Source organism: Zhengella mangrovi (assembly GCF_002727065.1).
Lineage (GTDB): Bacteria > Pseudomonadota > Alphaproteobacteria > Rhizobiales > Rhizobiaceae > Zhengella > Zhengella mangrovi.
Genome location: NZ_PDVP01000018.1, coordinates 1 through 57671, shown reverse-complemented (window position 1 = coordinate 57671; position 57671 = coordinate 1). Strand labels below are relative to the sequence as shown.

The 57671-nt window shown below is 63.3% G+C and carries 44 protein-coding genes and 7 pseudogenes (1 of these 51 running past the window's edge); 21 read left to right on the top strand and 30 right to left on the bottom strand.

Annotated features, from left to right (window positions below):
• Together CSC94_RS20710 and CSC94_RS20705 are read left to right on the top strand one after the other, a co-directional pair.
• On the top strand, positions 1-1494 hold the 3' portion of the coding sequence (locus CSC94_RS20710) for an acyl-CoA synthetase (protein WP_099308284.1). It extends 111 nt beyond the left edge of the window; the window shows 1494 of its 1605 coding nt (coding positions 112-1605); its start codon lies beyond the left edge, outside the window; it ends in the stop codon at positions 1492-1494.
• Positions 1495-1670: 176 nt separating this feature from the next.
• Positions 1671-2447, top strand: a complete 777-nt coding sequence (locus tag CSC94_RS20705) for a helix-turn-helix transcriptional regulator (RefSeq protein WP_099308283.1) — start codon at positions 1671-1673, stop codon at positions 2445-2447.
• A 123-nt stretch (positions 2448-2570) separates the two neighbouring features.
• On the opposite strand, the gene CSC94_RS20700 is transcribed toward CSC94_RS20705, so the two are convergent.
• Positions 2571-2852: a hypothetical protein gene (locus tag CSC94_RS20700; RefSeq protein ID WP_133122956.1), complete on the bottom strand. Its 282-nt coding sequence runs from the start codon at positions 2850-2852 to the stop codon at positions 2571-2573.
• 274 nt (positions 2853-3126) lie between these two features.
• On the opposite strand from CSC94_RS20700, the gene CSC94_RS20695 reads away from it, so the two are divergent.
• Together CSC94_RS20695 and CSC94_RS20690 are read left to right on the top strand one after the other, a co-directional pair.
• A complete protein-coding gene (locus tag CSC94_RS20695; RefSeq protein ID WP_099308281.1) occupies positions 3127-3342 on the top strand; it encodes a helix-turn-helix domain-containing protein in 216 nt (71 codons plus the stop codon).
• A gap of 133 nt (positions 3343-3475) precedes the next feature.
• On the top strand, positions 3476-4753 hold the full coding sequence (locus CSC94_RS20690; protein WP_165784540.1) for an O-antigen ligase family protein: 1278 nt from the start codon (positions 3476-3478) through the stop codon (positions 4751-4753).
• Here the strand turns inward: CSC94_RS20690 and CSC94_RS20685 are convergent.
• The 6 genes from CSC94_RS20685 to CSC94_RS20660 form a co-directional block, all read right to left on the bottom strand.
• The gene (locus CSC94_RS20685) at positions 4728-5177 is read right to left on the bottom strand and encodes a flavin reductase (RefSeq protein ID WP_245408448.1); all 450 of its coding nucleotides are present in this window, start codon (positions 5175-5177) and stop codon (positions 4728-4730) included. The two genes, CSC94_RS20690 and CSC94_RS20685, sit on opposite strands and share 26 nt — an antisense overlap.
• A 159-nt stretch (positions 5178-5336) precedes the next feature.
• Positions 5337-6710, bottom strand: a complete 1374-nt coding sequence (locus CSC94_RS20680; protein WP_099308278.1) for a UDP-glucose dehydrogenase family protein — start codon at positions 6708-6710, stop codon at positions 5337-5339.
• Between the two features lie 286 nt (positions 6711-6996).
• Positions 6997-8664 (bottom strand): GumC family protein, encoded by a 1668-nt coding sequence (locus tag CSC94_RS20675; RefSeq protein ID WP_099308277.1) that lies wholly within the window; start codon positions 8662-8664, stop codon positions 6997-6999.
• A gap of 86 nt (positions 8665-8750) precedes the next feature.
• Positions 8751-10058, bottom strand: coding sequence for an O-antigen ligase family protein (locus tag CSC94_RS20670; RefSeq protein WP_099308276.1), 1308 nt, complete (start codon positions 10056-10058; stop codon positions 8751-8753).
• A 137-nt stretch (positions 10059-10195) separates the two neighbouring features.
• The gene (locus CSC94_RS20665; protein ID WP_099308275.1) at positions 10196-11560 is read right to left on the bottom strand and encodes a glycoside hydrolase family 5 protein; all 1365 of its coding nucleotides are present in this window, start codon (positions 11558-11560) and stop codon (positions 10196-10198) included.
• Positions 11557-12807: a glycosyltransferase gene (locus CSC94_RS20660; protein ID WP_165784539.1), complete on the bottom strand. Its 1251-nt coding sequence runs from the start codon at positions 12805-12807 to the stop codon at positions 11557-11559. The genes CSC94_RS20665 and CSC94_RS20660 overlap by 4 nt, the downstream gene beginning before the upstream one ends.
• 192 nt (positions 12808-12999) lie before the next feature.
• Between CSC94_RS20660 and CSC94_RS20655 the strand changes: the two genes are divergently transcribed.
• Positions 13000-14196 carry a glycosyltransferase family 4 protein gene (locus CSC94_RS20655; RefSeq protein WP_245408443.1) on the top strand — a complete coding sequence of 399 codons (1197 nt, stop codon included), beginning with the start codon at positions 13000-13002 and terminating at the stop codon, positions 14194-14196.
• A 27-nt stretch (positions 14197-14223) separates the two neighbouring features.
• Here CSC94_RS20655 and CSC94_RS20650 read toward each other — a convergent pair whose 3' ends face one another.
• On the bottom strand, positions 14224-16014 hold the full coding sequence (locus CSC94_RS20650) for an alpha/beta hydrolase family protein (RefSeq protein ID WP_099308273.1): 1791 nt from the start codon (positions 16012-16014) through the stop codon (positions 14224-14226).
• Between the two features lie 131 nt (positions 16015-16145).
• Here CSC94_RS20650 and CSC94_RS20645 point away from each other — a divergent pair, with 131 nt between their 5' ends.
• Positions 16146-17075 carry a glycosyltransferase family 2 protein gene (locus tag CSC94_RS20645; RefSeq protein WP_099308272.1) on the top strand — a complete coding sequence of 310 codons (930 nt, stop codon included), beginning with the start codon at positions 16146-16148 and terminating at the stop codon, positions 17073-17075.
• Between the two features lie 200 nt (positions 17076-17275).
• Entirely contained in the window at positions 17276-17485 is a 210-nt protein-coding gene (locus tag CSC94_RS20640) for a cold-shock protein (RefSeq protein WP_099308271.1), read from the top strand.
• A 76-nt stretch (positions 17486-17561) separates the two neighbouring features.
• Here the strand turns inward: CSC94_RS20640 and CSC94_RS20635 are convergent, their stop codons facing one another.
• Positions 17562-18242: a polysaccharide deacetylase family protein gene (locus tag CSC94_RS20635; protein WP_099308270.1), complete on the bottom strand. Its 681-nt coding sequence runs from the start codon at positions 18240-18242 to the stop codon at positions 17562-17564.
• Between the two features lie 190 nt (positions 18243-18432).
• Here CSC94_RS20635 and CSC94_RS20630 point away from each other — a divergent pair, with 190 nt between their 5' ends.
• Positions 18433-19719 carry a lipopolysaccharide biosynthesis protein gene (locus CSC94_RS20630; protein ID WP_099308269.1) on the top strand — a complete coding sequence of 429 codons (1287 nt, stop codon included), beginning with the start codon at positions 18433-18435 and terminating at the stop codon, positions 19717-19719.
• 144 nt (positions 19720-19863) lie between these two features.
• On the opposite strand, the gene CSC94_RS20625 is transcribed toward CSC94_RS20630, so the two are convergent.
• The 8 genes from CSC94_RS20625 to CSC94_RS20590 all read right to left on the bottom strand — a co-directional run bounded on the left by CSC94_RS20625 (position 19864) and on the right by CSC94_RS20590 (position 30857).
• A complete protein-coding gene (locus tag CSC94_RS20625) occupies positions 19864-20961 on the bottom strand; it encodes a capsular biosynthesis protein (RefSeq protein ID WP_099308268.1) in 1098 nt (365 codons plus the stop codon).
• Positions 20954-23440: a glycosyl hydrolase 2 galactose-binding domain-containing protein gene (locus CSC94_RS20620; protein ID WP_099308267.1), complete on the bottom strand. Its 2487-nt coding sequence runs from the start codon at positions 23438-23440 to the stop codon at positions 20954-20956. Before CSC94_RS20620 ends, CSC94_RS20625 begins: the two co-directional genes overlap by 8 nt.
• A 25-nt stretch (positions 23441-23465) precedes the next feature.
• The gene (locus CSC94_RS20615) at positions 23466-24479 is read right to left on the bottom strand and encodes a DUF1839 family protein (RefSeq protein ID WP_245408442.1); all 1014 of its coding nucleotides are present in this window, start codon (positions 24477-24479) and stop codon (positions 23466-23468) included.
• A gap of 2 nt (positions 24480-24481) precedes the next feature.
• Positions 24482-25390, bottom strand: coding sequence for an amino acid--[acyl-carrier-protein] ligase (locus CSC94_RS20610; protein WP_245408441.1), 909 nt, complete (start codon positions 25388-25390; stop codon positions 24482-24484).
• A gap of 4 nt (positions 25391-25394) precedes the next feature.
• Positions 25395-26576: an acyl-CoA dehydrogenase family protein gene (locus CSC94_RS20605; RefSeq protein ID WP_099308265.1), complete on the bottom strand. Its 1182-nt coding sequence runs from the start codon at positions 26574-26576 to the stop codon at positions 25395-25397.
• On the bottom strand, positions 26576-26827 hold the full coding sequence (locus tag CSC94_RS20600; RefSeq protein WP_099308264.1) for an acyl carrier protein: 252 nt from the start codon (positions 26825-26827) through the stop codon (positions 26576-26578). The genes CSC94_RS20605 and CSC94_RS20600 overlap by 1 nt, the downstream gene beginning before the upstream one ends.
• 322 nt (positions 26828-27149) lie before the next feature.
• Positions 27150-29195 carry an NADH:flavin oxidoreductase gene (locus CSC94_RS20595; protein ID WP_099308263.1) on the bottom strand — a complete coding sequence of 682 codons (2046 nt, stop codon included), beginning with the start codon at positions 29193-29195 and terminating at the stop codon, positions 27150-27152.
• A 78-nt stretch (positions 29196-29273) separates the two neighbouring features.
• The gene (locus CSC94_RS20590; protein ID WP_245408440.1) at positions 29274-30857 is read right to left on the bottom strand and encodes a trimethylamine methyltransferase family protein; all 1584 of its coding nucleotides are present in this window, start codon (positions 30855-30857) and stop codon (positions 29274-29276) included.
• A 99-nt stretch (positions 30858-30956) separates the two neighbouring features.
• Between CSC94_RS20590 and CSC94_RS20585 the strand changes: the two genes are divergently transcribed.
• Positions 30957-31928 (top strand): LysR substrate-binding domain-containing protein, encoded by a 972-nt coding sequence (locus CSC94_RS20585; protein WP_099308261.1) that lies wholly within the window; start codon positions 30957-30959, stop codon positions 31926-31928.
• Here the strand turns inward: CSC94_RS20585 and CSC94_RS20580 are convergent.
• Positions 31868-32557, bottom strand: coding sequence for a TetR/AcrR family transcriptional regulator (locus CSC94_RS20580; protein WP_099308260.1), 690 nt, complete (start codon positions 32555-32557; stop codon positions 31868-31870). The genes CSC94_RS20585 and CSC94_RS20580 overlap by 61 nt on opposite strands.
• A 139-nt stretch (positions 32558-32696) precedes the next feature.
• Between CSC94_RS20580 and CSC94_RS20575 the strand changes: the two genes are divergently transcribed.
• From CSC94_RS20575 to CSC94_RS20550, 6 genes are all read left to right on the top strand, one after another.
• Positions 32697-33761, top strand: coding sequence for a C4-dicarboxylate TRAP transporter substrate-binding protein (locus CSC94_RS20575; protein WP_099308259.1), 1065 nt, complete (start codon positions 32697-32699; stop codon positions 33759-33761).
• A gap of 92 nt (positions 33762-33853) precedes the next feature.
• Complete coding sequence (locus CSC94_RS20570) at positions 33854-34396, top strand: TRAP transporter small permease subunit (RefSeq protein WP_099308258.1); 543 nt, start codon at positions 33854-33856, stop codon at positions 34394-34396.
• Positions 34396-35700 (top strand): TRAP transporter large permease, encoded by a 1305-nt coding sequence (locus CSC94_RS20565; RefSeq protein WP_099308257.1) that lies wholly within the window; start codon positions 34396-34398, stop codon positions 35698-35700. The genes CSC94_RS20570 and CSC94_RS20565 overlap by 1 nt, the downstream gene beginning before the upstream one ends.
• A gap of 3 nt (positions 35701-35703) precedes the next feature.
• A complete protein-coding gene (locus CSC94_RS20560; protein ID WP_099308256.1) occupies positions 35704-36303 on the top strand; it encodes a carboxymuconolactone decarboxylase family protein in 600 nt (199 codons plus the stop codon).
• Positions 36300-37070: a cyclase family protein gene (locus CSC94_RS20555; protein ID WP_099308255.1), complete on the top strand. Its 771-nt coding sequence runs from the start codon at positions 36300-36302 to the stop codon at positions 37068-37070. Before CSC94_RS20560 ends, CSC94_RS20555 begins: the two co-directional genes overlap by 4 nt.
• 10 nt (positions 37071-37080) lie before the next feature.
• Positions 37081-38043 (top strand): fumarylacetoacetate hydrolase family protein, encoded by a 963-nt coding sequence (locus CSC94_RS20550; protein ID WP_099308254.1) that lies wholly within the window; start codon positions 37081-37083, stop codon positions 38041-38043.
• Here CSC94_RS20550 and CSC94_RS20545 read toward each other — a convergent pair.
• Positions 38030-38956 carry a LysR family transcriptional regulator gene (locus CSC94_RS20545; protein ID WP_165784538.1) on the bottom strand — a complete coding sequence of 309 codons (927 nt, stop codon included), beginning with the start codon at positions 38954-38956 and terminating at the stop codon, positions 38030-38032. The two genes, CSC94_RS20550 and CSC94_RS20545, sit on opposite strands and share 14 nt — an antisense overlap.
• A gap of 136 nt (positions 38957-39092) precedes the next feature.
• On the opposite strand from CSC94_RS20545, the gene CSC94_RS20540 reads away from it, so the two are divergent.
• Positions 39093-40694 carry a GMC family oxidoreductase gene (locus CSC94_RS20540; protein ID WP_099308321.1) on the top strand — a complete coding sequence of 534 codons (1602 nt, stop codon included), beginning with the start codon at positions 39093-39095 and terminating at the stop codon, positions 40692-40694.
• 3 nt (positions 40695-40697) lie between these two features.
• On the opposite strand, the gene CSC94_RS20535 is transcribed toward CSC94_RS20540, so the two are convergent.
• Positions 40698-41519, bottom strand: a complete 822-nt coding sequence (locus tag CSC94_RS20535; protein WP_099308252.1) for a class I SAM-dependent DNA methyltransferase — start codon at positions 41517-41519, stop codon at positions 40698-40700.
• A 510-nt stretch (positions 41520-42029) separates the two neighbouring features.
• On the opposite strand from CSC94_RS20535, the gene CSC94_RS20525 reads away from it, so the two are divergent.
• A complete protein-coding gene (locus CSC94_RS20525; RefSeq protein WP_099308250.1) occupies positions 42030-43280 on the top strand; it encodes an MFS transporter in 1251 nt (416 codons plus the stop codon).
• 413 nt (positions 43281-43693) lie between these two features.
• On the opposite strand, the gene CSC94_RS20515 is transcribed toward CSC94_RS20525, so the two are convergent.
• The 4 genes from CSC94_RS20515 to CSC94_RS24310 all read right to left on the bottom strand — a co-directional run bounded on the left by CSC94_RS20515 (position 43694) and on the right by CSC94_RS24310 (position 48899).
• Entirely contained in the window at positions 43694-44821 is a 1128-nt protein-coding gene (locus CSC94_RS20515) for a DegT/DnrJ/EryC1/StrS family aminotransferase (protein ID WP_099308248.1), read from the bottom strand.
• A 292-nt stretch (positions 44822-45113) separates the two neighbouring features.
• Positions 45114-46424, bottom strand: coding sequence for a glycosyltransferase (locus CSC94_RS24090; protein ID WP_114647869.1), 1311 nt, complete (start codon positions 46422-46424; stop codon positions 45114-45116).
• 418 nt (positions 46425-46842) lie between these two features.
• Positions 46843-47922: an IS5 family transposase gene (locus CSC94_RS20510; protein WP_099308247.1), complete on the bottom strand. Its 1080-nt coding sequence runs from the start codon at positions 47920-47922 to the stop codon at positions 46843-46845.
• A gap of 143 nt (positions 47923-48065) precedes the next feature.
• Positions 48066-48899 (bottom strand): hypothetical protein, encoded by an 834-nt coding sequence (locus CSC94_RS24310; protein ID WP_133122948.1) that lies wholly within the window; start codon positions 48897-48899, stop codon positions 48066-48068.
• A 228-nt stretch (positions 48900-49127) separates the two neighbouring features.
• On the opposite strand from CSC94_RS24310, the pseudogene CSC94_RS20505 reads away from it, so the two are divergent.
• A pseudogene (locus CSC94_RS20505) lies at positions 49128-50211 on the top strand (IS5 family transposase).
• 241 nt (positions 50212-50452) lie between these two features.
• On the opposite strand, the pseudogene CSC94_RS20500 reads toward CSC94_RS20505, so the two are convergent.
• A pseudogene (locus CSC94_RS20500) lies at positions 50453-50662 on the bottom strand (DDE-type integrase/transposase/recombinase); the annotation flags it as partial.
• Here CSC94_RS20500 and CSC94_RS20495 point away from each other — a divergent pair.
• Positions 50642-50917: pseudogene (locus CSC94_RS20495) on the top strand (integrase core domain-containing protein); the annotation flags it as partial. The pseudogenes CSC94_RS20500 and CSC94_RS20495 sit on opposite strands and share 21 nt — an antisense overlap.
• Before the next feature lie 191 nt (positions 50918-51108).
• Here the strand turns inward: CSC94_RS20495 and CSC94_RS24305 are convergent.
• Positions 51109-53139 (bottom strand): glycosyltransferase family protein, encoded by a 2031-nt coding sequence (locus CSC94_RS24305; protein WP_133122946.1) that lies wholly within the window; start codon positions 53137-53139, stop codon positions 51109-51111.
• A gap of 313 nt (positions 53140-53452) precedes the next feature.
• Positions 53453-53620, bottom strand: a pseudogene (locus CSC94_RS20490) (integrase core domain-containing protein); the annotation flags it as partial.
• Between the two features lie 67 nt (positions 53621-53687).
• Between CSC94_RS20490 and CSC94_RS20485 the strand changes: the two are divergent.
• Positions 53688-54332, top strand: coding sequence for an IS110 family transposase (locus CSC94_RS20485; RefSeq protein ID WP_205853379.1), 645 nt, complete (start codon positions 53688-53690; stop codon positions 54330-54332).
• Positions 54333-54358: 26 nt separating this feature from the next.
• Here CSC94_RS20485 and CSC94_RS20480 read toward each other — a convergent pair.
• A pseudogene (locus CSC94_RS20480) lies at positions 54359-54532 on the bottom strand (IS3 family transposase); the annotation flags it as partial.
• A gap of 73 nt (positions 54533-54605) precedes the next feature.
• On the opposite strand from CSC94_RS20480, the pseudogene CSC94_RS20475 reads away from it, so the two are divergent.
• Positions 54606-55641 (top strand): annotated as a pseudogene (locus CSC94_RS20475) (IS110 family RNA-guided transposase).
• Between the two features lie 176 nt (positions 55642-55817).
• Here CSC94_RS20475 and CSC94_RS20470 read toward each other — a convergent pair.
• Positions 55818-56929, bottom strand: a protein-coding gene (locus CSC94_RS20470) for an IS3 family transposase (RefSeq protein ID WP_099308246.1) whose coding sequence is annotated in 2 segments (ribosomal slippage) — positions 55818-56674 and positions 56674-56929 — 1113 coding nt in all. Because the reading frame shifts where the segments join, the coding sequence is not laid out codon by codon here.
• 322 nt (positions 56930-57251) lie between these two features.
• Positions 57252-57626: pseudogene (locus tag CSC94_RS20465) on the bottom strand (transposase); the annotation flags it as partial.
• Positions 57627-57671: the final 45 nt, after the last annotated feature.

The following is a 57671-nucleotide window of genomic DNA, read 5'->3' as shown; positions in this document are numbered from 1 at the left end:
CTGGTCTTCCGCGGCAAGCGCGAAAGCTTCCGGGAGCTGGACGAGACGGTGAACCGGGCGGCAAACGCCCTGTCCGGACGCGGCATCTCCAAGGGCGACCGCGTGGCGCTGTTCTCGCACAACAACCGCGCCTTCGTGGTGCTGCGTTTCGCCGTCGCACGGCTCGGTGCCGTACTGACGCCGGTCAATTTCATGCTCAACGCCGACGACGTGGCCTATATCCTGGACCACTCCGGCGCCTCTTGCCTGATCGCCGAGGACGGGCTCTGCGCCATCGCGGACGAGGCCATCGGGAAACTCGGCCGGCCTATTTCCAACCGGCTCGTCATCCATCACGGCGGGGCCGCGACCGGCCCGGGATGGGACCCGGTGGAGCCGCTCTTCGACCATCCCGACACCAGCGAACCCTGGGTCGACGTGGCAGCCGACGACCCGATCCAGATGATGTACACGAGCGGCACGGAATCGCGCCCGAAAGGTGCCCTGCTGACGAGCGGCGCGCTCTACGCGCAATACATCAGCTGCATCGTCGACGGCGAAATGGACGGCAATGCCATCGAGTTGCATTGCCTGCCGCTGTTCCACTGCGCCCAGCTCGACTGCTTCCTGACGCCGGACCTCTATGTCGGGGCGACGAGCATCCTGCACGAGGGCGCCGACCCGGCCGCCATGCTCGCCGCCATCGAGGAAGAGCGCATTACCAAGCTGTTCTGTCCGCCCACCGTCTGGATCGCGCTGCTGCGCCACCCGGATTTCGACCGGCGCGACCTTTCCAGCCTGAAGGCAGGCTACTACGGCGCCTCCATCATGCCGACGGCCATCATCCAGGAACTGTCGCGCCGGCTGCCGGACATGCGGCTGTTCAACTTCTACGGCCAGACGGAAATGGCGCCGCTGGCCACGCTGCTGCGCCCGGAGGAGCAGCTGACCAAGCTCGGCTCGGCAGGCCGCCCTGCCCTGAACGTGGAAACGCGCGTGGTGGACGACGAAGGCCGGGACGTGGCCGTCGGCGACGTGGGCGAGATCGTCCATCGCAGCCCGCACCTCATCCTCGGCTACTACAACAACCCGGAGAAGACCGCGGAAGCCTTCCAGGGCGGCTGGTTCCACAGCGGCGACCTCGGGCGGCTGGACGAGGACGGCTACCTCTACGTCGTCGACCGCAAGAAGGACATGATCAAGACGGGCGGCGAGAACGTTGCCAGCCGCGAGGTCGAGGAAGCCATCTTCCACCATCCGGCCGTCTCCGAGGTGGCCGTCTTCGGGGTTCCGCATCCGACCTGGATCGAGGCCGTGACCGCGGTCATCGTCGCCAAGCCGGGCGAGACTGTCAGCGCGGCCGAGATCATCACCCATTGCCGCGAGAAGCTCTCCCACTTCAAGGTGCCCAAGCACGTGGCCATCACGGAGAGCCTGCCCAAGAATGCGAGCGGCAAGGTGCTGAAACGGGATCTGCGGGAAACCTACGCCAACAGCTTCGAGAACGCCGGCTGACGGCACAACACCCGGCCGTTCGTCGAGCCGCCGGGTTCCCTGCCAGGCCTGCGTTTTCGCCCGTCCACGCGCGATCCTTGTTCATTCCTTTTTATTTTTTCTGTGGATGAGCGCATTTTGCGTTTGCGGCGGCCCAATAATTGCCAAAACTCACCTTGGGCTTTTGGGGATTCGCCATGAGTAACGTCATCCGTCTTGCACAGGCTTCCGAGGCAACCCAGCCGGCTGCGATCTCGTCGACGCCGCGACCTGCCTCGCCGGCCGTCGGCCAGGGCAAGCCAGCCACACGGTACAAGGACCTCAAGGAGGTCGCCCGTGCCCATGGCTTCCAGTCCTACGCCGTGCTGGACATCAGCGAATGGCGCAACGGGTCGATCAAGCCCAGCATGAGCTTTCATGGCCTCGAGGACGGGCTGGCCAGCAAGATCGCATCGGTCGAGGACCTGACCAATTGCTCGGTCTTCCTGATGCTGGCGGAAACCAATCGGCCGTTCCCGTTCACGACCGGGCTCGACTGCCGGACCAACGAAGCGCCCGAACCGTCGCTGCTCGACAACCTGCTTGACGGCCTGCTGAACATGTACGGCCTCAAAGGCGGCTATTGCGTGCCGGTCTGCGATCCGCTGTCGCGGCGCAGCGTCGTCATGTATTTCGGCGTCCGCCCGGAGACCGACAGCCGCTACCCCGGCCTCGTCATCGATACGATCGAAACCTTCGATGCCCTGTGGCGGGAGAAGTCCGGCACGAAAATCCGCACCATGCCGCGACTGACGCCGCCGGAATTCCAGTGCCTGGTGGGGATCGCGGAAGGCAAGACGCTGAGCCAGGTCGGCGAGGAACTGTCCTACTCGGAACCGACGGTTGCTGCCTTCGTGCGCTCGCTCAAGTCCAAGCTGTCGGCGCATTCCCTTTCCGAAGTGATCTACCGGGCGAGCGCGCTCGGCCTGATCTGACCGCGACCACCCTGCCGCGCCTGGCCCCCGCAGCCGGGGTTCCTACGGTTGCTACTCCAGGAACTTTCCGGTGAGGGATGCCCGCGACCGGTTCAGCCAGGCCGACCTGCGTCGGCCCGGACGTCACTCATTTCCAGCCAGGTCGTCAAACAGGGCGAGGATCGTGGCCATGGCATCGGCTTCAACGTCGGAATCCTGCGCATTGGGCGCAAGAATGGTCAAAAAAAATTCGACCAGCTGGCGCAATTCGCCCTTCGCCTCGGGCCGCGCAGCGAGCAATTGCCGCCACACGTCGCCGATCTGGCGGTCCAGTTCCCCAATCAATTCAGGATCATTGGCCCTGATTGCATTGTCCAAATCAGCAGAGCGCGCATGAAAAGCTCTAACCAAATCCGAAACCATCATACGCGTACCACGACTTTCAAAAAATCAATTTACCGAAGCAGCAAATTTGATTCGTCGTGCTGCCCCCCTGTCAAAACCGCACATTAGAAAAACCGGCTATATTTGTCACGGCTTATTCAATTGATTGCTTAATAAGTGCGGCAGCCTTTTAGATAAATTCGCGGGGATCGCTTCATCAGGAATCAAAGTTTTCGCCCTATAATTACATGCATATGAGATTCATGTTTACTTCCGGCCAATGACTGGCCGGAAAAATGCCAATGATGAGCACAAAATGATCGAGGCGAACCGCGTTGCCCCCCTGGAAGCCATGGTCCTGGCGGGGTTGGCAGAGGGCAAGACGCGCAGCCAGCTGGCCCTGGACCTTGGCGTCAGCGAATATGCGATCGGCCGCATCCTGAAGGGTGCCGCCGAGCGGCTCGGCGCACAATCGGAAGCGCATGCCGTCGTGCTGTACGACCGGCAGACCGGGCGCGCGTCAGACGGCTGAGGCGATCAGCGCCGACATCGCGCGCCGGTCTTTGGAAATCCGGTCTTTTCGGCTAGAGGAAGAGCGTAACTGTTCCGGACGCCCCCGCTCACCCGCGGGCCGGCGCCCTTCCCGACGCTGGTACACGGTTTTCATGCGCATCCATCCTGGCAGTGTTCTCACCTATCTCGTCTCGCCGGGCAATGGGCCGCTTGTTGCGGGCAATGCCGTCTTCGCCGCCTGCTTCGCCGGCAGCGTGCCGCTGATCGGCAGCGGAATCGGAATCCTGCTCGGCATCACCATGTCCTGGGCCGTCCTGCTGCTGGCCTTCCGGCGCATCGCGATGCCCGGCGACCGGGACGCCCTGGCCGTTTCAGCCTGTTTCGTGCTGTTCTTCCTGACAGAGGCGCTGGCCACGGCCAATTCCGGCTTTGCCGGGCGCGGCTATTCGGAGATTGCCGAGAACCTGTTCTTTCTCGGCGCGCTGCCCGTGTTCGCCCTGATGGCCGCGCCGCCGGCCCTGCTGTTCAAGACCCTGGCGACCGGCGCCTCGGCCGGCGCCTTCGTCTCGCTGGGCCTTGCCATGAACAGCCACCTGCACCGCCTCGAACTGCTGACCGGCAACCCGCTGGTGCTGGGTCTTGTCGCATCGGTGATGTTCGGCCTTTGCCTTTGCGGCGCGGTCTGGCTGGAGAACCGCTGGCGCTGGCTGTGCCTCGCGGGCGCGCTGGCGGCGGGGACCGTGGTGATCCTGACCGGCAGCCGCACGTTCTGGCTGACGCTGGCGCTCACGCCGATGGCCCTGACGGCCATCCGCCTGCGCATGACGGCGCGGGCCAAGGCCCTGCTGGCAGCCCTGCTGCTGCTCTCAGGCCTCGGAGCCGTCGCTCTCTACCAGTATGCGCCGCTGGTGAAGGACCGCGTCGATGCCGCGGTCATGGACCTTGACAAGGCCGAAGCCGGGGAAATGGACACGTCGCTCGGACAGCGGCTGGTGCTGTGGCAGTCGGCCGTGAGCCTGATCCGGGAAAAGCCGCTGCTCGGCCATGGCGGCGGCGACATTGCCCGGATCATGCGGGAACGGAACGACGAACTGAACCACGTCACCTTCGCCATGACCCATTTCCACAATGCGATCCTCAACGCGCTGGTGCGCGGCGGCGTCGTCAACCTCGCCGGTTTCCTGGTCGCTTTCCTGGCCCCGGCCGTGCTGCTCTGGCGCAACCGGCATGGCCCGCACGGCCGCCCTGCCCTGGCGCTCGGCGCCAGCCTCTACGTGCCCTACGGCCTGAGCGGCGTAAGCGGCCTCGTCTTCGGCCACGACATCCTGGACGCGCTTTTCATTGGCCTGAGCGTGATCCTCCTGACCATCGCCCGCGACCCGGCGTCGTCCATCGGGAGCGTGTCTACAGCGTCCGGTAACGCCGGTTGAAATAGAGCAAGGGTTCGCCCCGGTCCGCCATGGACACGGCGACCACGCGGCCGAAAAGAACCCGGTGCGTGGCATGGTCGATCGCGTCGACCAGGCGGCAATCGAAGCTCACGAGCGCATCCTGGAGCACCGGAGCGCCGGTGGACAGGGTCGTCCAGTGGCCGACATCGAACCGTTCGTCAGGACCGAGGCTGGTGACGCCGGAGAATGCCTCGGCAACGGGCTGCAATCCGCTGGCCAGCGTGTTGACGGCGAAGGCGCCGTTGTCGCGGAAAAGGTCGTTGGCCACGCTGCCACGGTTGAGGCAGACGAGAACGGTGGCCGGGTCATCGGAAACCGAGCAGGCAGCAATGGCCGTCACGCCGCGGCGCCCGGCCCTGCCCGCGGTGGTGACCACGTGGACATGACCGGCGAAGTGCGCCATGGCATCGCGGTAGGTGAAAGGTGAGACCGCATGCTGGAGACCGGAACCGGCGGCTTGCGCGCCGGAATCCTTTTCCAGCACCGAAGCATTGGCAATATCCGCGTAGATGGCGGGGCAATCGTCGATCCTGGGCATGGTTCGTACCTCCTCTTTGCGCGGTCAGGACGCCAGCGACGTGATCTCCCCGGCCGAAGCCTGCTGGAGCAGGAGCAATCCGTCGCTTCCATCGGTTGCGTGACCGATCCCCGTGTAGCGGAAGCCGGCGGCGCGAACCGCAGCGCCGTCGAGGAGGTTCCTGAGATCGACGATGACCTTGCCAGCCATCGCCTTCTTCAGTTTCTTCAGTTCGAGGTCCTTGAACACGGCCCATTCGGTGACGATGACCAGGGCGTCGGCACCGCTGGCCGCGGCGTAGGCATCATCGCCAAACGCGACGTTCGACAGGATCTGTTCGGCCTGCCTGCGGCCTTCCGGGTCGAAGGCGCGGATGCGCGCGCCGGCGTCCTGCAGGGCGGTGATGATCGGCAGCGCCGGGGATTCGCGGACGTCGTCGGTGTTCGGCTTGAAGGTCAGGCCGAGGATCGCGATCGTCTTGCCACGAACCGAGCCGCCGACCGACCGGATCACCTTCTTGGCCATGGCCCGCTTGCGCTGGTCGTTGACCGACACGGTCGTCTCGACCAGGCGGACCGGGCTGTCGGCATCCTGCGCCGTCTTGACCAGGGCCAGCGTGTCCTTCGGGAAGCAGGATCCGCCGACGCCCGGACCGGCATTGAGGAACTGCCGGCCGATGCGGGCGTCCAGCCCCATGCCGCGCGCCACGTCCGTGACGTCGGCGCCAACGCGCTCGCACAGGTCGGCGATCTCGTTGATGAAGGTCACTTTCATGGCGAGGAAGGAATTGGCGGCGTACTTGGTCAGCTCGGCCGTGCGGCGACCGGTCATCACGACGCGTTCGGCCGCAGTTCCCAGCGGCGCGTAGGCATCCTGCATGACCTGGCTGGCGCGGGCGCTTTCCGTTCCGACCACGATGCGGTCGGGCTGCATGAAGTCCTTGATGGCCGAGCCTTCGCGGAGGAATTCGGGGTTCGAGACGACCGCGACATCGGCCTCCGGGTTGACCCGGGCGATGATCCGGTCGATCTCGTCGCCGGTTCCGACCGGAACGGTCGACTTCGTCACGACGACCGTGAAGCCGGTCAGGGCCGGCGCGATCTCGTTGGCCGCGGCATAGACCTGCGAAATATCGGCCAGGCCGTCGCCCGGCCGCGACGGCGTCCCGACCGCGATCAACACGATGTCGGACTGCGCGACGGCTTCCGCCATGACGCTGGTGAAACGCAGGCGCCCGGCGGCCGCATTGGCGCTGACGATGCCGGCCAGGCCCGGTTCGTAGATCGGGATTTCGCCCTTCTCCAGCATGTCGAGCCGCGCGCGATCGCGTTCGACGCAGATGACGCTGTGACCGATATCGGCGAAGCAGGCCGCCGAAACCAGACCGACATAACCGGCACCAATGACCGTGATCTTCATGAAACCGCCTTCCCGGACACGCTATTGCAACCAGTTTCTTTTCCGTGCCGGTTCGTTGCCTGGCGAGAAAGACGCAGTGGTTCACGCATCCGCGCGGAGCTTGGCCGCCGGTCCTCGCCGCTGCTCCCATGGACATGGAAGCCGGCCGCAGAAACGGCGCCAGGATCCTTGCCAGGTCCGGCATTCTTATCCGGACCATGCCACGGGATTGCTTACCATTCTTGGCAACGAAACTGGTTAATTTGAGCTTTTCTAATTTACTCCGGCGGCCCGTCGCGCCCGCGCTTCAGTCGGACCCGATATCGAGGAGCGATCCACCATTGCCACGCCGCAGCAGGCTGGAGCCGCGCCGTGTTTCCGATTGCTGGCGGATGCTGTCGCGGAAGGCCAGGAGTTCATCGCGGGCCAGCGCGGCATGGGCCTCCAGCACGTCATCGAAATCGCTCAGGGCCCGCTCCCTGGGACCCAGGTGGCGGGCGGCGGCGGCATAGTAGGCATCGTCGATGCCGGGTTCGCCCCCCTCATCGGAGCGGTCATCTTCGGCCGGCCGCACCGCGTCGGAACGGGCGGCGTCCTCATGCTGCCTGCGCAGGTGCTCGATCAGCATCCGGGCGATCTCCCCTCCCACGGCCAGGAAGAGGCCGACACCGGTACCCAGCACCAGGGCCAGGGCGACAAGGAGCTTCTTCTTCGGCCAGATCGGGCTGTCGGCCGCCACGGCAGGCGAGATGATGCGGGCATCGGGCACGACGACCTGGTCGAGTTCCGCGATTTCCTTGGCACGGCCGAGGATGTTCTCGTAGAGCGTCCGGGTCGTCTGGGCTTCCGTCTCCAGTTCGCGCAGGCGCACGGAGGCCGCATCGCCGAGATCAGTCTGGGAGCGAGAACTGTTGACCGCCGATTCCAGGTTGGCCACCCGCTCGCGCGCGGCCTGCAGGTCCACCTTGGCGCCCTCCAGCGCGTTCGTGCCTTCCTGGTTCAACAGCCCCCGGAGGCGCGCGACCTCCGAGCGGGAACGGACGAGGCGCGGGTGGCGCGGCAGGAGCTCGGCGGCAAGGCGGGCTTCCTCGCGGGAGGCCTGCAGGTATTGCTCCTGCAACTGGGCCAGGCGGGGCGACTGGGTGACGACGTTCAGCGTCGTCTCGGTGTTCACGCCACGCGAAAACGCCTGCAACGCGTCGTAATAGGCCTTTTTCTCGGCCAGGGCGGCGCGGGCCGCGGTCAGCTGGGTGTTGATTTCCGCCAGTTCCTGGTTGACCAGAAGGCCCTGTTGCCCGGCACTCTGCAGGCGGTTTTCGGCCTTGAACTGCTGGACGGCCATTTCCGCCTTCGTCAGCCGCTCGCGGAGGCCAGCCACCCGCTTCTCGATCTCGTCGGTCACGCCGGCGGACACCAGGTCGCGGTGGCGCTTGGCATCGGTGAGAAAGCTTTCCGCGACCGCCTGGGCCAGGCTCGCCGCCTTGTCCGGGTTTTCGGAATCGACGGAGATCGAGATGATGTAGGTCAGTCCCTCGCGGTTGACCTTGACCGCCTTTGAGAAGGCATTGACCGCCTTGTTCTCGAGGTCTTCGGGTGTTGCCGCGCCGCCATGGCTGCTGCCGCGGACAATCGACATGACCCGCGACAGCAGGCCCGGTTTGCCTCCGGCGCCGAACTCCGGATCATCGACGAGCTTGAAGCGCTGGACGACGGGGCGGAGCACCGCGTCGGATGCGATCATCGCGGCGCGGCTGTCGATGGCCGCGGGATCGTCGCCGCCGCGCGACTGGGTCTTGGAATTGTCGAAAGGCTGGCGCATGGCCGGCTCGATGAGTACGCGCGCGGTGGACCGGTAGACCGGCGAAACCGACATGGTGAAGGCGGCCGTCAGGCCGGCGAACACGATCGCGCAGAGGGCCACCAGCCACAACCGCGACCGCAGGATCAGGACGATCCTCCAGATGTCGAATTGCATGGCTGCAGCTTGGGGTTCGGCGTCTGCGCGCACGGAGTAGGCCTCTCGAATCAGGTCCGGACGAAACCACCTTCCGCTAAATTGGGTTACCGCTTTGTTAACCTTTCGCCCTGCCCTGCCCGGGGCAGCACGGCAGCGAAGACAAAAAGCATCCAGATCAGCGAGTAGCCGCGAAACCAGCTGCTTTCGAGCATGTTGTGCGACACGACGGTCAGGACCAGCGTCATCGACAGCCAGCTGAGCGCGGGGCGCTCGCGCACGAAGCGGGCGGCGGAAAAAAGCGCGGCGACGATGATCGCCAGCAGGATGGAGAGGCCGATCGCGCCGGTCTCGATCAGCGTGTCCAGGTAACCGTTGTGGGCCTGCAGGAGGCCGGCGACGAACCCCGGCGCCTCGCGTTCGACGATGGACCCGGCTCCGATCCCCCAGAACGACGCATAGCCCTGGCCGATCACGGGACTTCGCGAGATGACGTCGACGACGAACTGCCAGATCACCGTGCGGCCGGTGAAGGTCGTGTCATTGAAGAGGATCATCGACAGGTCGGCGAAATCGAAGCCCGTCAGTGCCGAGACGTAGAACCAGCCGACGAGCGCCAGAACAAGCGCGGCGAGAACGAGCAGCGCCGTGTTCATGGCGAGCGGCCGGGTGACGACGATGGCGCCCCATGTCAGCACCGGGAGCAGGATGGCGAGGCCGAGCGATGTCTTCGATTCGCTCTTGACGAGGCAGAACAGGGCCGCCACCGCCAGGAACAGGAACAGCCAGCGCCGCCCGCCCCGGCCGATTGCCGCGGCGTAGAGCAGGAACAGCCAGCAGAACGCCATGGCGGCGCCAAGCGTGTTCTTCTGTTCGTAAATGCCCTCGTGACCGATCGGCCCCGGCGGCGTGGTGAGCACCACGACGAAGTTCAAAGCCACGGTGACCGCCATGACGGCGTTGACACGGCCGAGCAGCGCGGCCCGGTCGCTGGTCAGGATGACCGGTATGGACAGCGCCAGCACCACGATGACCTGCAATGCGAAGCGGCGGAAGGCAATGCCCGGCACGGGCGACCAGGTGACGCTGATCGCGGCAAAGGCGAGATAGCAGAAGATCAGGACGATGACCGGATCGGACACCAGCCACTTGAGATTCAACAGTTTCTTCCAGCTGGCCGCGATCGCGGCAAACAGCAGGGTGATCCAGAACAGCTGGTTCCAGGGATTGGACTGGGCCGCGGCTTCGTTGAGATCGGCTGCCGGCCCGCCGGAAAACAGCTTGGTGAAGAGCGGCGAGACAAGAATGGAATAGGCGAGGATGACCGAGGGGATCCAGTACAGCACCTTGCGGGCGACGGGGCCGAAATCCCTGTCCGCCAGACTGCCGGTCGCGAAGGTCTGCACCTGGGCCATGGGCCTCTGCCGTGAGAATGATCTGCCCGGGCGATGACCCGCAACCGGCCCGCCGGCAGGAAACGCGCCGCGCGGACAGGCGAATCATCTGTCTCAATCTGCGTCAGCCGGCGTTTTTTTGCAAAGCGGCGCTGCGGTCACGGGCCCATGCGAAGGCCGAGCGCCCTGGCCGTCGATGGATCGACGGTGCGCGGATCGGTCGAGGCGAGCAGGCCGAACCCGGTGTTGTAATCCCAAAGCGCCCAGCCGAAGCCGCGGGTTTCGGCGGCCGTCCGGACGGCCTCGATCCAGCGCAGGCGGCTGCCGTCGTCGGCCACCGAACCCGGCCAGCGGATGGCCGAGAACTCGCCGACAACGACGCGGCCGCGGTCCAGGCCATTCCTGTCGGCCCAGGCGGCCATGGCATCGAACCGCGCGGCGATCGTGTCCGGGCCGGGCTGTTGCCGCCGGTAGTAGGACGCGGCTTCGTCCCCGGCCCTCGCCAGGGCGTCGTCAGGGTGCGGCGTGCCGTCGGCGCGCGCCTTTTCGAGGTAGGCCCGGGTCGCCGCCATGGTTTTCTCATAGCTTCCCTTCGCTGCGGGCCAGGTCAGCCCGGCGAGATAGCGGCCCGGCGGCGAGGCCCAGGCGATGGACTGGTGGGTGAAATAATAGGGCTCGTAGAAATGGACGTCATAGAGCGTCGCGGCGTCGAAATCGGCCGCATCCAGCCGCATCAGGCCATCAGGCGAGGCCCAGCACGGGCCGGTGACGACGAGGGGCAGCGATGGCGCCGCATCCCGCGCGGCCCGGAACAGGCGCTTCTGGGACACGGTCCAGTCCTCGCCGGCTTCGCGCTCGCATGGCCCCTGCGGTTCGTTCATGAGTTCCAGGGCGACCTTGTCCGCCGGAAGGCCGGCCAGCCCGGCCGCGACCTCCTGCAGCAGGCCGGCGTAGCGTCCGAATTTCCCGCCCTGCGGATCGGCAAGGATGTCGTTGGGGGTCCAGGCCGACGCATAGGTGGCCGGGTGCATGTCGACAAGGACGGCAAGGCCGCCTTTCTGCAGGTATTCGACCCAGCGCCGCAGGAGGCCCAGCAGTTCCTGCCGGTTCGTGCCGTCCTCGGCCAGGAAGGGCCCGGCGTCCACCACCAGGCGCACGAAATCGATGCCCATCGCGCCAAGGGCGGCCATTTCCTTGCTGCCGAGCTGTTCCCCCAGGGGCGGAAACGGCGGCCAGGCATAGCCCTGCGGCCGGGTCTTGTCGCGTCGCGCATAGCCCATCGCGCGGGACAGGTTGACGCCGCGGCGCAGGACCGGCAGGTCCACGGCCGCAACCTTGGCCGAGGGCAAGGCCTGGCGGTCCGCCGGGGCGGCCACAGCCGCCGGATCCCCTGCCGCCTCCCGGCTTCCATCCCATGCCGGAGGCGGCCTCGACGGCGCCACGAAAGCAAAGGCGATCACGCCGAGACCGATGACCGCCACCGTCGCGGCTGCCAGACGACCGAGGAGCGCGGAGGCCTTCAAGGCAAGGTCCCGGCCTGGCGGGAAACCGCCATGATATCCGCGTTGTAGCGCGCGAGGATGGCATTCCGGTCGAAGCGGTCGTGCATCTCGCCGGCCGCGGCGGCAATCGTGCGGCGCAGGTCGGCGTTCCGGTCGAGAATATACTCCAGCGCCGCCGCGATTTCGGGAACATTGCCTGGCTCGGCGGCCGCCCCGACGTCGAGGCCATCGAGATAGCCGTCGATACCGGTGCCGCGCCCGTAGAGAATGGGAATGCCCGCGAAGAGCGCCTCGAGGTAGACCATGCCGAAGGTCTCGTTGAAGCTCGGCAGGGCCAGGCCGAGATAGCGCGGCAGTGCTTCGGTCACCGCGGCATTGTCGAGCCGGCCGAGCAGGCGGACGGCGTCGTCCAGCCCCTGTTGCCGGATCATCTCCTTGACCGCGGTGACGCTTTCAGCCGACCCGCCGCCGATCAGGTCGAGGCCGATCTGCGGATGGCGGGCACGCACCCGGGCGAGCGCTGCCAGCAGGTGTTCCAGCCCCTTGCGCTTGCGGATATCGAAATTGAGCACGCAGACGAAGCGCGGCTCCGGGTCAAGCGGCGAAATATGCATGCGGGTATTGCCGACGATATTCGGCAACAGGGCCTGTTTTTCCGGGTCGATGCCGAGCCGCCCTTCCATCAGCGGGCGGAACCAGGCGGAGACGTAGTAGACCCGTTTCGCCCGGCCGGCGATGCGGCGCAGCAGCGGCATGTAGCCGGGCTTGTAGCGGAAGACCTTGCTTTCCGCCTCGCCGCGCACCGAGACGAACAACGCCGCGCCGGGAAAGCATTTCTCGACCAGCCACAGCGCGGCAATGCCTTCGAACGCGAACTTGTGGGCGTGGACAACATCCGGTTCGAGGCCGTTGTCGGCAAGGACCCTGGCGATCCGGCGCGCCGTGTGGCGCATGACGGCCGCCAGGCCTATGCCGCCCGGCGGGCCGAAATAGCAGCAGGCGAAGAGGCGGACGCCGCCGGTTTCGCCGCAATCGCGGAAATAGGTACCGAGCGGGTTCGTCGTGCGAAACAGCGAGACGACCACGTGGCGGGCCTCAGTAGCGCCGGCCACGAGGCGCTCGACCGCCGTCGTCGTGGGCGTGCGGTACGGGTCGGGGTAATCGGCACTCAGGTGCAGGACCAGCGGCCGCCGCGGCCGTTCGGCGGATGCCGGGCCGGTCCCGACCAAATCGTCCCCTTCGGCCAGACGCGCCACGATATCAGTCATTTCAGCCAGCATCCCGTCGTCACGGTCCCCGTTGCCTGTTTTGCTTGTCGAGACCTAGCAAAGCTTCGTTAAGGCGGACTATCTTTCAAAGGATCGCATTTTAGAAATTATCGATCATTTGGCTTGGGGGTTTTGTTTACGCGTTCGTGGCAGTGTTGCGGCAATTGCTTATCTTTTGTTCCGGCACCCGTGATGATGCACCATTCGATTTCCAACCTGGCACCGAATGCCATTCCGTTTTCCGCGCAGCGCCTTCTCCCGTCCGATCTGTCCGTCGTCCACGTGGTTCGCCAGTACGCCCCGGCCATCGGCGGGCTGGAGGAATTCGTCGCCAGGCTGGCCGGCCTGCAGCAGAAGGGCGGGATCAAGGTCCGTGTCGTGACCTGCAACCGCAATTTCCGCGACCTTGAAACACCCCTGCCCGAGCACGAGGTCGTCAACGGGATCGAGGTCACGCGCCTGCCGTTTTCCGGCTCCACCCGCTACCCCGTGCTCAAGGGCCTGCACGGCGCGATTGCCGATGCCGACCTGGTTCATGTTCACGCGGTCGATTACGCCTTCGACGCGCTGGCGCTGACGCGGCCCTTCCATGGCAAGCCCATCGTCGCGACCACCCATGGCGGATTCTTCCACACGAACCGGTTTGCGGCGCTGAAAAAGGTCTGGTTCCGGACGCTGACCCGTCTCTCGACGCGGTTCTACGACCGGGTCATCTGCTGCAGCGAGTCCGACAAGGCGCTCTTCGACCAGATCGCGCCGGGCCGCACACAACTGATCCTGAACGGGGTCGACACGCAGAAATTCGCCGGATGCAGTGCGGCGCGGCCGACGCGGCGCATGGTCACGCTCGGGCGGTTTTCGTCCAACAAGCGCCTCGACCTGCTGATCGGCGCCGTCGCCGCACTCGTCGCACGGGATCCCGCGTGGCATCTCGACATCGTCGGCGTCCCCTCCGACCTGTCCGCTGCAGACCTGGAAGGCATGATCGCGGACAAGGGTCTCGCGAAGCACGTCACGCTGCATGTCGGCCTGCCGGAAACGGACGTGGCCGCGGTGATGGCACAGGCGACCTATTTCGTCAGTGCCTCCCATTACGAAGGATTCGGCCTGGCGCTGATCGAAGCCATGAGCGCGGGCCTTCTGCCGGTCGTTCACCGGAACGATGCCTTCACGGCGCTCGCCGGCGATGTTCCCGGCATCACGCTGTGCGACTTCGGATCGCCAGCCGCCGTCGCCGATGCGCTGACGGCGCTTGCCGCGCCGGTCGCCGGTGACCTCGCCGACCGGCGCCGGAACGCCGCGTCCAGTGTCGAGCGGTTTTCCTGGAAGTACGTCAAGCGCGAATACGATGCCGTCTATGCCGACGTGCTGGGTCAGCGCCCGGCCTGAGCCTTCGGGCCTTCCACGCCTGTTGCGCTATCTGCCCGCCGTGGCGCGGATCAGCAGTCGGCGAAGAACGGCATAGACCTCGGCACGGGCCGGCAGCGGCGTGACGTTGTGGTCGGCGTCCTCGATGAATGCCAGTTCGACATTGGAATAGCGCGACAGGCCCCTGTAATCGTCGCCGAAGCGGGCTGCGAGGTCGGGCAGGCCGGGATCGCCCGCGCTGTAGAGGAACTGCACCGGGGCACCGCGCTTCTCCAGCGCCTTCAGGCGGGTGTCGGCGACCCTGGTGAGCCGGTAGTGGCCGGAGAGGCCGCGCAGCACCGGGGCGAACTTGCGGTCGGCAACCTTGTGAACGGCGCGAAAAAGCTTGCGCGCGGCCACCGCCGGAGACACTTCGCCGGACAGAACCCGCTTGATCATCTTCGCATCGGTCATCTTGCGGCGGTAGGTTGCCAGCGTCTGCAAGGGTTCTCGGATCGCGGTCTCGACATCCTCGGCGGGGTTCCAGACGAGCCGGCGCGGATTGACCAGGACCGCCCCGCCCACCCGGTCGTCGGATGCCGCGGCCAGAAGGGCGAGATAGGCCCCGCTGCAACGGCCGAACAGCACGGCACGGTCGACCTCCGCGCTGGCAAAGAGGCGGTCCAGCGCCGCCCGGACATCGTCGGCCTGGCGGGCGCCGTAGAGAACCTGTCCCTGCTGGCCCGGCCAGTAGCGGCTCTCGCCGATGCCGGCACCGTCGTAGCGCAGCGAAACATAGCCATCGCCGGCCAACGCCCGCGCGAAGCCGGTCGTCATGCGCCCCCAGCCGATGGCGTGGTCGTAACCGGAATTGAGGAAGACCACGGCGGTGCGCGAGGCCGGTCCGCGCGGCTGCGCCAGCACGCCGAAGAACATGCGGCCATCGCCGAAGCGCAGCAGTTCCTCGGTGAAATCCGTCGACCTGTTGATGGCCCGGCCTTCGGGCACAGGGCGCACGGCCGGCATGGTGATGGAGGAGGGGAAATGATCGCCGCACCAGGTGACGATGGCATTCAACGTCTTTTCCGGTACGACCGAAAGCGTCGGATCCTTCGTGTAGTCGGCGTAGCCTTCGAAGGTCAGGCGGTCGGCCGGATGCCCGGCCGCTGCAAAAGCTTCGGCGATCGCGGCGTCGCCCGGATGATCGGGCCGCGCAACCAGCAGCGTGCGGACCGGGCCTTCCGGTCCGCTGCCATCCAGGGTCAGCCCGCGCCATTCGCCGACCGTTGCCGCCGACAGGCAGAAACCGCCTGCCATCAGACCGCCTTGCGGCCCGTCAGTCGTCTCGACGCGGAACGTCGGGCGGGTCATCGCCGTCCAGGCGGCCAGTTCACGCAGGTAGGAGCGCCCCTTCGTCACCGGCGCCATGAGGATGAGGCCATCCACGCCGCTCTCGCCGGCCAGGTCGGCGGCGAAGGCCGCGCCGATCCCCTGCCCTGCCAGGATCACGCGATCCGGCCTGCAGAGCGCCCGCAGTTCGGCCAGCGCGCGGCGTGTGGCCTTGCGCCAGGCGTGATCGTCCGCGATCGCGGCGGCGTCACCCAGCGAGTGGCCGCTTCCGGGATAGTCGAACCGGAGGCAGGAAATGCCGGCCGCGGCCAGTTTCTCGCCAAGCAGCCGGAAGGACTTGCGCGAACAGAGTTCCTCGTAGCCCCATGGACTGGCGAGAAGCACGGCGGTCTTCCCGCAGGCAGGGTGAAACCAGCCGGCGATGCTGTCGAAGGCAACCGGTTCGGCCAGGCCGGGCTGGTCCACGGACGGGCCACCGGCGGGTCTGACAACGGGGCGTTCGTGCTGCATCGGGACGTTCTCCGGTCACAGGTCTGTCACCTGCCCGTGTATCGCAGTCACATCACCGATCCCTTAAGCATCCATCAAAGATGATGCGCTAGGGTAAACAAAGACACAGCAGAAGAGATATCCGAGCGCCCATGACCTCCCCGGCTTCCATGCCCTTCAGCGACATCACCATCGCGATCGCGAGCATCGGCCGGCCTTCGCTGCTGGCGGCCCTGGACTCGCTGGACCGGATCCATTGCCCGGACGACACGCGGGTGACGGTGCTCGTGGCCGACGATTCCAGGGATGGCGCGGCGCGGCGGCTGGTCGAATCCCGCCGGGATCCCCGCTGGCCGGTGCGGTGCCTCCCGGTCGCCTCCGGCAATATTGCCACGGCGCGCAATGCGCTGCTCGATGCCGCGACAGGCGACTGGATCGCCTGGATCGATGACGACGAGCACGTGGAGCCGGAATGGCTCGTCCGCATGATGGCCTGCGCGGCGGACTTCAACGCGGATGTCGTCATCGGCCCGGTGCTGCCAACCTATCCGGACAGTGCGCCGGACTGGATGGTCGCCGCCCGGCCGCATTACAACCACTGGGGCCATCGCGGCAAACGGCTCTTCACCGGGCGCGGCGGCAACACGCTCATGCGCCGTCGCGTGACCGAAACGCATGGCCTGCGATTCGATCCGGCGCTGGGCCGGACAGGCGGCGAGGATACCGATCTCTTTTCGCGCGCCGCGGCGCAGGGTGCGGTCATCGTGGCGACGGATGACGCCATCGTGCACGAACCCGTTCCGCCGGAACGCCTCGCGCCGTCCTACATCCTGCGACGGGCGGTTCGGGCCGGCCAGTCCTTCGGGCTGACACGGCTCGGCGAGCAGCCAGGTCTGGCGGCGCGGCTGGCCTATGGCAGCGGCGTTACCGCCAAGTGCCTGACGGCCGGCGTCTTGGCGATCCTGCTGTGGCCGGTCAACCGGGGGCGGTCGTTTCGCATGCGCCAGAAGCTGGCGCTCAATTTCGGCAAGATCCGCGCCGTCTTCGGACTGCCGCTGGCCGAGCTCTATGTTTCGTCCTGACGGGCAAATGCACGGCGGCGTCGCGGCGACCTTGATTTCAACACAGTCTTTGGCTAATGGAAGATATCGATATTTCGGCCGAACGACCTGGCCCGCGTTTCTCGCGCTTGCTGACGTCCCTTCTTCCTAAATCTCGAACTAACCGCTTTGCGCCCTGCGGCGCGGGCAATCGTCAGCACTTGCATGAAAAGAGAAAAGCAATGGCTACTGGTACCGTCAAATGGTTCAACACCACCAAGGGTTATGGCTTCATTGAGCCGGATGCCGCCGGCAGCGACGTTTTCGTCCACATTTCCGCCGTCGAGCGTTCCGGCATGGGCACCCTGACCGAAGGTCAGAAGGTGAACTACGAAGTCGTGCAGGACCGCCGCTCGGGCAAGTCCTCCGCCGACAACCTGAGCGCCGCCTGATTCTTCAGGCTGCCAGCAGGCAGACACGGGAAAGCGGGCGCAAGCCCGCTTTTTCTTTGCCCGGAGATCGGTTCGGTCAGATCGCGTAGCGAAGGCGGCGCAGCGGGGCGTAGGCGGTGCCGCGCAGTTTCTCGCGCAGGCCGAGCCGGGCCGGGATGTCCTTTGCGGCGCTGAAGCCCTCGGTCACCGACCAGCGCGGGCAGAACCAGGCGCCCTCGAGCGCCAGGCCGGCCGTCGAGGTGTAGACCCGGGCATAGCCGGCCTGCTTGAGACCGGCGAGAACCTCCTTGTCGAAGGCCCCGAACGGGATGGCGGCATGGTCGACCGGCGTGCCGGTCTCGTCCTCGATCCGGCGGCGGGCATCCAGCCATTCACGCTGCCGTCCGGCGGCATCGAGCCGTCGCCAGTCGACATGATCCCAGCCATGGGTACCGATGGCCATGCCGGCCGCCTGCATCTCGCGGATCTGGTCTCCGGACAGGTAACCCTGCTTGCCGATCCGCCCTGCCAGGACAAAGAAACGGGCCTTGCGTCCCGCCTTGACCAGGGCCGGCAGCCCGAACTGCCAGTCCGACAGGTTGCCGTCATCGAAGGTCACGTGGATGCGCACGCCATGAGCCGCCTCGATCCCCGACAGGCTGGCGATCGTGTCCTCGTAGGCGGAACGGGGCACGAAATAGCGCCCCTCGCCCTCGGCGAGCGGCACGACCGGGTCGCCGATGCCGTGAAAGGTAAGATAGAGCGTCCTGGCCAGCATGTCGGTTCCTGTTTCCGGGGGTCGTTCCGCATGGTGGCAGGGAAACGTCAACAGATGATGAGTCGGCGCCGGGCAGCGCGAACCGGAATATTAACCCGCACCTGCTAAAGAACGGGAAACACGACGGGGCCGGAGTTCGACCGGCGCCAGGGCCGTGCGCGAAAAAAATCAAGGGACGCGGACCAGACACATGGTGAAAAGGCTCATCACGCTTTCCCGGTCGCCGCTGGTGCGCAACACGGTCTACTACGGGATCAATTTCGGGTTCCAGATCGTCACCCAGTTCGGCTTCTTCGTGCTGATCAGCCGCGCGCTGGGTCCAAGCGGCTACGGTGTCTTCGCCAGCGTCTCGGCCATCGCCCTGATGATCAGCGTCTTCGTGGGCCTGGGCAGCGATCACCTGCTGATCCAGCGGGTGGCGGTCCACAAGGACCAGTTCGCCGACTATTTCGGGCGCGCGCTGATGATGATCGGCCTGACGCTGCTGCCGGCCATCCCGATTGCCTTCGTCATCCTGCATTTCCTCAACACCGGCGAGCTGAGCTATCTCGGCATGGCCTGCGTCATCGCGGCCGAATGCGGGTTCCGCAAGATCACCTTCCTGGCCTCGGCCTCCTACATGGCGCATGACCGCGCCGGGCGGCAGTTCTTCATCGACAACGGCAGCCTGATCCTGCGGCTCGCCGCCGTCGCCGTGCTCACGCTGACCGAGGGGCGCATCGACATCAACACCTGGGCATTGTGGTACGCCGGGGCCAGCGTGCTGGCCGCCGCGGTGGCCTATGCCATGGTGCTGCGCGATTTCGGCCGCCCAAAGCTCGGGCTCTCCGGCTTCGACTACAAGCTGGGCTTTCTCTTCAGCCTGGAATTCGCCTCCGTTTCCGGCCTGCGCGACCTCGACAAGCCGGTCATCGTGCAGGTTCTCGGCCCGGAACATGCCGGTCTCTACACCGCGGCCTTCCGCATCATCGACGCCGCCACGGCGCCGGTGCGCGCCATTCTCTACGCCACCTACACGCGCTATTTCCGCCATGCCGACAAGGGCGCGGAGCACGGTATCGGCTTCGGCATCAAGGTGCTGCCGTTCATTTCCGCCATCGGCGTGGCGCTGGCGATCTTCGTCTATTTCGTCGCCGAATACATTCCGCTGATCATCGGCGAGGAGTACCGCGACGCCGTCGGACTGATCAAGCTGCTGGCCTTCTACCCGCTGCTGCTAGGGGCCGCGGGAATCGGGGCCGACATCATGCGCTCCATCGGCATGCAGGGAACCCGTGTCGTGCTGATCCTGATCTCCAATTTCGCCATCATCGGCTTCGTCTGGGCCGGCTGCGTGCTGGGCGGAATGGAAGGCGCGGTCATCGCCCGCATCAGCCTGCAGGCGGCGATCCTCGCCGCGACGTGGACGATCATCAGCCTCAAGCGGCGCAAGGCCGTCAGCGCGAAAGACAGCGAAGCACCGCAGGCCGCCGAGTAGGATCTAGGCCTTTCCGCGATCCGTCGAAGCACTGCGGTGCCTTGTCGTGTCATTCTTCCGCGATACCGGTGTCCGCTTTCGCCGGACCTGCTGCGGCTGTTCCGCGGCGCATGGCGCGCGCGCGGGGCGTGACAGATTGCCTTGTTATCCGAAAAAACGCGTGCGCCAGTAGGCCGCGACATCCGACAGGCGGCGGCGGGCGCGGCGGTGCCAGACGTGGTTGGCCAGGCCGGGCGTCAGGTCGACCATGGACGGATTGAGGTCATAGTCGCCCCGCTGGCCTTCCGGGATTTCGCCGCGCTCGATCCGCGCGACCAGATCCGGCAGGGCCTTGTGGAACGCTTCGAAATGGAACGGCGGATGCAGCGAATACATCCCCTCGGCTGAACCGAGGAAGTGCATGTTGCCCATGCCGTGCGCCTTCAGCGTGTTCGACAGGACCATTTCGGCGGACAATGCCTGCGGCGGATTGCCGAGCAGAAAGGCGCGCAGGCGCTGGCTTTTCGACGGACGTTCCAGGGCCAAATGGCCGATGCGGCTTTCGAAGCGTGCCATGTCCATGAGGAAGATGCGCGTGCTGACACTGTTGAACCGCCAGGCGGGCCGGCCGTCAACGGTTTCGCGGCGATAGGCGTGGGTCGCATTGGCGTGTGCGCCCTTGAGGCCCTCGGGATGCGGCGGACCCGCCAGCGGGCTGACGAACAGGAGGTCTTCGCGCTGGCGCAGCAGGTCGACGGCCTCGGCAATCCACGCCTGGCTCTGGCCGCCGAACAGCATGTCGGCATCCATGTGCAGGACATAGCCCGGACCGGCGGCACGCAGGCCGTGGAAATAGCAATAGAAAGGTCCGCCGTCCCAGGCCTTGTCCGGAATGTCGTCGCGGCCGAAGAAATAGCCCGCGACATCGGCCTTCGCCGCCGGGCTGTAGTCGACCTCGACAAAGGACAGGTTGTTGTGCTGCATCTCGAAAACGGGATAAAGCGCGCGCATCGCCTCCAGGCTGCGGACAAAGCGCTCGCCCTTCGTGTCGCCCTTGTAGCGCCCGGACTGGGGCGGGCGGACATCCACGCTGACGATCACGCGGTCCACCTGCCCGGCAAAGGTGCGCAACTGGTGCGCCAGGCTGACCGGGAAATGCGGCAGGTCGAGCGGATAGGTGTTGATCTGCATCGTCACCGGCAGGCGCAGGTCCCGCGGACGGGCAACGGTGGCCCGCGGCTCCAGGCGGGTGGTGTCAATCATTTCCATAGCCTATCCGTCCCGTTGCATTGAGCATGGTGATCGTTCCGTGCGGCCTGGCATCGCTGGCGGCCTGCGGCCGGCGATGAAGGCGCAACGTCTTCTTCGCGCCGGGCGCGAGGTGAAACCAGTCGTCGTCCGGCCTGAAATTCTCGTCGTCGACATGGACCGAGCGCAGCAGGCGATCCGTCTCGAGGCCGAGCCACCAGGTCCCGGCGGCATCCTGCGACAGGCCGGCGGCCAAAGCCGGGGCATGGCGCTCGTGGCGCCAGCCGGCCGGGAAATGAAAGGCATCGGCCAGCACGCTGCCGGTCCCGGGATCGGCCAGGCGGGCAACCGTGACATCATGGGACAGCGGGCCGAAGCGGAAGGCCCATGTCGTGTCAAAGAAGGCACCGAACAGGTCCGTCGCGGGAATTTCCACCGCCTGCCTGGCGCCAAGGGTCATCTCGCGGCGGCCCTGCACCACCGGCGTTGCACCATCGCGCAGGCAGGCAAGCGAGAGGACGACGGGAACATCCCGGCCGGTCTCATTGACCGCATGGACGGAGAGGCCGTTGGTACCCTCGTCGGTCATCATCACCTGCACGGGCCGGCAGGCGCGCTTCATGGCGTACCAGGCGGGCTTGGGTTCGCCGGTCGCATCGACGAGGCCCCATCCGGCGCCCGGCAGGAGGTCCTGCCAGGTCCAGACCAGCGCGCCGGCGCAGGAGGAGGCGGCGCGGCGCCATTCGGCCATCGTCGCCTCGATGACCGCGCCGGTGACGGCCCGCGACTGGTCGAGGTAGCGGGCCGGGTCGCCGTAGCGCACGTCGGCGGGCCGCTCGCCGAAGATGTCCTCGAAATAGTGATCGCGGACATCCTCGAAGTCCCAGCCGACGCCGCGGTCGCGCGGCACGCGGGCCTTCCAGCGCGGGTCGTGGCCCGGCATCACCGGCAGATGGCTGTCAAGCGTGCGCTGCTGCGGCACGTGGGAGAAGGCAAGCGTCTCGGCGGCGAAGCGGACGCCGGCGCGGCGCGCATCCTCCAGCGTCCGGCGATAGGCGCTGTTGCCGTAGTAATGGGCAATGCCCTCGTTGGGCGAAAACGGCTGGGCGCCGCCACAGGGCGAATTGGGCACATAGGGCACGTCCGGCCGCCAGTGCGCGGCGCGACCGGGCAGGATTTCCTCGGTCAGCGGACCCTTGTAGCGGCTCTCCGGCAGACCGAGCATGGCCGCCTGCTGGTAGATCTCGCTGCCACCGCACAGGACCGTCAGCGAAGGACACGCCTGGATGCCCGCCAGCACCTGGTCGGCTTCCGCCCGGACCGTGGCTGCAAAGGCCTCGTCGGCAACGGGATAGTCATAGTTGGCGAACATGAAGTCCTGCCAGACCATGATGCCCTTCTCGTCGCACAGCTCGAAGAAGGCAGGGCTTTCATAGGCCATGGTGCCGCCGATGCGCAGCATGTTCATGCCGCCCTCGACGGCCAGGTCAAGCCAGGGCGCATAGGAATCGCGGCCGCCGGGCAGGCGCAGGATATCGGCATTGGTCCAGACCGCGCCGCGCGCGAACACCGGCACGCCGTTGATCCGCAGCGCAAATCCCGTTCCGTCCGCCCCGCGATCGACGGCAATGCGCCGGAAGCCGGTGCGGCCCAGATCGTAGGCGCGTCCCGCCACCTCCACGGTCACCGCATGAAGGGCGGGTGTGCCATGGGTATGCGGCCACCAGGGCGCGACATCGGCAATTTCCAGATGGGCGCGCCAGGTCCCGTCTTCCCCGCGCGACGCGAGGGCGCTCGTTCCGGCACAGGAAACGCGCGGCGCCTCTTCCTCGGGATCGAGGCGGAAGCGGACGTCCAGCGTGCCGGTCCCGTCGTCGCGCAGGTCCGGCTTCAGGTCTTCAAGGTGCAGGTCGCGCGCATCGGGCGTGACCAGCGAAACCGGCCGCCAGGGACCGACCGCTTGGACATCGGGGCACCAGCCCGACATGTGACCGAGCAGCGTGGTGCGCACCAGGCGCAGGCCCTGGCTGGTGGCCAGTTGCGGGCGCCAGCGGGCGCGCGGACCCTTCCGGTCAAGCCACGGCTGCAGTGCACGGAAGGCGATCGACAGGCGGTTCCGGCGCTCGGCGACCACCGGCACGCGATGGGCCGCATACATGCTGGAACTGTCGAGCACGCGCAGGCCGTTCCAGTAGACCTCGGCGATGGTGGCGAGACCTTCGAGACACAGCAGGCGGTTGCCGGGATCGTCGACCTCGACGTTGCAGGCAAACCAGACGTCCTTGTCGTGCAACGGCTCGGGGCGATCGACATCGAACCGGCCGGCATCGGCCAGCGCGCCGGCGGCGGTGCCCGGCACGGCGGCCGGCAGCCAGTCGCCGGTGCCGGCCAGGCCCGTGTCGTCGGCATGGGCACCGGCGGCCGTGACCGCCATGCGCCAGCCTTCGACGAGAGGCATGACCTGTTTCGCGCTGAGCGGAATTTGCCGCAGCATGTCGTCCGTCCCCGTTCGTCCGGTGTCAGGCTGCCCGCGTGACCGCCTTGCCTATGCCTTCGTCGAGTTCCTCCATCAACCGGTCCCAGGCCTCGACGGCCGGTTGCAGGGCCGGCGCCAGCGCATCGAACTTCTTGCGCATGACGGCCCGGGCGAGCTGGAACTGCACCACTTTCGCCGTCTGGGAAATGGCCCTGGCATGCTCGACGCCGCGGGCGAGGTCCGGCCGGCCATGTGCAGCCAGCCACTCCAGGTGGCTGGAGAACAGCTCGTAATTGGCGCCGAGCTGGCGCAGCGTGTTGAAGGCATAGAGGTGGAAGAAGCCGAACTCGCGCTCGGAAACGGCCGCGACCTGCGCCGGGAACTCGGCCGCGAAGGCGCGAACCGGGTTGCGCTCTGGCCGCCGTGCCAGGTGATGGCGGAGCAGCTCCTCTGCCCGGTCGGCGAGGTCCGCAGTCTCGGGCAAGGTGCCGGGGAACTTCACGAACTCGGTGTAGGGCAGGAAGGGCAAGGCGCCTTCCGGTTCGTCCAGGCGCAGGATGCCGTCGAAATCCTCACCCTCCAGCCGGTGCAGGCCGAGGTTGTGGAAATAGTCCATCGTGCGGCCGTCCATGTCGAGACGGTTGATGGCGACGGTCGTCTTGCCATGCTGGGTGCGGTAGGACGTGCCCTGCGTGTCGGGCAGGAAGAAGCTGTCCAGTTCCAGCAGGGTCAGGCGGCCGCGGCGGATTTGTTCGAACACGTGGTTTTCCGGCCGGTCATAAATGGCCAGTTCGGTGACCCGCAGGCCGTAGAGGCTTTCCAGGTCTTCCAGCGGCACCTTGAAGAAGGTGAACTGGTCGCCCTCGAAATCCTGCGTGACCGCGTAGGCCAGGCAGGCTTCCGGCGGCAGGCCCATGGCGTTGAGAACCTCGATCCAGATGTCGAGATAGCAGTTGGTTTCCGGCCAGTCGCGCGTCATCGCGTGAAGGGGATGACGCGCATAGGTTTCCGGGTCGAGCCGCGGAAAGACCGCCGGGAGTCCGGCGCGGTCGGTCATGATCACCCCCAGAGCGCCTTGCGCACGTCTTGCGGCCATTCGGCGGTTTCCAGCCCGTGCTTGGCGAAGAGCGCCAGCGCGATACGTTCCAGGCCGAAACCGACGCAGGCGGTGTGGGCCGTCGAACCATCCTCGAGCGTCAGCCCCCACTTGGTGCCAAAGGCGTCCTGGTGGTAGTTGAAGCTCATGCAGGCGGTCTTGTTGACGGTGGAGGTCACCGGGATCAGAAGCTCGAACTTCAGGTTCTGGTCGCGCTGGTTGTTGGCCATCAGCTTGCCGGCGCGGCCGAAGAACGGGTCGTTGGCGACGTCGATCTCCACGTCCAGGCCCACCTCGTCCATGATCGCGAGGCCGCGATCCATCCACAGCTGGCGGAACTCGGTGACATCGTGTTCGGTGCCCATACGCACGTATTCGCGCATGCGGAACAGCTGCTGGCGGGCCGGGTCGGTCGATGGCTCGTGGCGGAAGCAGTAGGACTGCAGGTCATAGAGGCCGCCGGCCATGGGCAACGGGCCGCGCTTGGCGATCGTCGGATAGAGGGGGTAGCAGGCCGCCGGCGTCAGGACGATATCCGTCGCCTGCTGCTGGCCGGTCCAGTCCTCGCCCTCGTCCATGCACTTGAGCAGGCTCATGTGATCGAGGTCGCAGCCGCAGAAGGCATGCACGGTGCCGGCGAGCTGCGGGAAGCTCTTCATGTAGCCGCTCTTCTCGAAATACTGCCGGTTCATGCCCGGCGGAAAGCGGATGGCCTCGGCATTCTCGCCGCCGCCGTAGCGATCGACCAGGCCCTCGAAGCGGGCAATCACGTCCTCGAAAGCGCCCGAGCGGCCATAGAGGCCATCGACACCCGTTTCGATCAGATGGCCGGCGGTCAGGAGCCGGTCGAGAAGGGAAGTCTGCATATCCATCGGTTCACCCCAGGAGGCTGGTGTCTTGCTTGTGCATGAGCAGCATGGTCGACGTGTTGCCGAGAATGCGGTCATTCGAAATCATCAGCTGCGCGGAATGGGCATCCCGCAGGTGCCGGCCGAGGCTGTAGGGCGTGCCGTTCTTGTAGCCCATGATGCCGCAGATCAGCATGCAGTGGTTGATGATGGTGAGGATCGACTGCGACGAGGCGATCTTGACGTTGTTCATGGCCACGGCGAAGGCCATGGAGGAGAGCTTTTCCTCGTCGGCCTGGGCCATATCGAACTGCTCCAGCGCCGCCTGGACATTGGACTTGACCAGTTGCAGCAGGCTGGAGACCTCGGCCAGGCGCAGCGCTCCCGGAGGAACCGTGCCCGGCTGCTTGCGGGCAGCGGCGCGCACGAAGGCCTGGGCGCGGTTCACCGCGTCGGCCGCGATGCCGTACCAGACCGCGCTCCACAGGATGTGGGAGTTGGCGAGCATGGACTGGGCCGCGATCTCGGCGAAGGGCTTGGGCAGGATCTGGACCGCCGGTGCCGCGGCCTTGAACAGGAAGCCGTCGGAACAGGTGCCGCGCATGCCGAGCGTATCCCAGACATGGGTCTTTTCCAGCGTGTACTGGTCCTTCAGGAAGACCGTCATCACCTGGTCGGACGCCGGTGCATCCTTGTGGGCGCGCGAGGTGACGAGAATGGCGTCGGCCTCCTCGCCATAGGAGATGACGGTGGCGTCCTTCTCGAGGCGGCAGGTGTCGCCGTCGACCTCGATGGCGCAGATCGAATTGCGCAGGTTGCCGCCGATGCCGGCTTCCGTGGTCGCCGAGCCCAGCAGCATCTGTTCCGCCACGATGCGGCGCATGAATGCCGTGTGCCAGGCATCGTCGATTCCGTGGGAGACCAGGCTGGAAGCCTTGATCTGGTGCATGGCAAAGGTCATGCCGGCAGCCGCACAGGCCTGGCCGAGGATCGAACAGACCTCGGCGATCTCGGCGGTGGATGCGCCCTCGCCGCCGCAACCAGCCGGGATCTGGATGCCGAGCAGGCGCTCGGTGCGCATGGCATCGACCGCTTCGCGCGGGAACCGGCCTTTCGCGTCCACGTCATCGGCATGGCGGGCGGCAACGGCCGCCACGCGGCGCGCGCGCTCGACGAGCGAAATGGGGGTGACGTCGGTGATCTTGTTCATCATGCGTCTTCCTGGTCCGGGCAAAGCGAAGCCACGGCCGAGGTGATGGCCGCGATGGAGGCAAAGGTCTTGCGATTGAGAAGGTTTTCCGGGAACTCGGTGTCAAACCGGTCTTCGATGGCCAGCATCAGCTGAACAGAGGCAAAGGACGACAGGCCGGCCTCGTAGAGATCGGAGTCATCCTTTAGCGTTTCCACTGCCACCGGGAGACCGCCATGCTTTGCCAACAGCTCGCGAATCGTCGAATTCATGGTTCTCTTTCCCCTTGCCTGAATGGTGCGCCCTGGCTTCGGACGCCTGAAATCGACCGGAGACTACTTTCATTCTCGATAATTCTAATTTAACACCCGTGGTTAAATAAGTCCTATGAGCCACTCAACAGGATGAACGAGCCGTTAATCCGATAATTTCAATTTTAATAATCTAACTATACACAATCTGTACTTTCAAAGATGATCTATAATAAAGAATAGAAACAGTCAAAAGAGCACAGCCTCGCGAGCCGTCACGCCGATACCGGCTGACGGCAAATGTCCAGGGACCAAAACGGACCAGGCGCGGCGGGCGGGCTTCTCAGAGATCCTTCATGAAGCGCAGGCCATCGTAAATCGCAGCGTGGATGTTCCGGGACGCGACCGCGTCGCCGATGCGCACGAGGTCGAAGGCCGCGCCAGAATCCTTGTCCGGGAAGATGGCGCCCGACCCCTTCACCAGCTCACCGTAGTCGATTGCGCCACGATTGCGCGATTGAGGCCTCAGCGCATGGTAAAGGTCGTCGAGCGGCAGCGTGCCATGTTCGACGACGATCATGTCGGCGCGGCGTTCCTCGCGGTGCGCTTCGTCGTAGGGCGAACCGAGCACGGCGACGAGGCGGTTGCCCTCGCGGTGCACGGCTTCCAGCCTGGTGGCGATCGTGATGCGGGCGCCGCCCTTCTGCAGGGCCTTCATGTAGGGCACCAGGTTCATGCCGCCGACATCGGGCGCGAAGAAGCGCTCCGGCGAGACGAGTTCCAGCGTCGCGCCGGCGCGCAGCACGGCCTCGGCCGCGCTCATGGCCTGGTGGCCGCCATGATCGTCGTAGATCAGCACCTCGCCCAGCGGCCGGACCGCGCCCGACAGGATATCCCAGCTGGAAACGACGAGATCGGCGCCTTCCCGCAGCGGCGGGTTCTGCGGCACGCCGCCGGTGGCGATGACCACGAGACCGGGATCGAGCGCCAGCACGTCGTCCTCTTCCGCCCAGGTATCATAGCGGATCTCGACGCCAAGGCGGGCCAGTTCCTCCAGCCGCCAGTCGATGATGCCGACGAATTCCCGCCGGCGCGGGTTCTGCGCGGCCAGCCGCACCTGACCGCCGGCCTGGCCCGACGCCTCCAGCACGGTGACGGCATGTCCGCGTTCGCCGAGCACGCGGGCGGCTTCCAGCCCGGCCGGCCCGGCGCCCACCACCACGGCACGGCGTTTCGCACCCTCGGTGCGCGCAATGACCTGCGGCATGGTCGCCTCGCGGCCGGTGGCGGCGTTGTGGATGCACAGCGCCTCGCCGCCCTCGTAGATACGATCGAGGCAATAGGTGGCACCGACGCAGGGACGGATGCGATGCTCGTCGCCGGCCATGACCTTGCGCACGATATGCGGGTCGGCGATGTGCGGGCGGGTCATGCCGACCATGTCGAGCTTGCCCTCGGCGATGGCATGGCGGGCGGTCGCGACATCCGAGATACGGGCGGCGTGGAAGACCGGGACCTTCGTCTCGGCGCGCACCTCGCCGGCAAAATCCAGGTGCGGGGCGGAGCGCATGCCGGCAATCGGGATGACGTCGGCCAGCGGCGCGTCATGCTCGATGTGGCCGCGGATGAGGTTGATGAAGTCGATCTTGCCCGAGGCGGCCACGCGGCGGGCGATTTCCATGCCGTCGGCCCTCGTCAGGCCGCCTTCCCAGTCCTCATCGGCGACCATGCGGGTTCCGACGATGAAATCGGCGCCGACCTCGGCGCGAATGGCGTCGGTCACGGCCCAGAAAAAGCGCAGGCGGTTGTCGAGCGACCCGCCCCACTCGTCCTCGCGGCGGTTGGTATTGGGCGACCAGAAGGCATCGACCAGGTGGCCGTAGGCCTCGATCTCGATGCCGTCGAGGCCGGCTTCCTTCATGCGGCCCGCGGCAGAAGCGAAATCGGCGATGATGCGCTCGATGTCCCAGTCCTCGATCTGCTTGGGAAAGGCGCGGTGGGCCGGTTCCCGGACAGGCGATGGCGAGACGACCGGCAGCCAGTCGCCCTTGTTCCAGTTGGTCCGGCGGCCAAGATGGGTCAGCTGGATCATGACCGCGCAGCCCTGCTCGTGGCAGTCGTCGGCCAGCCGCTTCATCCACGGCACGATCTCGTCCTTGTAGGCGAAGAGATTGCCGAAGGCGGGCGGGCTGTCGGGCGACACGATGGCCGACCCGGCGGTCATGGTCAGCGCGATGCCGCCCTTCGCCTTTTCCACGTGGTAGAGCCGGTAGCGGTCCTTCGGCATGCCATCCTCGGAATAGGACGGCTCGTGCGCGGTCGACATGAGGCGGTTCTTCAGCGTCAGGTGCCTGAGCTTGAAGGGCTGGAGGATGGGGTCGTTGGTCATGGTCACCGGATCGGCTGGAAGGTGGCGCGCGTGTCGGACGTGGCCGGGCGGTCAAGGTGCCCGCTCCGGGCGCGTGGTTCAATACCAGGCGTCGTCCATCGATGCCTTGCGGGTCGCGACGAAGTCCTTCAGCGCCTCGTCCATGCCCGGATCGATGGCGGGCGCCTCGAATTCCGCCAGCCGTTTCTTCCAGAGCGTGTTGGCGCGGGTCATCGTGTCGGTGCTGCCGCCGGCCTCCCACTTCTCGAACGGATCGTTGTCGGCCGTTTCGGAATCCCAGAACGCCGTCTGGTAGTTGGCCATGGTGTGCGCACAGCCGAAGAAATGGTTGCCGGGGCCGACCTCGCGGAAGGCGTCGAGCGCCAGTTCGTTGTCATCGACCTTCACGCCGTCCATGTAGCTGTGCAGCGCGCCGCAGAGGTCGGCGTCGAGGACGAATTTCTCGTAGGACGTGGACAGGAGACCGTCGAGGAATCCGGCCGAGTGCAGGACGAAATTCGCGCCGCAATGGACCGCCGCCAGCATCGACATGGTGCTCTCGGTCATCGCCTGGGCATCGGGCAGCTTGGACGTGGTGAAATTGCCCGAGCAGCGCAGCGGCAGGTTCAGCCGCCGCGCGAGCTGGCCGATCACCATGGAGCCGATGGCCGGTTCCGGCGTGCCGAAAGTCGGCGAACCCGAGCGCAGCGACATGGACGAAAGGAAATTGCCGAAGATGACCGGCGCGCCGGGGCGCTCGAGCTGCGTGAGCGCGCAGCCGGCCATGGTTTCGGCCAGCGCCTGGGCAATCGCGCCGGCATTGGTGACCGGCCCCATGGCGCCGCCGAGGATGAAGGGAACGATGACGGCGGCCTGGTTGGCGCGGGCATAGGCGCGCAGCGCCAGCGTCATGGTCGCGTCCCAGACGAGCGGCGAATTGACGTTAACGTTGCCGAGGATGACGCAATGGTCTTCCATGAAATCGGCGCCGAAAAGGATGCGGCTCATCTCGATGCAATCCTCGGCGCGGTCCTCGGCCGTCACCGCGCCCATGTAGGGCCGGTCGGAATAGCGCATGTGGGCATAGGTCATGTCGAGATGGCGCTTGTTGACAGGTACGTCGACCGGCTCGCAGATGACCCCGCCGGAATGGTGCAGCCAGGGCGACGACTGCGCCAGCTTCACGAAATTGGAGAAATCGTCCAGCGTGCCGTAGCGCCTGCCCCGGTCGAGATCCATGACGAAGGGCGAGCCGTAGCAGGGGGCAAAGACGACATTCCTGCCGCCGATGCGGACATTGTTGGCGGGGTTGCGGGCGTGCTGGGTGAACTCGGCCGGCGCGGTCTTGAGGATCTCGCGCAGCATGCCGGGCGGAAACTTCACCAGGTCGCCGGCGATCGTGGCGCCGGCGCGGCGCCAGTGATCAAGGGCGACGGGATCGCCACGGAACTCGATGCCGATCTCCGCCAGGATCCGGTCGGCGGCGGCCTCGATGCGTTCGAGGCTCTCCTCGCCGAGCACGTCATAGGTGGGAATGTTGCGCACGATATAGGGCCGGTGCACGCCCTGGGGGCCATGGCTGCGCTCTTCCACGCGGGCATGGCGCCCCCGGCGTTCGCGGCGCGCCGGGGCACTCGCAACTGCCTCATCGCCCATCACCGCTTCTCCCGTCACGTGTTCCATAGAGCCATCCCCCCGGTTGTTCTTCGGCAGGAAAACGCTAGCGGCGAAAAAAGCCGTCGTGACGCTGGAAAATCTTCATCATTTGCATAAGCTGTCCTTATGCAAAACCTGCGTCACCTGCTGCCCTCCGCGGGCGCCCTGATCATCTTCGAAACCGCCGGGCGGCTGTCGTCCTTCACGCGCGCGGCGCGGGAACTGGGCATGAGCCAGGCGGCCGTCTCCTATGCCATTCGCGGGCTGGAGGAGCAGCTGGGCGTCCCGCTGTTCGTGCGCGAACACCGCCGGGTGCGCCTGTCGGAAGCCGGCGAGCGCTTCTTCACCGACGTCACGCTGGGTCTCAACCACATCCGCAAGTCGGCGGAGGAATTGCGCTCGCTGGGCACTGGCCCCAACGTCACGGTGCTGGCCTCCACCGCCTTTGCCTCCTTCTGGCTGATGCCGCGGCTGCAGGATTTCCGCGAGGCCCTGCCCGACATCGACATCCGTATCCAGACGTCGGACCGCGACATCGATTTCCAGCTGGAGAACATCCCGCTCGGCGTTCGTGGCGGCGTGCCGTCGCAATGGCCGGCCTATGACAGCATGCTGCTGGCCGCCGAGGAGATCTACGCCGTTGCCAGCCCGCTCTACGCGCAGCGGCATGGCCTGCCGGCAACGCCGCAGGACCTGCTGTCCCATCGGCTGATCCACCTGGAAGAGCCCTATCGCGATGCCGCCGACTGGACCGACTGGCTCAGGAGCGCGGGCGTGGCACCCGATGCGGCGCCGCGCGCGCTGCTGATCAACGACTACGTGCTGGTGATCCAGGCCGTCATGGAGGGCCAGGGCATCGCGCTCGGCTGGCGCCATCTCGTCCAGCGCCTGGTGGATACCGGCCTGCTGGTCCAGGTGACCGGCCACCGGCTGACGACGAGTTACGGCTTTCATATCCTCTGGCCCAAGGCGCGGGACCTGTCGCCCCAGGCGCGGCGCGTGCGCGACTGGATCGCGGAGCAAGCGGCAAAGGATGCTCAGGACGCGGCAGCGCGCTCGATGCCGCCGGCGCAGAAGGCGATCAAGGTTTCCCGGTGACGGGCGAGACGCTCACCGGTATCGGCCGCGGGCAAATCGTCTCCGCCGGTGGCGAGCGCGGCCATCCGGGTTGTCGATGCCACGGTGGAAAGCATGGCCGCGACCGACATGACGAGGGCGGCCGCCAGTTTCTCGCGCGGGGCTTCCGGGTAGACCGCTTCCAGTTCGGCGAGATAGACCATGGCCATGGGATCGTAGAGGTCGCGCACGGCGGGATACCAGCGGCTGTCACCGGCGGTATGGGCGATCAGCCGGGCATAGGCCAGCCATTGCGGATCGCCGGCGGACGCGAAATCGATGTAGGGGTTGATGTAGGCGGCCATGAGATCATGCACCGTCATGGCGCCCCGGCCCTTCTCGGCCAGGAGGCGGTCCAGCGCGGCCTGCCTGCCAGCCGACAGCAGATCGACCCGGCGCTTCAGGATGGTGGAAAAGAGCGCCTCCTTGGAGCCGGAGTGGAAACCGACGACGCCCAGCGTCACCTCGGCTTCCTGGGCGATCTGGCGAATGGAAACGGCATCGAAGCCATGGTCGGCAAACAGGCGTTCGGCGGCATCGAGCACGCGCTCCCGCGTTGCCTCGCCGCGCAGGACACGGCCATCCTCCCGCTGCTTTCCCTGAACCGTCACGACGCTCTCCAAGCTGTCCCTTGACAATTAATACATACGTACAGATAGTTTTCCAATCCCTCCGATCGGCGAAGGCCGGGCGCGAGGAGGCCCGGGTTGGGAGGCCCGGCATTTCACCAGGTCATTTGGGAGGACCGTCATGCTTCGCAGAACCTTCATGGCCGCGAGCCTGCTCGCCGCCAGCTTTCTTTCCTCACCCGCGGCCCAGGCCGACGAGATCGACATCACGACCGTGGCCGGCCACCCGCCGGTCTTCCTGTGGGTGAAGCTCATCCCCGAAGCCTTCATCCCGGCGGTGAACAAGGCGCTGGAAGGCACGGGCCACACCGTGAGCTGGACCGAGGCCTATGGCGGCACGCTGGCCAAGGTGGGCGGCGAACTGGAAGCCATGGAAGACGGGCTGGCGCAGATCGGCGTCGTCTCCAGCCTGTTCGAGGCCTCGCTGCTGCCGCTGCAGAACGTCACCTACGTGACGCCCTTCCACTCGCCGGACACGGCGGTGGTGTTCGACGCCATCGAGCAGATGCACGAGGAAATTCCCGACATGCGCAAGCTGTGGGCGGACAAGGACCTCGAATACCTGTCCGGCGGCTTCGGCCTGGAAGACTATTTCCTGATGACCAAGTTCCCGGTCGCCTCCATCGACGACCTGAAGGGCAAGAAGATCGGCGCCCCCGGCCCGGCCGTCAACTGGCTGAAGGAAACCGGCGCGGTCGGTGTCTCGGGCAACCTGACGACCTATTACAACGACCTGCAGACGGGCGTGATCGACGGCGTGATCGTGTTCCCGACGGCGGCGGCACCGGCGAAGCTGGCCGAACAGGCCAAGTACATCACCAAGGTGCATTTCGGCGCGCAGTATGCCGGCGCGCTGGTGGCCAAGAAGAGCTGGTACGATGACCAGCCCAAGGAAGTGCAGGACGCCATCCGTGCCGGCGTTGACGCCTATGCCAAGGCCTATCGCTCGGGCCTGGATGCACGCGTGGCCGGTGCCTACAAGGCGCTGGAGGCGGCCGGCGGCGAGGTCAGCGAGATGTCCGAAGCCGAGCGCAAGCGCTGGGCCGACACGCTGCCGAACATCGCCATGGACTGGGCCAAGGCGCAGGATGCCGCCGGCCTGGCGGGCACGGAAGTGCTGAAAGCCTTCATGGCCAAGCAGGAAGCGGCCGGCGAAACGCTGATCCGCGACTGGTCGAAGGAATAACGGGGAGGCGCTGACGCCGCACGGGGGCGCGGGCACCAACCGCCCCGCGTCCCCGACCCCTCGCCTCTTTCCGACGGCTGCCAGGACACCCGATGAGCCGACACGAAACGCCCCTCCCCGCCCGCCTGTTCACCGGCGTGATCGCGCTGGCCAATGCGGCGGCAACGGCCTGGATCATCTTTCTCATGGCGCTGATCGTGGCTGACGTCGTCGGCCGCAACGTCTTTCTTTCCCCCATCGCCGGCGTGCCGGAGATCGTGAAGTTCTCGATCATCGGCATCGTGTTCCTCCAGATCGCCCACACCCACGCGGCCGGCCAGATGATCCGCTCGGACGGCTTGCTGTCGATGATCATCCGCAAGCGGCCGCGCCTCGGCCACGCCATGGACGCGATCGCCCAGGCAACCGGCTGCGGCCTGACGCTGGCGCTGGCCTGGACGGTCTGGCCGCGCATGATCAAGGCGTTCGAGCGCGGCGAGTTCGAGGGCGCGGCGGGCTATTTCGCCCTGCCCGTCTGGCCGTTCCTCGCCATCATCATCGGCGGATCGCTGCTCCTGTCCCTGTCCTTCGCCGTCGAGGCCCTGCGCGCGGCGCGGCGGGCCGGCGGCCGCCTTCCGCCCGAGGGAGAGCGCTGATGGAACCGATGACCATCGGCCTGATCTCGCTCGGCGTCATCCTCGTCCTGATCTGGGGCGGCATGCATGTCGGGATCGCGCTCGCCACGGTGTCGCTGTTCGGTGTCTGGGCAATCACCGGCAAGCTGAAACTGGCATTGAATTTCGTCGCCCTGGCGGCCACCGAATCCATCGCCGATTACGCTTTCGGCGTGGTGCCGCTTTTCGTGCTGATGGGCATCGCGGTGTCGGAGACCGGGCTCGGGCGGGACACGTTCGCCGTGATCTCGCGGATGCTGCGCGGGTCGACCGGCGGGCTCGGCGTCGCCACCGTCGTCTCCAACGCCATCTTCGCCGCCATCACTGGCATTTCCATCGCCTCGGCGGCGGTCTTCGCCAAGGTATCGGTGCCGGAAATGATCCGCGCCGGCTATGACAAGCGGCTCGCGGCGGGGGTCGTCGCCGGGTCGTCGGTCCTCGGCATGCTGATCCCGCCCAGCCTGCTGCTGATCCTGTTCGCGGTGCTCACCGACAGTTCCATCGGCGAGCTTTTCCTCGGCGGCGTCGGGCCGGGCCTTTTGCTCAGCGCCGGGTTCGCCGGCTGGATCGTGCTGATCGGCCTGGTCCGCCCGGACATGGTCGGCAAGGGGCACGAGATGGACGAACCGGACGAGCGGGTGCGCCGGCGCATGCTGCTTCCGGTCCTGCTGCTGGCCGCCATCGTGCTCGGCGGCATCTATCTCGGCTTCTTCACGCCGACAGAAGCGGGGGCCGTGGGCGCCTTCGCCGCGCTCGCCATCGCCTTCGGCATGCGGCGGCTCGATGCCGCCTCGGCCTGGCGGATCACGGTTCAGACCGGGCACATCACGGCGGCGGTCTGCTTCCTCATCATCGGCGCGGCGATCTACGGGCGCATGCTGGCCTTCTCGGGCGTCCCGGCAGCGGTGACCGAATGGGCGACGCAGGCCGGGCTCGGGCCCTTCGGCTTCCTGCTGCTGTTCAGCGCCGTCCTCGTGGTGCTCGGCACCATTCTCGACAGCGCCTCGATCATGCTGGTGACCGTGCCGCTCGCCTTTCCCATCGCGCAGGGCCTTGGCATCGACCCGGTGCATTTCGGCCTGATCACCGTCATGGCGATCGAGATCGGCCTGCTCACCCCGCCGCTCGGCATCTCGGTCTTCGTGGTCACCTCGACGCTGAAGGGCACGGGCGTGGAACTGCGGGACGTGTTCATCGGCGCCGCGCCCTTCGCGCTCGTCATGGCCGTCACGCTGGTCGCGGTCATTGCCTTTCCGACCATCGTCACCTTCATCCTGGGGAGATAGAGCTTGAGCCGCCTTCCGCCTGTCGACCTGCAAGACCTGCCGCCCGCGCTCCGCGCCAAGCTGGAGATGGTGCGCGGCATGATGGGCTTCGTTCCCAACTCGCTGGCCGCGATGGGACATCGACCGGAGATCCTCGATACCTTCCTCGACATGGCCGCAGGGGTGATGGGGCGGCCCGGGGACCGGCTGCACGAGATCAAGGCGCTCTGCGCCCACGTGAGCAGCAACGCGTCCGGCTGCCGCTATTGCCAGGCGCACACGGCCTCGACCGCCGCGCGGTCCGGCTACGAGGCAAAGCTCGCCGCCGCCTTCAGCTTCGAGACCTCGGACCTGTTCACGCCCGCCGAACGCGCGGCGCTCACCGTCGCGGCCCGCGCGGGCATGGTTCCCAACATGGTCGAAGACGAGGACATGGCCCGGTTGCGCCAGCACTACGACGACGGCGAATGCGCGGAGATCATGGCGATGATCTCGCTCTTCGGCTTCCTGAACCGCTGGAACGACACGCTTGCCACACCGCTGGAAGCCGAGCCCCTTGCGGTGGCCCCTTCCCTTTTGAAACATGCCGGCTGGACGCCCGGAAAGCACGGAGGACAACCATGAGACTCGTCGATCTCTCCAACCCGCTGGAAAACACCGACTATGCCGATCCGCCCGGTCTCGGGCCGAAGATCGCCTATTTCGGCCACAACGACACGGCCGAACAATTGCTGTCGTTCTTCCCCGGCGTGACGCGCGACCAGTTGCCAGGCGGCGAAGGCTGGGCGGTGGAACAGGTGACGCTGTCCACCCACAACGGCACGCATATCGATGCCCCCTACCACTACCATTCCACGATGGACGGCGGGAAACGCGCCATCACCATCGACGAGGTGCCGCTGGAATGGTGCTGGGGACGCGGCGTGAAGCTCGATTTCCGGCACTTCGCCGACGGGCATGTCGTCACCGAAGCGGAAATGGACAAGGCTTTCAAGGAGATCGGCCACGAACTTCAGGCTGGCGACATCGTCCTGGTCAACACCGCGGCCGGCGCGGCCTACGGCCAGCCGCATTACGTGGCGACAGGGTGCGGCATGGGGCGCGACGCGACGCTCTACCTGACCGACCGCGGCGTGCGCGTGTGCGGCACCGATGCGTGGAGCTGGGACGCGCCCTTCGTTCACACGGCCAAGCGGGTGGCGGAGACGGGTGATGCCTCGCTGATCTGGGAGGGCCACCGCGCCGGCATGGTGCACGGCTACTGCCACATCGAAAAGCTGGCGAACCTCGACAGCCTGCCGGCCACCGGCTTCGAGGTGGTGTGCTTCCCGGTCAAGATCCGGGCTGCGAGCGCGGGCTGGTGCCGGCCCGTTGCGCTCTTCCGCGACTGAAGGAAATCTCATGAAACTCGCCACTTACGAGAAAGACCTGCGACAGAGAATCGGCGCCGTCGTCGATGACGGCACGACGATCGTCGACCTGAAGGCGGCGGCCGGTGCGGAGGCGCGCGGCGTGCTCGATTCGATGCTCACGCTGATCGAGGCGGGCGCGGACGGCATGGCGATCGCGCGGATGGCCCTGGACCGCGCCGGGCCGGAGCACCGGCTTGCCATGGGCGAGGTCAAGCTGCTTGCCCCGCTGCCGGTGCCGCCGCAGATGCGCGATGCCTCGGTCTACCCGCTGCACGTGCGCCAGGCCCCGGCGGGCATGCAGAAGCTGGCGGCGCGGCTGCAGGGCCAGCCCGAGCCGGCCACATCGCTGCCGGACGACGTGCCGGCGGTCTATCGCGACCTGCCGATCTACTACATCACCAACCGCTTCTCGGTGATCGGACCGGAGGCCACCGTGACCTGGCCGCGTTACTCCAGGTTCATGGATTTCGAACTGGAATTCGCCGCGATCATCGGCAAGCAGGGCAAGAATATCGGCAAGGATGCGGCGTTCGACCACATTTTCGGCTACACGATCTTCAACGATTTCTCGGCCCGCGATGCCCAGTTGAAGGAAATGCAGGGCATGCTCGGACCGGCCAAGGGCAAGAGTTTCGACAGCGGCAACGCGCTCGGCCCCTGGATCGTGACCCGCGACGAGATCCCTGATCCGCAGGCGCTGAAGGTGGAAGTGCGGGTCAACGGCACGCCGTGGATGACGTCGGACACGTCGGGCATGCTGCACGGGTTCGATGCCATCATCGCCCATGTCAGCGCCGACGAGACGCTGCACCCGGGCGAGGTGATCGGCTCGGGCACGGTGGGCAATTGCTGCGGGCTGGAGCAGAACCGCTACCTGCAATCCGGCGACGTGGTGGAACTCGAGGTCGAGGGCATCGGCACCCTTCGCAACATGGTGGTCAGCCAGGGCTGAGCGACGGATCGGCCGCATCGTCCGGGCGAAAGCGGAACAGCGCCGCGTTCGCCCGCACCGCCCCGGCGATATGGGCTGCCACGACACGGATGCGCTCCACCTCGCGCAGGTCTTCCGGGTAGAGCAGCCAGTAGGTGCGCGAGAAGGCCACCGTGTCCTGCAGCAGCGGCACGAGGCCGGTGTCGCGGGCCATGAAGCAGGGCAGAACGCCCAGCGCCACACCGGCGCCGACGGCATCCATCTGCGCCTTCACGGTGGCGGCCTTGTAGGCCACGCGCAGGCCGGGATGGATGGTTCGGTTGAAATCCAGCGCGCCGGAAAACAACAGGTCATCGATGTAGCCGGTGAAGGGAAAGGCGAGCAGATCGTCCACCGTTTCGGGGTGTCCCGCCCGCTCCAGAAGTGCCGGGACCCCGTAGATGCGCAGGTCGTAGTCGGTCAGCTTGCGCATGACGACGCGGCCCGTTTCCGGCCGGTCCAGGCTGATGGCGATATCGACATCGCGGTTCCACAGCTTGTGCGTCACCGGCACGGGTACGAGCTCGATGTCGAGACCCGGCTGGCTGCGGCACAGGTCCGGCAGCCTTGCCGACAGGAACGCATTGCCGATGCCATCGGGCGCGCCGACCCGGACCGAGCCGGTGATCGCCGTGCCCGCGGGTACCGCGCGGTCGGAAATGGCAATGGCGGTATCCTCCATGCGCTGGGCCAGCGCGGCAACGGCCTCGCCTTCCGCCGTCAGTTCCAGCCGGTCGCCGATCCGTTCGAACAGGCGCGCGCCCAGCGCTTCCTCCAGCGCCGAAATGCGCCGCGAGACGGTGGTATGCGCACAACGCAGCCGCCGGCCGGCGAGCGCGAATGTTCCCGCGCGGCGGACCTCGACGAAAAAGCGCATGTCGTTCCAGTCGAACATCGGCCATCCTTCCGTGCAGTCTTGCACCCTGATTGTGCGCAATTGAACATTTGGTTTCAACGGGAAATGGAGACAATGGTCCAGGACGGGCCGGTCTTCCGGCCCTTGGGACGCCAGGGAGGACAGCATGGCAGCGATGGGCGAATTCGACTACGTGATCGTGGGCGCCGGAACGGCAGGCTGCGCGCTGGCCAACCGGCTTTCGGAAGATGCCTCCAGGCAGGTGCTGCTGCTGGAGGCCGGCGGCAAGGACAATTACATCTGGGTCCACGTGCCGGTCGGCTACCTTTACTGCATCGGCAATCCGCGCACCGACTGGGGCTATTCCACCCAGGCCGAAAAGGGGCTGAACGGCCGCTCGCTGCTCTATCCGCGCGGCCGCGTGCTGGGCGGCTGCTCTTCCATCAACGGCATGATCTACATGCGCGGCCAGAAGGGCGACTACGACCACTGGCGGCAACTCGGCAACACCGGCTGGGGCTGGGACGACGTCCTGCCCTTCTTCAAGAAATCCGAGGATTACTATGCCGGGCCGGACGAGATGCACGGCGCGGGCGGCGAATGGCGGGTGGAGGAACAGCGGTTGCGCTGGGACATTCTCGACGCCTTTCGCGACGCCTGCGTGGCCGCCGGCATTCCGGCGACCGAGGATTTCAACCGCGGCAACAACGAGGGCGTCGCCTATTTCCGTGTCAACCAGCGCAACGGCTGGCGCTGGAACACGGCCAAGGCGTTCCTGCGTCCGGCCATGGAGCGGCCCAACCTGACCGTCATGACCAATGCGCAGGTGAGCCGCCTGGTCCTCGATGGCAAGCGGGTGACCGGCGTCGCCTTCACCCGCGACGGCCAGGCCATGGAAGCGCGGGCACGCGGCGAGGTCATCCTGTCCGCCGGATCGCTCGGCAGCACGCAGATCCTGCAACTGTCGGGCATCGGCCCCGGCGCGGTGCTGCAGGAACACGGCATCGAGGTGCTGCACGAGATGGCGGGCGTGGGCGAAAACCTGCAGGATCACCTGCAATTGCGCATGGCCTTCAAGGTGAAGGGCGTGGACACGCTGAACCAGCGGGCCAGCACCCTGTTCGGCAAGGCGATGATCGGGCTGGAATACATGCTCAAGCGTTCGGGGCCGATGTCGATGGCGCCGTCCCAGCTCGGCGCCTTCACCAAGTCCGATGCCGCGCTCGACTATCCCGACCTGCAGTACCACGTGCAGCCGCTGTCTCTGAACAAGTTCGGCGAGCCGCTGCACCCCTTCCCCGCCTTCACGGCCTCGGTGTGCAACCTGCGCCCGCAGAGCCGCGGCCACGTGCGCATCCAGTCCGCCGACCCGGCGGCGCACCCGGCGATCCAGCCCAACTACCTGTCGGCCCTGCATGACCAGCAGGTGGCGGCGCAGGCCATCCGCATCACGCGCGGGATCGTGTCGCAGGAGCCGGTGCAGCGCTTCCACCCGGAGGAGTTCATGCCGGGGCTGGAATACCAGAGCGACGAGGAACTGGTGGAGGCGGCGGGCAACATCGGCACGACCATCTTCCACCCGGTCGGCACGGCCAGAATGGGCTCGGACCCGATGGCGGTGGTCGACGACCGGCTGAAGGTGCATGGCCTCACGGGCCTGCGCGTGGCCGATGCGTCGGTCATGCCGACGATCACGTCCGGCAACACCAATTCGCCGGTGCTGATGATCGCCGAGAAGGCGGCCGCGATGATCCGCGAGGATGCGCGGGCGGCCTGAACGCTATCCGTTCATCTTTCGCGCCAGGACGAGATGGCCGGGGATCGGCTGGCCTTCGTCCATGCGCACGGTCACCGGCTCGATATGCAGGATCGTGAAACCGTGGCGTAAGAGTACGGCCTCCAGGTAGGCCGGGCTGTGGGCAAAGCGGTGCTTCGGCGTGACCCGCCAGCCCTTCGGGCCGATCGCTTCGCCGGGCATGGTCTCGGTGGAAAAGGCAAAGACGGCGCCCGCGTTCGTCCGCCGCGCCACGCCGGCGGCGATGCGCTCCATGTCGCCAAGGTAGGGCATGACATCGGTGGCGGCGACGAGGTCCCACGGCTCCTCGTCCTCGATGTTCTCGACGAAATCGACGGCTTCGGCGACATAGAGACCGTCATAAACGTCCCGCTCGTCGGCCAGTTCCACCATGCGCTCGGACAGGTCGACGCCGATGAAATCGGTCACCATGCCGTCGAGCGCGCTGCCGGTGAGGCCGGTGCCGCAGCCGAGATCCAGCCCGCGCGCGTAGGGACCGGGCGCATGGTCGAGCAGCGCCTGGCGCAATTGCAGCGGAATCGCATAGCCGAGCTGGTCGACCAGGATCTCGTCGAAAGCGGCTGCATGCTGGTCGAAGAGGGTCTCGACATAGGCATCGGGCGCCTTGTCCGGATCGGGTGCCCGGCCGAGGGCGGCCAGGCGAATGGCCGCGCCACCATGGTCGGACGGATCCAGCGCCAGCACCTCGCGCCAGGCAGCCTCGGCGGCATCGGTTTCACCGGCCTTTTCAAGCCTGAGGGCCCGTTCGTAGGCTTCCGCCAGCTTGTCTTCGTCGAATTCCGTCATCACCGGCTCCTGGCATGTCCATGCATTTCGCCGGGTATCGGCCGGCCAGGAGCATTTCCGCCATTTCCGGGCCGGATTCAATGCCCCTTGTTGTTTCGCAATTCCGGACGCGAAACCGGTTCCCGCTTCCGCTGGAATTGAGCACGCCTCCTTTCGCAATTCCGGACGCGAAACCGGTTCCCACTTTCGCTGGAATTGAGCACGCCTCTTTTCGCAATTCCGGACGCGAAACCGGTTCCCGCTTTCGCTGGAATCGAGCACGCCTCTTTTCGCAATTCCGGACGCGAAACCGGTTCCCGCTTTCGCTGGAATCGAGCACGCCTCTTTTCGCAATTCCGGACGCGAAACCGGTTCCCGCTTTCGCTGGAATCGAGCACGCCTCTTTTCGCAATTCCGGACGCGAAACCGGTTCCCACTTTCGCTGGAATTGCTTTAGATATCACCCCGCGAGGCCAGAGCCTGCCTGCCCGGGAACCGAAAGCCCGAACCGGGGCGGCATCGGGAGGGACAATGCGGCAATTCCTGTCTTCAGCGCCCGGTACGGGCGATGACATCGACGGTGCTTATGCATGGGGCCGCATGGCCGCCTGCCTGGCCTATGGCACCGTCGGCGGTGCGGGCATGTGGTCCGTCATCGTTGCCCTGCCGGCGATGGAAGCGGAATTCGCGCTCGATCGCAGCGAGGCGTCGCTTGCCTACACGCTCACCATGGTCGGCTTCGCGCTGGGCAACCTGCTGATCGGCCGGCAGATCGACCGGCGTGGCACCGCCGTGCCTCTGGCGCTGGCGGCGGCGCTGCTCGGCACCGGCTTCCTGCTGGCCGGACTGGCGCCGGCCTTCTGGCTGGTCGCCGCTCTGCAGGGCGGGATGATCGGCATGGGGGCCGGCGCGGCCTTCGCGCCGCTGCTGGCCGACATTTCCCACTGGTTCCAGCGCCGGCGCGGCATCGCGATTGCCGTTGTCGCCTGCGGCAATTACCTCGCCGGCACGCTCTGGCCACTGGCCATGCAGCCGCTGATGAGCCACGGCGGGTGGCGGTTCACCTATCTCGTCATCGGCTTCGTCTGTCTCGGCCTGATGATCCCCCTGACCGGCCTGCTGCGGCGACCCTCCCCGCGCGGCCTGCCCGCTACGGCCGGCACCAACCCGTCCGCCTTCCGGCCCATGGAGACCGGCCTGTCGCCGACGACGCTGCAGGGGATGCTGTTTGTCGCCGGACTGGCCTGCTGCATCGCCATGTCGATGCCGCAGGTTCACATCGTCTCGCTGTGCGCCGATCTCGGCTACGGCGTGGCCCGCGGGGCCGACATGCTGGCGCTGATGCTGGGCGCCGGCATCTTCTCCAGGCTCGCCTCGGGCTGGCTGGCCGACCGCATCGGCGGCGTGAAAACCCTCATCATCGGGTCCGTCGGGCAAGGGCTGTCGCTGCTGTTCTACCTGCCTTCGGACGGCCTGACCTCGCTCTACGTCGTTTCGTTCATCTTCGGCCTGTCGCAAGGCGGCATCGTGCCGAGCTATGCCATCATCGTGCGGGAATACCTGCCGGCCTCGGAAGCCGGGCGGCGCACCGGCCTGGTCATCATGGCGACGATCATCGGCATGGCGATCGGCGGCTGGATGTCAGGCGCCATCCACGACCTCACCGGCTCCTACCAGGCCGCTTTTCTCAACGGCATCGCCTGGAACCTCGTCAACCTCTCGGTGATGAGCGTCCTGCTCTGGCGCGGCCGGCCGCGACGGGGCGCGGCCTTGCCGGCGTAGGACATGCCCTGCCCCGGGCGGGTATTGGAGCGATCCCGCTTTTCGTTGGATCGCCCCAGGTGGCCAGGTTGTCGTCTTCACGCAATTCCGGACCCGAAACAGGTACCCGCTTTCGCTGAATTGCGCCTGTCTTCACGCAATTCCGGACCCGACACCGGTTCCCAGTTTCGCTGAATTGCGCCTGTCTTCACGCAATTCCGGACCCGACACCGGTACCCACTTTCGCTGGAATTGCGCCTGTCTTCACGCAATTCCGGACCCGAAACCGGTACCCGCTTTCGCTGGAATTGCGCCTGTCTTCACGCAATTCCGGACGCGAAACCGGTTCCCGCTTTCGCTCAATTGCGCCTGTCTTCACGCAATTCCGGACGCGAAACCGGTACCCACTTTCGCTGGAATTGCTCCGGGAACAATCAGTCGAGCGCCTCGATGAGCGCGTCGGCGATCCGGTCCTGCGTCGCCTCGTCGAGGTAGGCGTGCATGGGCAGGCTCAGCACCTCGTCCGCCGCCAGTTCCGTGGCCCTGAGGCCTGCCGGGTCGGACGGGAAGCGGTCGTAGGCCGTCTGGCGATGCAGCGGAATCGGGTAGTAGATCGCGGTCGGAATGCCCTTGTCCTTCAGGTGGGCCTGGACCTCGCTGCGCGTGCGTGCGTCGGGAAGGCGCACGGTGTACTGCGCCCAGACCGATTCGAAGCCGTCGGGGACCTGGGGCACGATCACCTTGTGCTTCAGCAGCGCATTGTAGCGCGCCGCGATGCGGTTGCGGGCCTCGATTTCCCCGGCGTAGATCGACAGCTTGATCGACAGGATGACCGCCTGAATGGTGTCAAGACGCGAGTTCATGCCGATGCGGACGTTGTCGTACTTGTCTGAGCCCTTGCCGTGGATGCGGTAGCTGTCGATCAGGTCGGCGATCTCGTCGTCATCGGTGAAGACGGCGCCGCCGTCGCCGTAGCAGCCGAGCGGCTTGGCAGGGAAGAAGGAGGTGGTCGTCAGCTTGCCGAAGGTGCCGGTCATGCGGTTGTTGATCCGCCCGCCGAAGCCCTGCGCGCTGTCGCACATGACCAGAAGGCCGGCCTCGTCGGCGATCGGCTGGATGGCGGCCATGTCGGCGGGCAGGCCGAACAGGTCGACCGGCACCACCATGCGCGGGGTCAGGCCCATGTCGCGCGCCGCGACGATGCAGCGCTTCAGGCTCTCGGGATCCATGTTGAAGGTGCCCGGGAGCACATCGACAAAGAAGGGTACGGCGCCCATGCAGGGAACGACCTCGGCCGTCGCGGCAAACGTGAAGGAAGGCACGAAGACGGCATCGCCGGCGCGGATGTCGAAGGCCATGAGCCCCAGCATCAGCGCATCCGTGCCATTGGCACAGGCCAGCGCATGCTTGGCGCCGCAGAAGTCCGCCAGTTCCTTCTCGAAGGTGGCGACCTCGGGTCCCATGACGTAGGCGCCACTGTCCAGCACCCGCGAGATCGCCGCGTCGATGCGCGGGCGAATGACAGCCTGCTGGGCGGCCAAATCGATGAAAGGAATGCCCATCTCCTGCTCCTGACCTTTTGTGGGTCTGCTTTCGCCACCACGATATAGTCGCTTTATACACAATCTTTACAATAATGAAATGCTTTATTTTATTTCCTTTCCAAAATATATAGATAGCCTCTCAAGTAATAAAATTTTTTATTTATTTTATACATCATCATTCTCACAGCAATTAAACGCCATCCATTTGCACAAATAAGAATGAAACTCAATTCGGAGGTGCTACGATCCCCTAAAATTCTACCCTTCGGCGGTCCAGAGAATGGTACCGGAGCAAAAAACGGCCGAGGCTCTAATCGCCGCTGGATGAAAGCTCCGTGGCAGGTCTAGTAACCGCCATTATCTGACGTGCTTTCGCTGCCCAACTATTCTCCCGGGCATATGCTTTCGCCCTCCTTTCATAGTCCTCGTCGTCCCTCTTTAGTAAAATTGCTTTACGTATAGCATCTTCAAATGCGAGCGCATTTGATGCGCAAAATACAAGCGAGCATTTCTGGCATTCCGGAAGAGGTGTAGAAACGACAGGGTGCCCTTGCGCAAGATATTCAAAAAGCTTAAGTGGTGATGTCGACAATGTTATATCATTGATTACAAAAGGAATAATGGCAACATCGAACCATGCAGAATGAATTGGAAGCATATCATAGTGAAGCGGTGGTAATATATGCACATTTTCTGGCCAGTTCCAATTCAAATCAGCAGTGGAATCCATCCTTACACCAAAAATCACAAACTCAGCATCCGGCATTGCGCGAGCCACATCAATCACAAGACGATAGTCGAACCAAGCAGCAAGTGCTCCGAAGTAACCAATAATCGGTTTATTTTTCTCCACTACGCTACGAAAAGATTTATTCAAACTGGATAAATCTTTAATAACTTCTGAAAAATGCCGCACATCCACGCCATTGGTCACAAGCTTTGAATATACTACTCGTTTTGATTGATGTATGCTCTCTAGAATTTTTTCAGCGGAGCATATTACACAAGCGGACAACTCGCCATTTATCAAATCATAGTGTAATTTCCATCGATCAATATCGTATTCTACGCTATTTAGTGAATCATCTGGATGATCAATAAAATCGTAGCACACCACCCGTCCTGAACTGGGCGTCGTAGTTATTTCGCTACGGTTGAGCGACCCGTCCGTGGATAAGACCAAGAGGATATCATGAGGGATCATCTTTATCAGGATTCTTCGGTGCGGCGAGATCACTAGATGAGGTGAAACTTCCTTCGCGAGTACGCCGTCGTAACCATGCATTGGTGAAATAAATATCACCGCAGCGCCCTGTTGAACAAACGCCTCCGCAAGATGGTGCACTCTCTGGCGAAACGGATAATCCCAATCTAGTGTCGAGACCACTATTATAGTGGGCCTTTGCTTATTTTTCTGCAATACACCATTAATGTAATTAATATTTCTCGTCTGCAATAGACTTTTAAAGTATATAATAAAATATCTATAAAATATTATTCTAATTGCTCCATAGTATCCAAAATTTTTTGTTAGCCCCATAAGCCTGATATAATTTCTTCTAAATGAATTGAAGTTACTTATTTTTTTAATGGACATATTTTTTATCGATATTTTTTTCATTATTACAATCCGCTTTTCCACAGAAGTGTACAGGTTGTAAACTGAACCTGAGCCTCATCCGCATTCACGCGGATTCTGATGGTTCGTTTCTGACCTTATGCGGCGTGCATTTGCAATGCCATATTATGGTGTTGATATCCATTGAGAACTGATACCAACGGGTACTTGCTTTGACCTATATAGGCCCGTTCTCTCAGGCTGATGTGAATAGACCCGAGTTTTCTAGAGCGCATCCGGTTCATGTTGGATCATATCCGCAGGCTGTGAAGTGGAGACCCGCAAAAACCGGTTGGTTTGAAGCGATGATCGGCTTTTGGGGGCCTGTCTTCTTGATGGCGGGCATTTTCGTCCGGATCCGGCCACCAATGGGTGCGGCCTGAAGGTCGGTTTGGTGCATTTTCGCTGTTCTCGGGCGCGCCTATCCCTTGGCCTTTCGACGTTCATGGAAAATCAGACGGTCAAAGTTGTAGGCCAGGTTGGCCAGCGTTAGTTTGGCCTGCGCCCGCGCTAGGCCGATCGTTCGAATGAACAGGCCATAGCGGTTCTTCTGGTGCGCAAAGACATGTTTGATTGCTGCACGGATGGATGACTTCTTCGCGTTCGACTGCACAGTCGCCCTGGCCATCGGGCGGTTCGCCGGCTTGCGCCGATGAATGCGGCTCGTCAGCATGTTCCTCTCCAGCCAGTCCTCGTTCTCCTTCGAACGGTAGGCACTGTCGGCCCATACATCCGACGCCGTATTGGTCTTGTCGATGACATGCTTCATCTCGCGCCCGTCCGACGCAGCAGCCGAGGTCACTGTACCAGCCCGGATGAAGCCGAAGCGACGGTCAATGCTGATCTGCGACTTGTAGCCGAATACAGGCAAGGCGATCGGCGGCAACGGCGTGCCATCCGGACGATACCGGATCTTGCCGCCAATCGTGAGCGTCCGGCGAGCATCCGTGTCTTTCTGTGCAGTCTGGTTCGGCTCGTCCGGCCAGATCTCGCCGGCCGTCTTTCCGTCCTTGATGGCTTCCTTCTCAACTTCCGTATTGCGCTGCTTGGGTGGCGGCACCAGGGTCGCATCCACAATCTGGCCGGACATCGGTATGTAGCCCTTCTTGTGAAGTTGCCAGTCGAAGGCCTTCATGACGCGCTTGAGCGTCCCTGTTTCGATCATCCGGTTGCGAAAATGGCGGATGGTGTTCTCATCGGGTGTCGCCCCGCCCAGTTCGAAGCCCAGGAAGCGCAACCAGGACAACCGGTTGCGGATCATGAACTCCATCCTCGCGGCTGAAAGATTGTGCTGCGCCTGCAGGATCAGAACCTTGAACATGGCAACCGGATCGAACGGCGGCCTGCCGCCCTTTGAACCATCCCCATAACCAAGGCCTTCGACAAGCCATATCCGGAAATAATCAAAATCCACGGTGGCAGCGAGCACTTCCAACGGAAAGCCATAATAGCTCAATCGCTCAAGATGCTCAGAAAGAGAAAAACGGCTTTCGGGATTCATCGGCGCACCTCCACACCACCGATAGAATCATATCAACCCGACCATGGCGGGGTTTTTGCGGGTCTCCAGCTAGGATCGACCATCCTCGCCATGGCAAAGCTCGCTTGCATCATGCTACGCCTGCAACAGTATGAATTCACGGCCTAAAACGATGAACCGCGCTCATTCCAAACTCCAAAATAATTGCAGAGTGAAACGGGTGGTTTGGTACGGCGCCGATCAACAAGTTTTTCATCACGTTGGTAAGCAAATATACACGGCCATCCTTTAAAAATAATCTTGTATCCCGATCCAGTGACTTGCATAAGAAATTCGCCACTACGGCGCGCCTTTTCACTTAAAGACCCGTATAAATCTGGATATACACTACTTACAGAAAGGAACTGTCCACCTTTGATTGGCTTTTTGGCACTTTTTGCATTGTTATTATTGATATCTTCTTCTATTTTTTTCATAACACCTATGATTTCCGCAGCAACATCATTACCCTGCGCTTGATCGACGAGAACATTATTTACAAAATAACCCCCGGCAGACATCCAATTATTAGCGATTTGAACGGATAAATAGCCAATAGCGCCTATTGCTATACCAATAATAACAAAAATTAATGATTTTATATTCATTCTATTAATTTTTTTATTTATGTTTCTCTCATCATTATAGTCGTTACTATCTTTTAAATGACTTAATTCCGATTCATCACCGCGATAATCGGATTTATATTCATCAACAAGATATATATATTCATTTTCTTTATAATTATATAATTGTTTTTCGATTATTTTTTCTACTATATTAGTGTATTTATCAGCGACAGAATCACCCGAATTGTTTCGGATATTATCAATTACTGATCTTGTTTTCTGGCGAAATAATTCGATTGCTTTATCACGTGCAGATATGTCGTCAGTTGGAATATGTACAAGCATATCCTGAAGATATTTTGATAGTTTGTCTTCTAAAGCTGCAGACATTTTACCACGCTCGTTTCAAGGGCCGATGTGAAGAATCCAACACAGAGCTTGACCAATAAGCCGTACGTGTACTGGTTTCAAGGTAATGATGTCTTTTCGGATATTGGGTTCAAATTGAGTCAATGCCATTCAACGTCGGCGCCTCGAAAAACCTGGACGCCTCCGGAAACTGGCCTGATTGGGACGGATATGATTCATTCTCGGCAGTGATTTGCCGGAGAGATTTCGATGCAGGGACAGCGCGGGTTCTGGGATTTTGAGGACCGGTTGAAGGAACTGTCAGCGGAAGGCGATCCGCTTGAGAAGCTTGCCGCGACAGTCGATTTTGAGATGTTTCGCCCGGTTTTATCGAAGGCATTGCGTCGCAGTGCGGCTTCGAAGGGTGGACGCCCGCCGTTTGATCCGGTGCTCAAGTTCAAGATACTGGTGCTGCAATCGCTGCACGGCCTTTCCCTGGCGCAGACGTCCTACATGGTGCGTGACCGCCTGTCCTGGATGCGGTTTTGCTCGCTTGGGCCCGGTGATCGGATCCCGGATGAGAATACGCTCTGGGATTTCCGCGAAACGCTGATCAGGGCCAAGGCGCTGGACAAGGCCCTCGAACGGCTTGATCGCGCGATCAGCCAGGCCGGCTATCTGCCGATGGGCGGCCAAATCATCGATGCAACGCTGGTCGCCGCCCCGAAGCAGCGAAACACCGATGGCGAGAAGGCTGCGATCAAGGACGGCAAGAGCGCTCTTGAGATCTGGCCTGACAACCCGGCCAGGGCGGCGCAGAAGGATACGTCGGCGCGCTGGACGGTCAAATTCGCCAAGGCCAGGCCGAAAGAGGATGGCACGCCGCAGATCGATATCGCGATACCGACGTTTGGCTACAAGAACCACATCTCGATTGACCGGCGCCACGGTTATCATCCGGCGCCCAAAGACTACCGACGCGGCCGCCCATGACGGTGCGCGGCTGCGCGAAGGACTGATCGATCCGGCCAACACGGCCTCCGATGTATGGGCAGACACGGCCTACCGCTCGGCAGCAAACGAGGAATTCCTCGCAATTGCTGGAAAGACCAGCCGCATTCACTCCAAGAAGCCCAAGGGCAAGCCGATGTCGAAGACGGTCGCCAGGGGCAATGCGACAAAGTCGAAGGTTCGCGCCCGGGTCGAGCATGTCTTTGCCGAACAGAAGAACCGGATGGGGCTCTTCATTCGAACGATCGGGGTCGCGCGGGCCGCAGCAGCGATAACGCTCGTCAACATGGCCTACAACATGAAGCTATGGTGCTGGCTCGACAGGCGAAGTGTGCCTGCATGAGCCCCGAACCGCCAATCCGAACGCATTCTCCCGAATAGCCCCCTCATTGCGCGCTATTGGCCGATAAGCGGCGGTAAATGATGGTTTCCGGAGGTGTCCAGGTGATCCTTGATCCGCGCTTCGTCGATCCAGATCACTTGCCCCATCGCAGCATCCTTCTCGTCATCCATCTCATTGCTCCTTCCATCAATCTAGAAGGAGCCGTCAAATCCGAAAGTGTGAAAGATTTTGTACGTTATCCGACATAGCCATTTTGCATCGGCTTGCCGGGAGCGATGTAGTGCCATTCCACTCCATGATCTTTCGACCAGGCGAGGATGGCGTTCGAGGTGAATTCGGTGCCGTGGTCTGAAACGATCATGCCGGGCTTGCCGCGGCGGCCGATCAGATCGGTCGGTTCCCGCGCGACGCGTCTGCCGGAAATCGAGGTGTCCGGAATGGCAGCGAGTTCATCTCCCGCGATCTCGACCTGTGGGCATATGCCAATGACGTCACGCTCGACTTCTTACGGCCCGGCAAGCCGACGGACACTGCCTACTTCGAGTCGTTCAACGGGAAGTTCCGGGCGGAGTGCCTGAACCAGCACTGGTTCCTGACGCTTGACGACGCCCGCCAGAAGATGGAGGAATGGCGTAGAGACTACAACGAGGTTCGCCCTCACAGTGCCATCGGCAACAAACCGCCGATATCACTCACGAATGCCTAAGGCGCATCCGGTCCGCCGTGAGTGTTATCCCCGGGAAATTCCCCACCAGGGTGGTCCAAATTCGGGTCCCACGTCAAAATGGACCGGAAACTCTACCCTCCGGCGGTCCAGAGAATGGTATCGGAGCAAGAAACGGATGTGCTCTAGCCGACAAATCCGGTGAGACGGGGTGTACTCCAAATCTCCGGATTCTACCTTAACCCTTTCCTCCGCAGCGCATCAATGCCAGAAACTTTCATAGCCTTAGCCCGCTCATCCCAAGTATTCTCTAGAGCCAATTTTCTCAGACGCCGCTTGAACCGCTTGCTTCCACAAACGTTGAGCGCCTCATCAATACGAGAGATAAATTCCATAGAGTTCGACGCCTTAAATACCTCTGGATAGACCGTGCATTCTAGCATCTGATCAGTAACGACAACCGGCTTTTCGAGGGCAAAATACTCAAACAACTTTAGAGGTGACGTAGTCTGGGCGATATCACCATGCCGAAACGGGATCATAGCCACATCAAAATGCAAAGCATAATGTGGCAGATCTGTATAATTTATTGCTCCAGGAGCAAACACATTGTCGCGCTTTTCGAGTTGATCAAATCCCCCGTAGTAATCCGGTCCGATGAAAACAAAACCAAGGTCTGGACGAGTAGCAGTAATATCATTAATCATTTCGTACCAGATCCAAGGAGCAAGCGCTCCGAAATATCCGATAATCTTAGGATAACGCATTAGAAAATTTGAATATTCAGCGCTAACTGGTTTTGGATCCGCCATTGCCGCTTTATAGTGTTCATAATCGACGCCATTTGGAGCAAAGCAGACATTATCTTCGCCGATTGCTTTTATTGCTTCATCTTTTAGTTTTTTAGCGGATGCGACAATAACATCAGCTCCACCACTGAAGCAAAAATCCTTCAATTTCTGAAGCTTAACAACGCCATCACCAGAGATAGCTGGATCAATGTGATCGATATACTCATACATAATTACATTTTTCTCTGATACGCGCTTCAACATATCATAAGCATCAAAGTGTGCGGTCGAGTATATAGAACAAATCGCACCCTCCAGAAGATCATAGACGCCCCCATCATCAGTTACCCAGACGCCAGGTTCGACTTCTACGTAACCACTAATTTTATCATATACATTGCTAGTCGTATAAACGACCAAGGTATTCGATCGGCCAAATGCGGTCGCAATGTGCTGCGGTCGCTGATAAAGTGGAACATTCCAGTCAATAATCGGCAATTCTGCAAATATTGTTCGATTATTCGCGCGCTCCGTTGCAAGAAAGTTTGCGAATTCAGCGCGGGTATCGAATCTGCGCTTTCCTTGATGAATATCAGGTTTGTGATGATCTTCGGCGCTCTTCTGACCCAGCCTCTTCGATAAAATTCTTCCAGAATTCACAATACCTTCGCTGCGAACAAGGCTCCTGACATTTTCAATACGCACATTGAAAGCCCCGGGCTGACCCACAATATATCGGGCAATACTCGCCACCTTGCGAAAAGGTGCAGTAACCCTCCAAGATGTCGAATGCAACAACGACCGAGCCAAATACTCCCAATGATTTCGCAGCTGATCGACCGCTATGAGTTGATTGCTCAACTCATTGATATCCAATTCTTTATCAGAAACCTTCTTTCTAAGCTCCAATATTTCTGCATCTTTAATTTTTACATAATAATCTAATGTATCATTTCTTTTTAACAAAGCTTCGTTTTCAGACTTAATATATTCTGATGAGGAGACTATCTTTTCTATTTCGCTTTTTATTCTAGTGTATTCAGATTTATATCTATCGGCTTCCGCTTGAGCTTCATCAAGAGCCTTTCGCTCGACCGATTCAGCCTTTTCCGATGAAACGGAGGAAGAACCCGATGCTGACGTTTTGTTTACATTTATTGATTTTGTATCCGTACTTCTTCGGCTACGAGGTTTGGACGCCGACTTAACAGCAGGTTTGTAGTTATCATCAACTATTTTTCTTTGATTGAAATCGTTATTTGATGTGGTGCTTTCTATTTTTCGGTCCGTGGCAGCTTCCACTTTTCGCTCTACGCCCGTCACATCAATAGCTTTTTCTTTTCTCCGAGTATACTTTGAACTGGTTTCTTTATTTATTGCGGACGAAGCGCTTCTTTTTACTGGCACACTGGGGGTTTTGGGCATTTTTTTGCTATCTGGCTGCGTTTTCTCACTTGTTTTTTTGGAGGCCATCTCACTAACCCATGCAAAGAGTTGCGTTCTGCGACTGTGCGCCCAATCTTTCATTCTAAGATGGAGCGGCAAAAATTCTATTGTCGTATCCTACTCAACGAGGATTTCAGAAACAATAGAACTACGCGTATCTCTATTTGCGGATAGCTGCATCGGTGGATAATGTCAAACATTGGTTCATCCAAATTCGCTACGAAAGTCTCTATTTTCGTGAACCGCTCCCCGTCTTTGGATTGCACCAGGCCGGAGTTTCCGGGGTTTCTGCTCCAATACCATTCTCTGGACCGCCGGAGGGTAGAGTTTCCGGCCTATTTCACGATGGCGGGCTGGTGGCGCCATCGGGATTGATCAACGAGATCGGGGTCTTGTTGCCGATCGCGCCATGCGGGCGCTCTTCATTGTAGTATCTACGCCAATCCTCCAACTTTTCGACCGCGTCGGCAAGTGTCAGGAACCAGTGGGCATTCAGATGGCGTAATCGGGTTTTCGCGCCCGGTTCTGCTGGTGTTCTTCTTTCCGGCAGCGAACATAGCCAAGGAGGACGGACGATGGCTGCGCTTTATGCTGGGTCGGACGTGTCGCTGGAACTGACCAGCGTTTGTGTTGTCGATGATGAGGGGCGGATGGTCCTAGAGGCCAAGGTGGCCTCTGAACCAGATGCGATCATTCGTGAGCTACGCGAGGCACCTGGCGACTACGTTCGGGTTGGCCTCGAAGCTGGGCCGCTTTCGCAACGACTGTGGTTCGGCCTCAAGGATGCCGGACTGCCGGTGGTGTGTATCGAGGCCCGGCACGCAAAGGCGGCGATTGTGGCGATGAACCGGAACAAGAATGACCGCAATGATGCACGTTCACTCGCTCAGCTGATTCGATCGGGCTGGTTCAAGGCCGTCCATGTGAAGTCGCCGCCAAGCGAGGAGCTGCGTACACCGCTGACCGCACGCGAGTTCTACGTCAACAAGCTCCATGACCACGAGAACGAGATCCGCGGTTTGCTTCGCCCCTTCGGTCTGAAGGTTGGCAAGGTTGGTGCGCTGGACTTCGAGGCGCGGGCTCGCGAACTTATCGCCGGCGATCCGCTCCTTGAACTGTGCATCCATACGCTGTTGGCGGGGCGGGCGGCGATGAAGATGGCTCTTGCCGATCTGCACCGTGCCTTGCTGCGCCTGACGGAGAACGACGAACTTTGCTGACGCTTCATGACGATCCCTGGTGTCGGGTTGGCGAGATCACGCAGCCGGCCGCGCAGTTCCGTCTCCGATGGGCGGCAGGAGCGATAGCGGATCATCTTGCGATCTGCACCGGCGAAGGAACAGGCCCGCCGCTCCGACAGGCCCATGACGGCCCTCAGATGCGCGACGGCTTCGCGCTTGGCGGCGGGCCCTACCATTTTTTATGGGATGGCCCGCCCCTCCCGCCGGCTCCGAGTTATGGTGCCGGTGTGTTTGAGAGGAAGGAGCGAGCCGATGACTATCGTGACCCTTGGGATTGACCTGGGCAAGAACCTGAACAGCGTGGTGGGCCTGGACGCGGAGGGGCAGGTCGTTCTGCGCCGGCGCGTAAGGAGGGGCGACCCTCGCCGAGCTTGCCGGTAGGCTTTCACCCTGCACCGTCGCTATGGAGGCGTGCTGCGGTGCGCATCATGTCGGCCGCCTCTTTGCCGCGAAAGGGCATGAAGTCCGGCTGATGTCGCCCGAGTATGTCCGCCCATACGTCCGCGCACAAAAGAACGACGACAACGATGCGGCGGGGATTGCCGAGGCAGCGACGCGGCCGACCATGCGTTTCGTCGAGTTTAAGAGCCAAGACCGGCTCGACCTGCAGACCCTGCACCGGGCACGCTCTCGTCTGGTGGCAGCGCGCAAGGCGCTCTTGAACCAGTTGCGGGCGATCCTGCTCGAGCGTGGATATACCTTCCGACAGGGGCGCAAGGTTCTTGAACGGAAAATCGATCCGTTCCTCGCCGAGCCGCCTTCGGACCTTTCGACCCGCATCTTGACGCTCATCGGGGACATGAGCGCCGAGTGGCTGTCCCTCGACGAGCGGATCGATGCTTTGAACGGCGATCTGGCCGAGCATGCACATGCCGACGAAGCAGCGAGCCGGCTGAACTCGATACCCGGCATCGGCGTCCTTGGCGCAACCGCGCTGGTTGCGGCCGTCGGAGACGGCGAGGCGTTCCACCGGGCGCGCGACATGCCAGCCTGGCTCGGCCTCGTGCCGAAGCAGATGACGACCGGCGGCAAGCCGCGGCTGCTCAGCATCACCAAGCGCGGGAACACTTACCTCGGCATGTTGCTGATCCATGGGGCGCGTGCGGCGCTGCCGAGCCTCTCCAAACAGGCGACGCCTCTGGGTGAGTGGCTTCGAGGCCTTCTGTCCCGAGCCCATCGCAACGTCGTCATTGTCGCGCTCGCCGCCAAACTCGCCCGCATCGCCTGGGCGAGCCTACGGCGCGGCATCAGCTTCGAACGTGGATGGGGACAGGCCGTGGCGGCCTGAAACAAAAGGATCTGCTGCGGCACCAGAAACGGGAGCCGTAGCTAAGCGAGGTTGGCGGAAGGAGGCTGATGGCCGGAAGGGTCGAACACCCGCGTCCCTGGAAACCTGGTTCAAAAAACCGGTGCATTGACGCCGGAGCTTTTATGAGGATGACCTGCTCCCGGTTATGTCCGCGTCTATAAGTTAGCCCTGTTCACGTTGTGGTCCCTTTCGGACCGGGTTGCAAATTCGTTCGGGGTGAGCTCATTGAGGCTCGTGTGCGGTCGGTTCAGATTGTAGTCGATCCTCCATTCTTCGATGATGTCGCGAGCATTGCGATAGCTGGTGAAGAGATGCTCGTTCAGGCACTCGTCCCTCAGGCGCCCGTTGAAGCTTTCGACAAAGCCGTTCTGCATCGGCTTGCCCGGTGCGATGTAGTGCCACTCCACGTCACGATCCTGTTGCCAACTCAGCATCGCATTGGCGGTGAGTTCGGTGCCGTTGTCGCTGACCACCAGCAAGGGATAGCCACGTCGTTCTGCGATGGCATCAAGCTCCCTGGCAACGCGATGGCCCGAGATCGAGTTGTCGACGACGGTCGCCAGGCATTCCCGGCTGAAGTCATCGATGACGCACAGGATGCGGAAGCGGCGTCCATCGACCAGTGTGCCGGACACGAAGTCGAGGCTCCAGCGCTGGTTCGAATCCTGCGGGATCGTCATCGGGGCCCGCGTGCCCAGGGCCCGCTTGCGGCCGCCACGCTTGCGCACGGTGAGCCGTTCCTCACGATAGAGGCGGTAAAGCTTCTTCCAGTTCACCTCGACGCCCTCCCGCTTCAGCAGGATGTGCAGACGCCGATAGCCGAAGTGTCGGCGTTGTGACGCCAGTTCCTTCAGCCGCTTACGCAGTTCCGCATCATCCGGTCGCGTCGATCGGTAGCGGTACACACGCGGATCAATGCCAACCAGCCCGCAGGCGCGTCGTTGCGAGTAGCCTTGGTGTTCGATAGCCCAACTCACGGCGTTCCTCCTCGAGCCGGGCGTCAGAAGTTTTTTCCGAGCATCTCGCGGAGCGTCGACACGTCCATCATCGACTCCGCCAGAAGCTTCTTCAGCTTGGCGTTCTCCTCCTCCAGCGCCTTCAGTCGCTTGGCCTCCGACACTTCCATGCCGCCATACTTAGAGCGCCACTTGTAGAAGGTCGCATCGCTGACGCCGTGCTTGCGGCATAGATCGGCGGCCGATATGCCCGCCTGGTGCTCTTTCAAAATGCCGATGATCTGCTCATCGGAAAACCTGGATCGTTTCATCGCCTGTCTCCTTCGTCAGGGGCAGGCTAACCAAAAAACGAGGATCATTCAGGGGAGCATGTGTGGACGGCCCCTGCGGTGCAAGAGGTTTCTGGCGGCAATGCGCACCGGTCGGGTGCATCCATGTGTCCGGCCTATTCGCGCAGCACGACATGGCTGCTGGCCCTGATGAAGTCCGCGGATCGGGTCCCTGATCAGGTCAACGCGCTCGAAGCGCTCTGCTCCCCTGGGTTTGGCCGATCCCCGGTCTGACCGGTTTGTCATCACCACTCAGCCCTCTCTCACCATCCTGTCGCCACTTCCTGGCGGTCCGGAATAAGGTCTATGCGGCGTAAACTTCCTTTCGCGTCATGACGGCCCACGCGATCCGAGCGGTCTTGTTGGCCAAACCGACAGTTGCGACACGAACCGTCTTGCGCTCGAGCAGCGCCGCCAGCCAGGGCTGCCGGCTCGGGTCCTTGCGGACCATTCGAACGACGGCAGTCGCCCCGACGACGAGCAATCTTCGGAGATAGCCATCGCCTTGTTTGCTGATGCCTCCCAATCGATCCTTGCCGCCCGAGCTGTTCGGTCGCGGCGTCAGGCCGAGCCAAGCTGCAAACTGTCGCCCAGATCGGAACTGGTGTATCGACCCAGTGGAATCTGCACAGGTTAAGCCGCTAAAGCGAATGCCTGAGCGGGTGTTTTCATGTTCAGCGCCTGATGAGGACGCCGATTGTTGTAGAACGCGATCCAGTCTCCA

What these genes read in the sequence shown, in the direction of transcription:
- CSC94_RS20545 (WP_165784538.1), bottom strand. Translation starts at nt 38,956, where the DNA reads ATGTTCGACTGGAACGACATGCGCTTTTTCGTCGAGGTCCGCCGCGCG.
- CSC94_RS20695 (WP_099308281.1), top strand. Translation starts at nt 3,127, where the DNA reads ATGATCGAGGCGAACCGCGTTGCCCCCCTGGAAGCCATGGTCCTGGCG.
- CSC94_RS20700 (WP_133122956.1), bottom strand. Translation starts at nt 2,852, where the DNA reads ATGATGGTTTCGGATTTGGTTAGAGCTTTTCATGCGCGCTCTGCTGAT.
- CSC94_RS20590 (WP_245408440.1), bottom strand. Translation starts at nt 30,857, where the DNA reads ATGGAACACGTGACGGGAGAAGCGGTGATGGGCGATGAGGCAGTTGCG.
- CSC94_RS20555 (WP_099308255.1), top strand. Translation starts at nt 36,300, where the DNA reads ATGAGACTCGTCGATCTCTCCAACCCGCTGGAAAACACCGACTATGCC.
- CSC94_RS20600 (WP_099308264.1), bottom strand. Translation starts at nt 26,827, where the DNA reads ATGAATTCGACGATTCGCGAGCTGTTGGCAAAGCATGGCGGTCTCCCG.
- CSC94_RS20685 (WP_245408448.1), bottom strand. Translation starts at nt 5,177, where the DNA reads ATGGCGCACTTCGCCGGTCATGTCCACGTGGTCACCACCGCGGGCAGG.
- CSC94_RS20680 (WP_099308278.1), bottom strand. Translation starts at nt 6,710, where the DNA reads ATGAAGATCACGGTCATTGGTGCCGGTTATGTCGGTCTGGTTTCGGCG.
- CSC94_RS20510 (WP_099308247.1), bottom strand. Translation starts at nt 47,922, where the DNA reads ATGAATCCCGAAAGCCGTTTTTCTCTTTCTGAGCATCTTGAGCGATTG.
- CSC94_RS24305 (WP_133122946.1), bottom strand. Translation starts at nt 53,139, where the DNA reads ATGGCCTCCAAAAAAACAAGTGAGAAAACGCAGCCAGATAGCAAAAAA.
- CSC94_RS20610 (WP_245408441.1), bottom strand. Translation starts at nt 25,390, where the DNA reads ATGGATATGCAGACTTCCCTTCTCGACCGGCTCCTGACCGCCGGCCAT.
- CSC94_RS20485 (WP_205853379.1), top strand. Translation starts at nt 53,688, where the DNA reads ATGGCTGCGCTTTATGCTGGGTCGGACGTGTCGCTGGAACTGACCAGC.
- CSC94_RS20585 (WP_099308261.1), top strand. Translation starts at nt 30,957, where the DNA reads ATGCAAAACCTGCGTCACCTGCTGCCCTCCGCGGGCGCCCTGATCATC.
- CSC94_RS20625 (WP_099308268.1), bottom strand. Translation starts at nt 20,961, where the DNA reads ATGATTGACACCACCCGCCTGGAGCCGCGGGCCACCGTTGCCCGTCCG.
- CSC94_RS20540 (WP_099308321.1), top strand. Translation starts at nt 39,093, where the DNA reads ATGGGCGAATTCGACTACGTGATCGTGGGCGCCGGAACGGCAGGCTGC.
- CSC94_RS20640 (WP_099308271.1), top strand. Translation starts at nt 17,276, where the DNA reads ATGGCTACTGGTACCGTCAAATGGTTCAACACCACCAAGGGTTATGGC.
- CSC94_RS20655 (WP_245408443.1), top strand. Translation starts at nt 13,000, where the DNA reads ATGATGCACCATTCGATTTCCAACCTGGCACCGAATGCCATTCCGTTT.
- CSC94_RS20635 (WP_099308270.1), bottom strand. Translation starts at nt 18,242, where the DNA reads ATGCTGGCCAGGACGCTCTATCTTACCTTTCACGGCATCGGCGACCCG.
- CSC94_RS20570 (WP_099308258.1), top strand. Translation starts at nt 33,854, where the DNA reads ATGAGCCGACACGAAACGCCCCTCCCCGCCCGCCTGTTCACCGGCGTG.
- CSC94_RS20575 (WP_099308259.1), top strand. Translation starts at nt 32,697, where the DNA reads ATGCTTCGCAGAACCTTCATGGCCGCGAGCCTGCTCGCCGCCAGCTTT.
- CSC94_RS20550 (WP_099308254.1), top strand. Translation starts at nt 37,081, where the DNA reads ATGAAACTCGCCACTTACGAGAAAGACCTGCGACAGAGAATCGGCGCC.
- CSC94_RS20595 (WP_099308263.1), bottom strand. Translation starts at nt 29,195, where the DNA reads ATGACCAACGACCCCATCCTCCAGCCCTTCAAGCTCAGGCACCTGACG.
- CSC94_RS20675 (WP_099308277.1), bottom strand. Translation starts at nt 8,664, where the DNA reads ATGCAATTCGACATCTGGAGGATCGTCCTGATCCTGCGGTCGCGGTTG.
- CSC94_RS20620 (WP_099308267.1), bottom strand. Translation starts at nt 23,440, where the DNA reads ATGCTGCGGCAAATTCCGCTCAGCGCGAAACAGGTCATGCCTCTCGTC.
- CSC94_RS20690 (WP_165784540.1), top strand. Translation starts at nt 3,476, where the DNA reads ATGCGCATCCATCCTGGCAGTGTTCTCACCTATCTCGTCTCGCCGGGC.
- CSC94_RS20660 (WP_165784539.1), bottom strand. Translation starts at nt 12,807, where the DNA reads ATGACTGATATCGTGGCGCGTCTGGCCGAAGGGGACGATTTGGTCGGG.
- CSC94_RS20650 (WP_099308273.1), bottom strand. Translation starts at nt 16,014, where the DNA reads ATGCAGCACGAACGCCCCGTTGTCAGACCCGCCGGTGGCCCGTCCGTG.
- CSC94_RS20515 (WP_099308248.1), bottom strand. Translation starts at nt 44,821, where the DNA reads ATGGGCATTCCTTTCATCGATTTGGCCGCCCAGCAGGCTGTCATTCGC.
- CSC94_RS20705 (WP_099308283.1), top strand. Translation starts at nt 1,671, where the DNA reads ATGAGTAACGTCATCCGTCTTGCACAGGCTTCCGAGGCAACCCAGCCG.
- CSC94_RS20615 (WP_245408442.1), bottom strand. Translation starts at nt 24,479, where the DNA reads ATGACCGACCGCGCCGGACTCCCGGCGGTCTTTCCGCGGCTCGACCCG.
- CSC94_RS20645 (WP_099308272.1), top strand. Translation starts at nt 16,146, where the DNA reads ATGACCTCCCCGGCTTCCATGCCCTTCAGCGACATCACCATCGCGATC.
- CSC94_RS20525 (WP_099308250.1), top strand. Translation starts at nt 42,030, where the DNA reads ATGCGGCAATTCCTGTCTTCAGCGCCCGGTACGGGCGATGACATCGAC.
- CSC94_RS24090 (WP_114647869.1), bottom strand. Translation starts at nt 46,424, where the DNA reads ATGAAAAAAATATCGATAAAAAATATGTCCATTAAAAAAATAAGTAAC.
- CSC94_RS24310 (WP_133122948.1), bottom strand. Translation starts at nt 48,899, where the DNA reads ATGTCTGCAGCTTTAGAAGACAAACTATCAAAATATCTTCAGGATATG.
- CSC94_RS20535 (WP_099308252.1), bottom strand. Translation starts at nt 41,519, where the DNA reads ATGACGGAATTCGACGAAGACAAGCTGGCGGAAGCCTACGAACGGGCC.
- CSC94_RS20670 (WP_099308276.1), bottom strand. Translation starts at nt 10,058, where the DNA reads ATGGCCCAGGTGCAGACCTTCGCGACCGGCAGTCTGGCGGACAGGGAT.
- CSC94_RS20630 (WP_099308269.1), top strand. Translation starts at nt 18,433, where the DNA reads ATGGTGAAAAGGCTCATCACGCTTTCCCGGTCGCCGCTGGTGCGCAAC.
- CSC94_RS20605 (WP_099308265.1), bottom strand. Translation starts at nt 26,576, where the DNA reads ATGAACAAGATCACCGACGTCACCCCCATTTCGCTCGTCGAGCGCGCG.
- CSC94_RS20565 (WP_099308257.1), top strand. Translation starts at nt 34,396, where the DNA reads ATGGAACCGATGACCATCGGCCTGATCTCGCTCGGCGTCATCCTCGTC.